37 protein-coding genes and 1 tRNA gene (1 of these 38 only partly in view) are annotated in these 41,657 nt (G+C 59.3%); 13 read left to right on the plus strand and 25 right to left on the minus strand.

Annotated features, from left to right (window positions below; all coding sequences use genetic code 11):
- Both ACI77D_RS02245 and ACI77D_RS02250 read right to left on the minus strand, forming a co-directional pair.
- Nucleotides 1-238, minus strand: partial view of an energy transducer TonB gene (locus tag ACI77D_RS02245; RefSeq protein WP_407015965.1) — the 5' portion only. 569 nt of this gene lie to the left of the window's left edge; only the first 238 of its 807 coding nucleotides appear in the window; its start codon is at nt 236-238; its stop codon lies off the left edge, out of view.
- Nucleotides 239-478: 240 nt separating this feature from the next.
- Nucleotides 479-1,330 (minus strand): LysR family transcriptional regulator, encoded by an 852-nt coding sequence (locus tag ACI77D_RS02250; protein ID WP_262666751.1) that lies wholly within the window; start codon nt 1,328-1,330, stop codon nt 479-481.
- 107 nt (nt 1,331-1,437) lie between these two features.
- Here ACI77D_RS02250 and ACI77D_RS02255 point away from each other — a divergent pair, with 107 nt between their 5' ends.
- From ACI77D_RS02255 to ACI77D_RS02265, 3 genes are all read left to right on the plus strand, one after another.
- Nucleotides 1,438-1,899: a nucleoside deaminase gene (locus ACI77D_RS02255; RefSeq protein WP_407015966.1), complete on the plus strand. Its 462-nt coding sequence runs from the start codon at nt 1,438-1,440 to the stop codon at nt 1,897-1,899.
- On the plus strand, nt 1,886-3,055 hold the full coding sequence (locus tag ACI77D_RS02260) for a CynX/NimT family MFS transporter (RefSeq protein WP_407015967.1): 1,170 nt from the start codon (nt 1,886-1,888) through the stop codon (nt 3,053-3,055). The genes ACI77D_RS02255 and ACI77D_RS02260 overlap by 14 nt, the downstream gene beginning before the upstream one ends.
- Nucleotides 3,056-3,151: 96 nt before the next feature.
- On the plus strand, nt 3,152-4,087 hold the full coding sequence (locus ACI77D_RS02265; protein WP_407015968.1) for a LysR family transcriptional regulator: 936 nt from the start codon (nt 3,152-3,154) through the stop codon (nt 4,085-4,087).
- On the opposite strand, the gene ACI77D_RS02270 is transcribed toward ACI77D_RS02265, so the two are convergent.
- The gene (locus tag ACI77D_RS02270) at nt 3,978-5,072 is read right to left on the minus strand and encodes a fatty acid desaturase (RefSeq protein ID WP_407015969.1); all 1,095 of its coding nucleotides are present in this window, start codon (nt 5,070-5,072) and stop codon (nt 3,978-3,980) included. The genes ACI77D_RS02265 and ACI77D_RS02270 overlap by 110 nt on opposite strands.
- A 101-nt stretch (nt 5,073-5,173) precedes the next feature.
- On the opposite strand from ACI77D_RS02270, the gene ACI77D_RS02275 reads away from it, so the two are divergent.
- The gene (locus tag ACI77D_RS02275; protein ID WP_064450151.1) at nt 5,174-6,178 is read left to right on the plus strand and encodes an AraC family transcriptional regulator; all 1,005 of its coding nucleotides are present in this window, start codon (nt 5,174-5,176) and stop codon (nt 6,176-6,178) included.
- 657 nt (nt 6,179-6,835) lie between these two features.
- Here the strand turns inward: ACI77D_RS02275 and ACI77D_RS02280 are convergent.
- Nucleotides 6,836-7,201, minus strand: coding sequence for a response regulator (locus ACI77D_RS02280; protein ID WP_064450150.1), 366 nt, complete (start codon nt 7,199-7,201; stop codon nt 6,836-6,838).
- A gap of 29 nt (nt 7,202-7,230) precedes the next feature.
- Nucleotides 7,231-7,926, minus strand: a complete 696-nt coding sequence (locus tag ACI77D_RS02285) for a Crp/Fnr family transcriptional regulator (protein ID WP_064450149.1) — start codon at nt 7,924-7,926, stop codon at nt 7,231-7,233.
- Between the two features lie 83 nt (nt 7,927-8,009).
- Here ACI77D_RS02285 and ACI77D_RS02290 point away from each other — a divergent pair, with 83 nt between their 5' ends.
- Nucleotides 8,010-8,537 carry a DUF962 domain-containing protein gene (locus ACI77D_RS02290; RefSeq protein WP_262666746.1) on the plus strand — a complete coding sequence of 176 codons (528 nt, stop codon included), beginning with the start codon at nt 8,010-8,012 and terminating at the stop codon, nt 8,535-8,537.
- A gap of 108 nt (nt 8,538-8,645) precedes the next feature.
- On the opposite strand, the gene ACI77D_RS02295 is transcribed toward ACI77D_RS02290, so the two are convergent.
- From ACI77D_RS02295 to dibA, 6 genes are all read right to left on the minus strand, one after another.
- On the minus strand, nt 8,646-9,626 hold the full coding sequence (locus ACI77D_RS02295; protein WP_128589382.1) for a sulfate/molybdate ABC transporter ATP-binding protein: 981 nt from the start codon (nt 9,624-9,626) through the stop codon (nt 8,646-8,648).
- Between the two features lie 3 nt (nt 9,627-9,629).
- A complete protein-coding gene (gene cysW / locus ACI77D_RS02300; protein ID WP_003218139.1) occupies nt 9,630-10,502 on the minus strand; it encodes a sulfate ABC transporter permease subunit CysW in 873 nt (290 codons plus the stop codon).
- Between the two features lie 13 nt (nt 10,503-10,515).
- Nucleotides 10,516-11,334, minus strand: coding sequence for a sulfate ABC transporter permease subunit CysT (gene cysT / locus ACI77D_RS02305; protein ID WP_407015970.1), 819 nt, complete (start codon nt 11,332-11,334; stop codon nt 10,516-10,518).
- A 199-nt stretch (nt 11,335-11,533) separates the two neighbouring features.
- Nucleotides 11,534-12,544 (minus strand): sulfate ABC transporter substrate-binding protein, encoded by a 1,011-nt coding sequence (locus ACI77D_RS02310; protein ID WP_128589380.1) that lies wholly within the window; start codon nt 12,542-12,544, stop codon nt 11,534-11,536.
- Between the two features lie 65 nt (nt 12,545-12,609).
- Complete coding sequence (oscA, locus tag ACI77D_RS02315; RefSeq protein ID WP_003170956.1) at nt 12,610-12,792, minus strand: sulfur starvation response protein OscA; 183 nt, start codon at nt 12,790-12,792, stop codon at nt 12,610-12,612.
- 301 nt (nt 12,793-13,093) lie between these two features.
- Complete coding sequence (gene dibA / locus ACI77D_RS02320) at nt 13,094-15,007, minus strand: phosphodiesterase DibA (protein WP_407015971.1); 1,914 nt, start codon at nt 15,005-15,007, stop codon at nt 13,094-13,096.
- A 166-nt stretch (nt 15,008-15,173) separates the two neighbouring features.
- Between dibA and desA the strand changes: the two genes are divergently transcribed.
- The gene (gene desA / locus ACI77D_RS02325; RefSeq protein ID WP_064450144.1) at nt 15,174-16,358 is read left to right on the plus strand and encodes a delta-9 fatty acid desaturase DesA; all 1,185 of its coding nucleotides are present in this window, start codon (nt 15,174-15,176) and stop codon (nt 16,356-16,358) included.
- A gap of 187 nt (nt 16,359-16,545) precedes the next feature.
- Nucleotides 16,546-17,547, plus strand: a complete 1,002-nt coding sequence (locus ACI77D_RS02330; protein WP_221293630.1) for a sensor domain-containing diguanylate cyclase — start codon at nt 16,546-16,548, stop codon at nt 17,545-17,547.
- Between the two features lie 34 nt (nt 17,548-17,581).
- Here the strand turns inward: ACI77D_RS02330 and ACI77D_RS02335 are convergent, their stop codons facing one another.
- From ACI77D_RS02335 to gabD, 3 genes are all read right to left on the minus strand, one after another.
- Nucleotides 17,582-18,790, minus strand: coding sequence for an HDOD domain-containing protein (locus ACI77D_RS02335; protein ID WP_407015972.1), 1,209 nt, complete (start codon nt 18,788-18,790; stop codon nt 17,582-17,584).
- A 139-nt stretch (nt 18,791-18,929) separates the two neighbouring features.
- Complete coding sequence (gene gabT / locus ACI77D_RS02340; RefSeq protein WP_064450141.1) at nt 18,930-20,207, minus strand: 4-aminobutyrate--2-oxoglutarate transaminase; 1,278 nt, start codon at nt 20,205-20,207, stop codon at nt 18,930-18,932.
- 197 nt (nt 20,208-20,404) lie between these two features.
- Entirely contained in the window at nt 20,405-21,847 is a 1,443-nt protein-coding gene (gene gabD, locus ACI77D_RS02345; RefSeq protein ID WP_064450140.1) for an NADP-dependent succinate-semialdehyde dehydrogenase, read from the minus strand.
- A 371-nt stretch (nt 21,848-22,218) separates the two neighbouring features.
- Between gabD and ACI77D_RS02350 the strand changes: the two genes are divergently transcribed.
- Together ACI77D_RS02350 and ACI77D_RS02355 are read left to right on the plus strand one after the other, a co-directional pair.
- A tRNA-Arg gene (locus ACI77D_RS02350) sits at nt 22,219-22,295 on the plus strand.
- On the plus strand, nt 22,268-23,536 hold the full coding sequence (locus ACI77D_RS02355) for an Abi family protein (protein WP_407015973.1): 1,269 nt from the start codon (nt 22,268-22,270) through the stop codon (nt 23,534-23,536). The genes ACI77D_RS02350 and ACI77D_RS02355 overlap by 28 nt, the downstream gene beginning before the upstream one ends.
- Nucleotides 23,537-23,667: 131 nt before the next feature.
- Here ACI77D_RS02355 and ACI77D_RS02360 read toward each other — a convergent pair whose 3' ends face one another.
- From ACI77D_RS02360 to ACI77D_RS02370, 3 genes are all read right to left on the minus strand, one after another.
- The gene (locus tag ACI77D_RS02360; RefSeq protein ID WP_262666726.1) at nt 23,668-24,264 is read right to left on the minus strand and encodes a hypothetical protein; all 597 of its coding nucleotides are present in this window, start codon (nt 24,262-24,264) and stop codon (nt 23,668-23,670) included.
- Complete coding sequence (locus ACI77D_RS02365) at nt 24,261-24,833, minus strand: RNA polymerase sigma factor (protein WP_064450138.1); 573 nt, start codon at nt 24,831-24,833, stop codon at nt 24,261-24,263. Before ACI77D_RS02365 ends, ACI77D_RS02360 begins: the two co-directional genes overlap by 4 nt.
- A gap of 155 nt (nt 24,834-24,988) precedes the next feature.
- A complete protein-coding gene (locus ACI77D_RS02370; RefSeq protein ID WP_407015974.1) occupies nt 24,989-26,617 on the minus strand; it encodes a vWA domain-containing protein in 1,629 nt (542 codons plus the stop codon).
- Nucleotides 26,618-27,174: 557 nt separating this feature from the next.
- Between ACI77D_RS02370 and ACI77D_RS02375 the strand changes: the two genes are divergently transcribed.
- The 3 genes from ACI77D_RS02375 (at nt 27,175) to ACI77D_RS02385 (ending at nt 32,854) form a co-directional block, all read left to right on the plus strand.
- Entirely contained in the window at nt 27,175-29,079 is a 1,905-nt protein-coding gene (locus ACI77D_RS02375; protein ID WP_407015975.1) for a M10 family metallopeptidase C-terminal domain-containing protein, read from the plus strand.
- 182 nt (nt 29,080-29,261) lie between these two features.
- Nucleotides 29,262-30,548 (plus strand): M10 family metallopeptidase C-terminal domain-containing protein, encoded by a 1,287-nt coding sequence (locus tag ACI77D_RS02380; protein WP_407015976.1) that lies wholly within the window; start codon nt 29,262-29,264, stop codon nt 30,546-30,548.
- 92 nt (nt 30,549-30,640) lie between these two features.
- Nucleotides 30,641-32,854 (plus strand): M10 family metallopeptidase C-terminal domain-containing protein, encoded by a 2,214-nt coding sequence (locus ACI77D_RS02385; RefSeq protein WP_407015977.1) that lies wholly within the window; start codon nt 30,641-30,643, stop codon nt 32,852-32,854.
- A gap of 47 nt (nt 32,855-32,901) precedes the next feature.
- Here the strand turns inward: ACI77D_RS02385 and ACI77D_RS02390 are convergent, their stop codons facing one another.
- From ACI77D_RS02390 to ACI77D_RS02415, 6 genes are all read right to left on the minus strand, one after another.
- Nucleotides 32,902-33,552 (minus strand): DUF799 domain-containing protein, encoded by a 651-nt coding sequence (locus ACI77D_RS02390; protein ID WP_221293623.1) that lies wholly within the window; start codon nt 33,550-33,552, stop codon nt 32,902-32,904.
- Nucleotides 33,549-33,911: a DUF4810 domain-containing protein gene (locus tag ACI77D_RS02395; RefSeq protein WP_221293622.1), complete on the minus strand. Its 363-nt coding sequence runs from the start codon at nt 33,909-33,911 to the stop codon at nt 33,549-33,551. Before ACI77D_RS02395 ends, ACI77D_RS02390 begins: the two co-directional genes overlap by 4 nt.
- A 29-nt stretch (nt 33,912-33,940) precedes the next feature.
- Nucleotides 33,941-34,621 (minus strand): CsgG/HfaB family protein, encoded by a 681-nt coding sequence (locus ACI77D_RS02400; protein WP_064450131.1) that lies wholly within the window; start codon nt 34,619-34,621, stop codon nt 33,941-33,943.
- 89 nt (nt 34,622-34,710) lie between these two features.
- On the minus strand, nt 34,711-34,875 hold the full coding sequence (locus ACI77D_RS02405) for a hypothetical protein (RefSeq protein WP_156526242.1): 165 nt from the start codon (nt 34,873-34,875) through the stop codon (nt 34,711-34,713).
- A 1,225-nt stretch (nt 34,876-36,100) separates the two neighbouring features.
- Nucleotides 36,101-36,538, minus strand: coding sequence for an RDD family protein (locus ACI77D_RS02410; protein WP_407015978.1), 438 nt, complete (start codon nt 36,536-36,538; stop codon nt 36,101-36,103).
- Between the two features lie 67 nt (nt 36,539-36,605).
- Nucleotides 36,606-39,176 carry an autotransporter outer membrane beta-barrel domain-containing protein gene (locus ACI77D_RS02415; RefSeq protein ID WP_407015979.1) on the minus strand — a complete coding sequence of 857 codons (2,571 nt, stop codon included), beginning with the start codon at nt 39,174-39,176 and terminating at the stop codon, nt 36,606-36,608.
- Nucleotides 39,177-39,859: 683 nt separating this feature from the next.
- Between ACI77D_RS02415 and ACI77D_RS02420 the strand changes: the two genes are divergently transcribed.
- Nucleotides 39,860-40,114, plus strand: coding sequence for a hypothetical protein (locus ACI77D_RS02420; RefSeq protein ID WP_017136667.1), 255 nt, complete (start codon nt 39,860-39,862; stop codon nt 40,112-40,114).
- A gap of 153 nt (nt 40,115-40,267) precedes the next feature.
- Here the strand turns inward: ACI77D_RS02420 and ACI77D_RS02425 are convergent, their stop codons facing one another.
- Both ACI77D_RS02425 and ACI77D_RS02430 read right to left on the minus strand, forming a co-directional pair.
- Nucleotides 40,268-40,804 carry a hypothetical protein gene (locus ACI77D_RS02425; RefSeq protein WP_236375512.1) on the minus strand — a complete coding sequence of 179 codons (537 nt, stop codon included), beginning with the start codon at nt 40,802-40,804 and terminating at the stop codon, nt 40,268-40,270.
- 344 nt (nt 40,805-41,148) lie between these two features.
- Nucleotides 41,149-41,550, minus strand: a complete 402-nt coding sequence (locus ACI77D_RS02430) for a DUF6911 family protein (protein ID WP_407015980.1) — start codon at nt 41,548-41,550, stop codon at nt 41,149-41,151.
- Nucleotides 41,551-41,657 lie beyond the last annotated feature (107 nt).

Genomic DNA, 41,657 nt, shown 5'->3' on the forward strand with positions numbered 1-41,657 from the left:
TCGGCAATACCGGCGTGGGCTTCTGGCTGACCCAATAGATCACCGCACCGTGCAGGGCCAACACCAGCAACCCGAGTAGAACCCCTTCGCGACGACTCGAGAAGCGCCTGGGGGTTTTCTGCAAGCGCAATTGCCCCAACGGCGCGCGGTGCGGTCGGCCAAGGTCGACCAACTCACCACCCGGTGCCTGGCGCCATTGCGCCTCACGTGCACTGGCGGCGGTCTGGACATTGCCCATTGATTCACTCCCTGCGGTTTTCACACCAAAAAACCGACGGGCCTGCCAAAGCGGCCGTCGAGGGCTGAATCATCGGGGTTAGACGCTTATCTCTTAAAGTAATCTTTAAAGTTATAGATAGATCTAAATTGCATAAAAGCATCGCTTGGAAATGCCAGAACCCCGCCCCTCGCGGGCCGGCGCGAAGGGGCTGTTTTCCCATGCTTTTAAGGCATGCAAAATATTCAGTGAAGGCATGGTTCAGTGCGGGTTATTTGTACACAAATCGAGCAATTGGTCCTGCAATGCCTGCCCGGCCGCCCCCAAACCACTGCGGCCATACAGCGCCAGACGCACACCCTGCACCTTCGGCAAACCACTTTCATTGCCAAGTATCAAATGGCCAGGCTGCACCACCCGTTGCGGCAACAGGCTGATACCCAACCCCGCTGCCACGGCCGAACACACACTGGCCAGGCTGGCGCTGGAATAGCCGATGCGCCAACGCCAGCCGCCGACTTCCAGGTGGTGGAGCATTTCATTGCGGTACAAACCGCCCACTGGAAACGCCACCAGGGGCAGCGGGTCGCGCCCCAATGACGGCGCGGTGCGGCTGTCCACCCAGCACAACGGTTCCGGCCATGAGGCCAGGCAGTCATCGCTGTCACCCATCTGCTTGACCAGCAACACGTCGAATTCACCCGCGCGGTACTGCCGTTGCAACTCCGGGCCCAGACCACTGGTCACCTCCAGGCGCACTCGCGGGAAGGCCACTACGAACGCCGACAGCAACGGCATCAGGCGCTCGGCGGCAAAGTCCTCCGGCACACCCAGACGCAACACCCCGTCGCTTTGCTGGCTGATCAACACGTCGGCAGCTTCTTCATGCAGTGCCAGAATGCGCCGCGCATAGGCCAGCAGGCGCTCACCCTCGGCGGTGGCCACCACGCGGCGCTGGTCGCGGTCCAGCAACTGGCACGCCACGGCATCTTCCAGGCGACGGATCTGCTGGCTCACGGTGGATTGGGTCAAGTGCAGGCGCTCGGCAGCGCGGGTGAAGTTACCGCAGTCCACCACGGCAACAAAACTGCGTAACAACACGGGATCGAACATGGCGCGTCACCATTCCATTTGCCACTGGTTGGCATGGTTATATTTAATTTCAGAATACTCCGGCAGCTCACCATACTTCACCTTCCATTCTGCCCAGAGGGACCGCAATGACCGACGATCATCAGCACCTGCAACGCGCCATAGCCCTGGCCAGCGCCAACGTGGCCAAAGGTGGCCGACCGTTTGGCGCCGTGCTGACACTCAATGGCGAGGTGCTGGTGGAAGCCGTGAATGAGATCCACCTGACCCAGGACCCCACCGCCCACGCCGAGCTGCTGGCGATTCGCGCGGCCAGTCAACGCGTAGGCGCGCGCCTGGAAGGCTGTGTGATATACGCCAGCGGCCAGCCATGCCCAATGTGCTTGAGCGCCATGTACCTGTGCGGCGTAGAGCGCGTGGTGTTTGCTGCCAGCAACGCAATGGCCGAGCCGTTCGGCCTGTCGACGGCGGTGATTGGGCAACAGGTCGGCCTGCCGTTGAGCGAACAGCGCCTGCCGATCCAACACCTGCCCGACGCCGCCATGACCGCGCTGTATCAGCGATGGAAAGCCCTGCATGACCGTGAATAAATCCTTTGCCGGCTGGGGCCTGCTGGTGGTGCTCGGCCTTAACCTGCGGCCAATCCTCAGTTCCATCAGCCCCTTGCTCGGCGAGATTCGCCAGGCCACCGGCCTGAGTTTCCAGAGCAGTGCGTTGCTCACCAGCCTGCCGGTGGTGTGCATGGGCCTGGTGGCGCTGGTCGGCGTGCGTGTGGAGGCACGACTCGGCGAACGGCGTGGCATTGCCCTGGGTTTAATGATGATTCTGCTGGCATGCCTGGCGCGTTGGCTGATGGGCCAGGCATCGGCGTTGCTGGTCACGGCATTGCTCGGTGGCGCCGGTGTGGCGCTGATCCAGGCGTTGGTGCCGGCGATGATCAAGCGCGAATTTCACCACCGCGTGCCGGTGGCGATGGGCGTGTATTCCGCTTCGCTGATGGCCGGTGGCGGCCTGGCAGCGTTGCTCAGCCCGGTGGTGGCCACGCATTTCCAGCAATGGCAGGCGGGGTTGGGTGTGTGGCTGTTGCCGGCGCTGGGGGCGTTATTGCTATGGGCCTTGTTGCCGTTGGGCGCGGCGAGAAACCCGCAGGCAGCACCCGCGTTCAAGGGCCTGCGCAACCGGCGGGCCTGGCTGTTGGCGCTGTACTTCGGTTTGGTCAATTGCGGCTATATGAGCATGGTGGCGTGGCTGCCTGCGTACTATCAGCAACTGGGCTGGGGCGTATTGCCGAGTGGCTCGTTGCTGGCCTTCATGACCATCTTCCAGGTGATCGCCGCGCTGCTGATGCCGGTGCTGGCGCAACGCGGTATCGACCGTCGGCCCTTGCTGGGCATCAGCCTGCTTGCGCAAACCATCGGCTACCTCGGCCTGATCATCGCGCCGCAGGAGTATCCCCACCTGTGGGTAGCGCTGTGCGGTTTCGGCCTGGGCGCGTGTTTTGCCCTGAGCCTGCTGCTGACCCTGGACCACCACCGCGACCCGCGCCAAGCCGGGCAACTGGCGGCTTTCGTGCAAGGCGTAGGTTTTTTGATCAACGCGATTTCGCCGTGGCTGACCGGCTGGCTGCGCGAACTTACCGGCAATTTTGTCAGCGCCTGGGTGGTGCTGACAGTGACGGTGGTGGCGATGTTGCTGGTGACGCGGGTGTTCAGCCCAGCCACCTATCGCACGGTGCCTGCTCTATAGATATGCATTTAAGGTCTAGATAAAACAAACACGCTTCGTTGACGGAATAAGCGCGCCCCTTAAAATCCGGGTTCTCCTTTCGGACGCCGGGCCCCTATGGATCTCCGCCAACTGCGCTACTTCATTGCGCTGAACAAGTACCGCAGTTTCGTGCGCGCCGCCGACGCCATGGGCATTACCCAGCCGGCCTTTAGCCGCAGCATCCAGGGTTTGGAGCAGGAGTTCGGCTGCGTACTGGTGGACCGCGCCAATAAGGACCTGCGCCCTACCCCCGAAGGCCAGGTGGTGCTGCAGCACGCCCTGGGCCTGGTGCAAGGTGCGGCGTTGTTGAGCCATGAAGTCACGCGCATGACCAAGCTCGACGCTGGCGAGGTACGTTTTGGAAGTGACGCCGTGGCGGCGGTCAACCTGGTGCCCCTGGCGATAGCCCGTTTTATCACGACCTACCCCAAGGTCCACACCGCCTTGCAGGTGGATAACTGGGAAAAACTGGGGCGCAGCCTGAGCCGGGAAGAGATCGAATTCTTTATCGCCGATGTGCGTCACTTTGAAGCCGATCCGAATTTTCAGACCCGGGCCCTTACCCCACGACGCACGGTATTTTTCTGCCGCGCCGGGCACCCGCTGCTGGCCAAGGACAGCCTCTCCACCAATGACCTGTTCGGCTACCCGCTGGCCGCGCCATTGATGCCGCCCGGCATTCGAAAATTGCTGGCCAACCTCAGCGGGCGCATCGACTTTGCGCCCGCTGTCGAGCTTGAGCAGTTTCCCGCGCTGGCCACCATCGTGCGGCAGTCAGACGCCATTGGCTTGGGGGCTGAAGAAGCCTTCGTCGACGCGTTCCTCAGCGGTGAGCTAGTGGTGCTGCACTGGCGCAACCTACCTCACACCCTGGACAGTTTGAACAACCACTGCGGCGTGGTCAGCCGCGCTGGGGTTCGTTTGTCGCCTGCGGCAAAGGCGCTGATCGAAACCCTGCTGGCGGTGGAAAGCCGAGCCGATTGGCCCGCGAAAACGTCCCAAAATCATTGAAGCGCACGCCCATGTCGGCCATGACCTTGTGCGCCACCTTGGCCGTCATCTGGCGGATGTAGAACGGTTCCTTCACCACAAAATGATGGATGCCATGGGTGCTGCCGAAGTTGAAACAAAACGCCTGCAGCGGCCACATCCACCACGGGTTCAATACCTGGGTCTGCTGGATCACATTGCCCAGCTCCACATCGCCGTAGTAGTGCATGTTGGAGCTGACAAAATGCAGGCAAAAGGTGCGCAGCACGTTGGGGCCGATGATCACCACGGCGGCGATGTCGATCACCTGCATTATCTGCAAGGTGTTGGCTGACCACTCGATCGGCACGCCCATCAGGCTGGCAATGCCATTGGCGGCATGGAAGCCGAGGAACACATACCACGCGCCCCAATGCAGCAGCGCCAATGGCGCGTACACCAGCAGCGAGCGCTTGAGGATCTTGAGTTTGTGGCTCCAGGTTTTCGCACGCAGCATGCGGATAAACGCCGACATCACGTTATCCCCCACCATCAGCAACCGCGCAAAACCCCACGGCTCGCCATTGGTGATGGCGCGCTCCTCCATATCGGTTTCGGTCCCGGAAACCTTGTGGTGATTAAGGTGCAGGTGGCGGCGTATCCACGGGTTGATCGTACTCGGCCGCGCCAGCCACACCAGGCCCATCATCAGATTGTGCGGCAGGCGTTGCTTGCGAAAGTACATGCTGTGGATCAGGTCGTGTTCCAGCTCGTGGGTCAGCGAGGCGAGGAAGGCATTGAGCAGCAGGCACACCCACCAGGCCATATGCCCATTGATATAGAGCGCCGCCGAGCCGAGCATGCCGAGCAACGCGAAGGCCAGGATGCCCGCGCCCAACGCGTCCTGATGCTGCAGCCAGGGGTGCTGCTGGCGCAATCTGGCGCCTTCGGCGAGCACCACTTCGCGAATATGCGCTGAACGCTGTTGCGCATTCATCTGCTGGGGACTTGCAGAAGTACCGTCCATGCTTCCATCCTCTTGTTTATTGATAGATGCATCCTGGCCCAAGCGGTGCGCCAGGGCATCAGCCCCACACGCCAACCTGTTGACCGCAAGCGCCAATCGCCATGACCGAACCCACTTCGCTCGCCAGCTGGACCCGCGCCCTGCGCAAACAGCTCGATGCCCTGGACCTCGACAGCGCCGCGCTGTGCGCCCAGGCCGGGCTCGACCCACAGCAGATGGACGACCCCAACGCGCGTTATCCGCTGTCGGCGACCACGCGCTTGTGGGAACTGGCAGTGCAGGCCAGCGGCGATCCCGCGATCGGGTTGCGGGTGTCGCGGTTTGTCAGCCCCACGACCTTTCATGCGCTGGGTTATGCCTTGGTGGCCAGCGGCAGCTTGCGCGAGGTGTTCGAGCGGATCGTGCGTTATCACCAGGTGGTCAGTGATGCCCTGACGCTGGAGCTTAGCCGAGAGGGCGAGCGCTACCACTTTCGCCTGCTGCAGCCACCGGGCAGCCCGGCGCCGGCACTGGAAGCGATTGATGCATTTGCGGCGATCTATGTGCGCACCTGCCGTAATCGACTGGGCCGGGAGTACGCGCCGCTGGCGGTGCACCTGCGACGGCCGGAGCCGGCTGACGCCAAGCCGTGGCACACGGTATTTCGCGCGCCGGTGTTTTTTGGCGCTGAGGAAGACCGCCTGGAGTTTGCCGCAAGGGACTTCGACAGCCATCTGGATGACGCCAACCCCGAGTTGGCCGAACACAATGAAACGGTGCTCAAACGCACGCTTGCCCAGTTACAACCGCTGACCTGGGAGCGCAAGGTGCGCGCGGCCATTGAGGCGCAATTGCCGGAGGGCGAGCCAAGTGCCGAGCGGATCGCCCAGGCGCTGCACCTGAGCCTGCGCAGTTTGCAGCGGCATCTGGCGGATGAAGGCTGTCGGTTTGATGCGCTGCTCAATGAGTGCCGCGAGAACCTGGCGCTGCTGCACCTGCGGGACCCGCAGTGTTCGTTGGCCGAGATCAGCCATTTGCTGGGCTTTGCCGATACCAGCAGTTTCAATCGGGCGTTCAAGCGCTGGACGGGGATGACACCGGGGCAGTTTCGCGATGGGTTGCGGTAGCGGAATGTGTAGCGGTTGTGAGGGCCTCATCGCGGGCAAGCCCGGCTCCCACAGGTTGACTGTGTTCACGCTGGCTTGCCTGCGATGGCGGCAGGGAGATTTTGGTGACTGTGAGGGCCTCTTCGGGAGCAAGCCCCCTCCCACATTTTGATGTGTGAACCCCGTCAAATGTGGGAGCTGGCTTGCCTGCGATGGCGGCAGGGAGATTTTGGTGACTGTGAGGGCCCCTTCGGGAGCAAGCCCCCTCCCACATTTTGATGTGTGAACCCAGTCAAATGTGGGAGCTGGCTTGCCCGCGATGGCGGCAGGGAGATTTTGGGTGACTGTGAGGGCCTCTTCGGGAGCAAGCCCCCTCCCACATTTTGATTGGTGAACGCCGTCAAATGTGGGAGCTGGCTTGCCTGCGATGGCGGCAGGGAGATTTTGGGTGACTGTGAGGGCCCCTTCGGGAGCAAGCCCCCTCCCACATTTTGATTGGTGAACCCCGTCAAATGTGGGAGCTGGCTTGCCTGCGATGGCGGCAGGGAGATTTTGGTGACTGTGAGGGCCTCTTCGGGAGCAAGCCCCCTCCCACATTTTGATGTGTGAACCCAGTCAAATGTGGGAGCTGGCTTGCCTGCGATGGCGGTAGCCCCGGCAACCCATTAACTGGATCAGTCAGCGCCCACGATCACGTCGCAATAACTTCCTTACCCGCGCCACCAACGCCTTGGCATCGAACGGTTTGAGCAAATAATCATCTTCATGCAGTTCCAGGCCACGCAGTCGGTCTTCAATCCCGCCCGGCGTGGTCAAGAACAGCATCGGCGTCTCGCCTTTCAACCGAATCGCCTGCTGCAACTTCCAGGCATTCAGGCCCGGCAGCATCACATCCAGAATGACCAGGTCGTACTCGGTGCTTTCCACGAAACGCAACGCCGCCATGCCATTGGCCGCGACCTCCACGGTGTAGCCCGCTTCGTTCAAGCCCTGGGCCATCCGCTGTGCTTCTTCGGATTCATGTTCCACTAACAGCACACGCATAACACACCTCGATTAATCAGGTTTGCAGGCTAACACCCTGGCGTGTGCGCCGCCTCACGCAGTCGCTGGGCATCAAGGATTTCGATCTCGCCATAGCCCAGGCGCACGATGCCCTGGGCTTGCAGGTCCTTGAGCAAAGCGTTGGTGGTCTGGCGCGACAGGCTCAACATCGCCGCCAGGTCTTCCTGGGGCAGTTGCACACTGCTTCTGGAGGGTTGGATATCACCGTAACCCTCAACAATCATCAATAAGCGGTGGGCCAATCGAACGGAAGCAGGCATCAGGCTGAGGTGTTCGAGGCCAATGAAACTCAGGCGCAGTTTCTGGCTCATCAGCAAGGCCAGGTCGCGCCAGTATTGCGGGGTTTCATCCAGAATGTTCAGCAGCGCCCGTTGCGGCACCTGCAACAGCGTGCACGGCCCGACCGCGCAGGCGTCATGGGTACGCGGCAGGCCGTCGAACAGGCAGATTTCGCCGAACCAGTAAGGCAGCTCAACCTGGCTCAATACCGCTTCCTTGCCGTGCTCATTCACTGCGCTGATGCGCAGCGTGCCGTCGAGCACCGCGTACAGGCCACACGGCGGGTCGCCGCGTTTGAACAGGTATTGCCCCGCCGCCAGCTGCCGCTGCCGGGCGTGGGCCAGCAGGCTATGCTGAAAAGAACCCGGCAGGTGGCTGAACCAATGGCCCGTGGCCAACTGCGCGTGCCATTTCTCTGTGTCCATGACAACTCCGAAGATTGTCGCCCAGCTGACAGTCAGTCGCCGGCTGACAGGGCATGATCAAACATCCTACAGGAGGAACAATAATGAAAAGCCTCGTCGACCATCTCAGTCAATACGCCGCCTACCATCGCGACCCCCGCAATATCGCCAGCCACTTTATCGGCATTCCACTGATTGTCGTGGCAGTGGCCGTGCTGCTGTCACGCCCCGAAGGGTCAGTGGGCGGGCTCTGGCTCTCGCCTGCCGTCATGCTTGCGCTGTTTTCAGCGTGGTTTTACCTGCGTCTGGAGCTCGCGCTGGGCGTGCTGATGACGGTGTTGATGGGCTTGTCGGTGTGGGCCGGGCACGTGCTGGCCGCACAGAGCACGATGGTCTGGCTCAGCAGCGGCATCGGGATGTTTGTGGTGGGCTGGGTAATTCAGTTTGTCGGCCACTATTACGAAGGCAAGAAGCCGGCGTTTGTGGATGACGTCTCGGGGCTGATCGTCGGGCCGTTGTTTGTGGTGGCGGAGCTGGCGTTTATGGTGGGGTTGCGGGAGGAGCTGAAGCAGCAGATAGAGCAACGGTCTGGGCCGGTGGAACGCCGTGATCTAAAGCCGAGCAAGGTCTAAATGTGGGAGCGGGCTTGCTCGCGAAAGCGGTGTATCAGTCGGTATATCTGTTGACTGACACCCTGCATTCGCGAGCAAGCCCGCTCCCACATGGGTATTGCAGTAGGCTTAGGCTTTTTGCCAGACCTTGGGCTTGAAGAACAGCGTCTCGCCACGGGCCAGGCCGGTGAGGCTGTCGTGGTCTTTCACCACTTCAGCTTCAATCAGCTCGCTCTGGCCTTCCACCTTCAAGGTCACCCGTGTAGTCGCACCCAGCGGACGAATATCACGCACTTCAGCCGCATGGTGGTCTTCCAGCTCATGGCGCGACAGCGACACTTCGTGCGGGCGGAACAGCACGTGCTTGTCCTCACCCAGGTGCAGGCGGTTGGAGTCGCCGAGGAAGTGGTACACAAAATCGCTGGCCGGGTTTTCGTAGACGTCGCCCGGTGAGCCGATCTGCTCGATCACGCCCTTGTTCATCACCACGATACGGTCGGCGACTTCCATCGCCTCTTCCTGGTCGTGCGTCACAAACACCGACGTCAGGTTGATGTCTTCGTGCAGGCGCGCCAGCCAGCGGCGCAGTTCTTTACGGACCTTGGCGTCGAGGGCACCGAACGGTTCGTCCAGCAGCAAGACTTTGGGCTCCACCGCCAGCGCACGGGCCAGGGCGATACGCTGGCGCTGGCCACCGGACAGTTGCTCCGGATAGCGATCAGACAACCAATCGAGCTGCACCATGTTCAGCAGTTCGTGAACCTTGACCGCGATCTGGCTTTCGCTCGGGCGCTGGTTTTTCGGCTTCATGCGCAGGCCGAAGGCGACGTTGTCGAACACTGTCATGTGGCGGAACAACGCGTAGTGCTGGAACACAAAACCGACGTTGCGATCCCGCACGTCATGGCCGGACACGTCTTCACCGTGGAACACAATGCTGCCGTCATCCGGGGTTTCCAGCCCGGCAATGATGCGCAGCAAGGTGGTCTTGCCGCAGCCGGACGGGCCCAGCAACGCCACCAGCTCGCCACTCTGGATGTCCAGATTGATGCAGTTCAGGGCCTTGAAGGCGTTGAAATTCTTGCTGACATTACGGACTTCAATCGACATGACTTATTCCTCACCGGCGCTTTTGCGCAGGCGGTTGATACGGTTCTCGCTCCACTGCTTGAGCAGCAGGATGAAGAGCGCCAGGATCAGCAACAGGCTCGCGACGGCAAACGCGGCGACATGGTTGTATTCGTTGTAGAGGATCTCGACGTGCAGCGGCAGGGTGTTGGTGACGCCGCGAATGTGGCCGGACACCACCGACACCGCGCCGAACTCACCCATGGCCCGCGCAGTACACAGCACCACGCCGTAGATCAGGCCCCATTTGATGTTCGGCACGGTCACATGCCAGAACATCTGCCAGCCATTCGCACCGAGCAGGCGCGCGGCCTCTTCTTCCTGGGTGCCCTGCTCCTGCATCAGCGGGATCAGTTCACGGGCCACGAACGGCACCGTCACGAAAATGGTCGCCAGCACAATGCCCGGCAAGGCGAACACGATCTGGATGTCATGGTCCTGCAGCCACGGGCCGAAGAATCCCTGGGCGCCGAACATCAGCACATAGACCAGGCCCGCGATCACCGGCGACACCGAGAACGGCAGGTCGATCAGCGTGACCAGGATGCTCTTGCCACGGAACGAGTACTTGCTCACGCACCAGGCGGCGCTGACCCCGAATACCACGTTGAGCGGCACCGAAATTACCACGGCGATCACCGTGAGCTTCAGCGCCGACAGCGCGTCGGGTTCAAGGATTGCGGTGAAGAATGCGCCGAGGCCATTCTTCAAGCCCTGGGACACCACGATAAACAGCGGCAGCAGCAGGAACAGGAAGAACACCAGCCAGCCCAGGCTGATCAGGATGCGCCGGGACACCGCGCTGCCACGACGGGCAGCGTTGGCCGAGGACGCGGCGGAAATAGACGATTGGGACATGTTCCGCGCCTCCTTATGGACGTTCGATGCGCCGCTGCAACAAGTTGATCAGCAGCAGCAGGACAAAGGAAACCACCAGCATCAGCACGCCAATGGAGGTGGCGCCGCGGTAGTCGTATTGGTCGAGCTTGACCATGATCAGCAGCGGCAGGATCTCGGTTTTCATCGGCATGTTGCCGGCGATGAAGATCACCGAGCCGTACTCACCCACGCCACGGGCAAACGCCAGCGCGAAGCCGGTCAGCCAGGCGGGCAGCAATGCGGGCACGAGAATGTAGCAGAACACCTGCAATGGCTTGGCGCCCAGGCAGGCGGCGGCTTCTTCGATTTCCCGGGGGATATCGGCGAGCACCGGCTGCACCGTACGCACCACGAAGGGCAGCGTAACAAAGGTCAGCGCCAGGGTGATGCCCAAGGGGCTGTAGGCGATCTTGAAGCCCAGGTCGGCCGCGAACTGACCGACCAGGCCGGTCGGCGTGTACAGCGCGGTCAGCGCGATACCGGCCACGGCGGTGGGCAGGGCGAACGGCAGGTCGATCATCGCATCGATGATCTTGCGGCCGGGGAAGGTGTAACGCACCAGCACCCAGGCCAGCAGCGTACCGATTACGCCATTGATCAGCGCGGCGTACAACGCGGTGCTGAAGCTCAGTTTCAACGCCGCCAGCACGCGTGGTGCGGAAATAATGGCCCAGAACTGATCCCAGGTGAGTTGAGCGGCGTGCACAAACATCGCCGCAAGGGGGATGAGTACGATCAGGCTGAGGTACACCACGGTGTAGCCCAGCGTCAGCCCGAAGCCGGGTATGACGGGGGAAATACGACGCGACATAAGAGTCCTTGGTTAAAAGGTAGAAACCACTGTAGGAGCACGCTCCTCTGTGGGAGCTGGTTTATGTGGGAGCCGCGCTTGCCCGCGATGCTGCCACCTCGGTGTGTCAGCCACACTGCGGTGATGCTATCGCGGGCAAGCCCGGCTCCCACACAAGCCGGCTCACAGAGAGAAGCGGGGCTCCTACAGGTACTTTGGCTTACTGCGCCGTGTAAATCTGGTCGAACACGCCACCGTCATTGAAGAATTTCGGTTGGGCAGTTTTCCAGCCGCCGAAGTCTTTGTCGATAGTCACCAGGTCCAGTTTCGGGAACTGCTGGGCGTATTTGGCGGCGACTTTCTCATCGCGTGGGCGGTAGAAGTTCTTCGCCGCAATCTCCTGGCCAGCCGGGCTGTACAGGTGCTTGAGGTATTCAGTGGCAATCTCGGTATTGCCCTTTTTCTCGGCGTTCTTGTCAACCACGGCCACCGGCGGCTCCGCAAGAATCGACAGGGATGGCACGACGATGTCGAACTTGTCGGCGCCACCGTCTTCTTTCAGGGCCAGGAATGCCTCATTTTCCCAGGCCAGCAACACGTCGCCCTGACCGTTGTTGACGAAGGTAATGGTCGAGCCACGAGCGCCGGTGTCGAGGATCGGCACATGCTTGAACAGCGCTTGAACGTATTCCTGGGCCTTGGCTTCGCTGCCGCCGGCTTTGAGGCCATAGGCCCAGGCGGCGAGGAAGTTCCAGCGGGCACCGCCGGAGGTTTTCGGGTTCGGGGTAATGACCGAAACGTCTTTCTTGATCAGGTCACCCCAGTCCTTGATGCCTTTAGGGTTGCCCTTGCGCACCAGGAACACGATGGTCGAGGTGTACGGGGTGCTGGCGTCCGGCAGGCGAGTTTGCCAGTTTTCCGGCAGGGTCTTGCCCAGCTTTGCGATTTCGTCGATGTCGCCGGCCAGGGCCAGGGTCACGACGTCGGCGCGCAGGCCGTCGATCACCGCACGGCCTTGTTTGCCGGAGCCACCGTGGGATTGCTGGATCTTGACGTTGTCACCCGGGTGCTCTTTCTTCCAGAAGCTGGTGAATTCAGCGTTGTAGTCCTGGTACAGCTCACGGGTAGGGTCATACGAGACGTTCAGCAACTCGTAGTCCTTGGCAACAGCGGAACCGGCAAACACGGCACTGGCCAGTGCGGCCAGGGCATAACGGCGAATCGACGACATAGAAGGCTCCTGAAATTCTGGGTGTTGGCTTTTTCTTATAGTTGCGGGTCTATCGCCGTTTTTGCTTAGCTCGGTTTGTTACCCGGGTTCTGCAAACGGAATTTTTCTTTGCGTTCGATCTGTACCACTTGGGCGTTATGCACAGTGATTTCCACCGCGCCAAACCGCAGGTCGCGCAAGGCGCTCTGGATCTCGCGCAAAATGGCTGCTTCGTCCTGGCCGTCGACGCTACGTAGAGATGCGCTCATGGTCTCGCTCCTGAAAAGAATAGTGCCTGGCAGTGGCGGCACTGCTTGCGGCGTGAGGGCGATAGTAGATAAGCGCGGATATTCTTAAAAATACTATTTAAGAATGTTTATATAACCAGAAAGAATTTTCTGGCAGGACGTGGGGTTGCGAGGTTTTTTACGCGTGCGACACTGAAAATAAGCCATGCCGAAATCCAAAGGTGGGAGCGGGCTTGCTCGCGAATGCGGTGAATCAGTCAATACACCTGTTTCTGACAGACCGCTTTCGCGAGCAAGCCCGCTCCCACATTTTGACTGTATTTCAAGTCCTGATAGCTGGTGCACGCTCCCAATCAATTTCATTTGCCGGCATCGGCCGCCCGAACCAATAACCCTGCCCCATATCGCACTCCTGCTCCGACAGAAACCGCGCCTGCTCAACCTGCTCGATGCCTTCGGCCTGCACCTGCATGCCCATGCTTTTCGCCAGGGCGATCACCACGCGCACGATGGCGGCGTCGTCCTCATCCCACGGCACACCGGCGACAAAACCCTGGTCGATCTTGAGCTTCTGCACCGGCAAGCGCTTGAGGCGCAGCAGCGATGAATAGCCGGTGCCGAAGTCATCAATGGCCAGGCGCAAGCCCAGTTCACGCAGGCGATGCAGTTGCTCAAGGGCCACTTCGGGGTCATCCATCACCGCGCTTTCGGTGACTTCCAGCTCCAGGAACGCCGGATCAAGGCCAGTGGCATGCAGCACTTGCGCGACTTGCTCGTACAGCTCGCGTCGGGCGAACAGACGGCTGGAAACATTCACCGCAATAAAGCTCAGCGGCGCGCCATCGGCCAACCACTGGCACATCTGGCGGCAGGCCTGGTCCATCACCCATGCGTCGATGTCGGCAATCAGCCCAGTGCGCTCGGCGATGGGGATAAATTCGCCCGGCGGCACCAGGCCGCGCTCCGGGTGTTGCCAGCGCACCAGCGCTTCGACACCGATCAGGCGGCTGTCCTGCAGGTTATGCACAGGCTGGTAATACACACGCAGCTCTTGCTGCTCGAGGGCGCGGCGCAGTTCGCTGGCGATTTCCACGCGATTCTGCGCGTGGGCGGTCAGCTCTTCGGTGTACAACGCATACCCTTCGCGGCCGGCACTCTTGGCCTTGAACAGCGCCGAGTCGGCATTGCGCAGCAACTGTTGGGCGCTCAGGGCATCGCTGGGGAACAGGCTGATGCCGACGCTGGCGCTGATAAACAACGGGTTGCCATCGAACACGAACGGTTCTTTCATCGCATCGAGCAAGCGCTGTGCCATCGCGGCAGCCTGAATCACCTGTGGACAACTTTCGGCCAGCACGGCGAATTCATCACCGCCCAGGCGCGCCAGCGTCACGCCGGGGCCAAACAGGCCTTTTAGCCGCTCGCCCACCGCCTTGAGCAACTGATCACCGACGTTATGGCCGAGGCTGTCGTTAATGATCTTGAAGTGGTCCAGGTCCATCAACAGCAACGCGCAGCCGCGCTTGTGCACTTGCGCCGAGGCCAGCGCCTGTTCGGCGCGGTCGGTAAACAGCAGGCGGTTGGGCAGGTCGGTCAGCGGGTCGTGATGGGCGAGGTGCGCCAGTTCGTGCTCGGAGTCCTTGATGGCGCTGATATCGGAAAACACCGCGACGTGATGGCTGACCTGGCCTTGGTCATCGTGGATCACACGAATGGTTTGCCACTGGGGATAAATCTCGCCGCTTTTACGCCGGTTCCAGATTTCGCCGCTCCACTCACCCTCGTGTTCCAGGACCTGGAACATCTGCTGATAAAAATTCGACGAATGGCGCCCGGATTTGAACAGACTGGGCCGCTCGCCCATGACGTCTTCGCGGCAGTAGCCGGTGATCTCCATGAACGCTCGGTTGACGTGCACAATCAGCCCTTGGGCGTCGGTGACCAGCACCCCTTCGCGCGTGCAATCGAACACCGCGGCCGCCTGGCGCAGGCGCTCGCGGTTTTCCTGCAGGGGTTGCTGAAACTGGTGGGCGCGGGCAAAACGGGCGCAAATCAGGTAAATAACCAACGCACTGAGGGCCACCCACACATAGCCGCGCAGCTGAAGCCAGCGGACCAACTCCCGCGGGTCATCGAGAAAGTCGATCAATAGATGATGGCTGAGCTGGAGCCACACAATCGAAACCAGCAGATATACCAGCCCCACACGCAGGGCACCTCGGTATGAAAACAGCATAGGGTCAGTAATCCTTACCAAAAAAACAAAATCGCCCCACAAAGGCTGCGGATTATAGAATAAGAAACATCCAGTCACTTCTATCTGAAAGGGCGGCTGGTTTTCTCTGTAGGCTTAGTGATAATGCGTGAGCTGTTTTTTACTTTATCTGAGGGCCATACAGCCTATGTGGTACAACGGTTTTCTTGACCTGTCAGCCTGGCAACTGGTGGCAGTCACTCTGTTGATGACCCACGTGACCATCGTTGGGGTCACGGTTTATCTGCACCGCTATTCAGCCCATCGCTCCCTGGAGCTTAATGCCGGCCTGAAACACTTCTTCCGCTTCTGGCTGTGGTTGACCACGGCACAGAACACCCGCGAGTGGACCGCTATCCACCGCAAACACCACGCCAAATGTGAAACCGTCGACGACCCGCACAGCCCGGTCATCAAAGGCCTGTCCACCGTGCTGCGCAAGGGGGCCGAGCTGTACCGCGCCGAGGCGGAAAACCCCGAGACCCTGCGCATCTATGGCAAGAACTGCCCGGACGACTGGATCGAGCGCAAAATCTACACGCCTTACCCACTGCTGGGCGTGGCGATCATGGGCGTGATCGACCTGCTGCTGTTCGGCACCATCGGCATCACCATCTGGGCGATCCAGATGATGTGGATTCCGTTCTGGGCCGCAGGCGTCATCAACGGCCTGGGGCATGCCATCGGCTACCGCAACTTCGAATGCCGCGACGCGGCGACCAACCTGGTGCCATGGGGCATCATCGTCGGTGGCGAAGAACTGCACAACAACCACCATACCTACCCGAACTCGGCCAAGCTGTCGGTCAAGAAGTGGGAGTTCGACCTGGGCTGGGCGTGGATCAAAGTGTTCAGCTTCCTGCGCCTGGCCAAGGTGCAGCGCGTCGCGCCAATCGCGCACCGCGTGGAGGGCAAAGGCAACCTGGACATGGACACCGCCATGGCGATCCTCAACAACCGCTTCCAGATCATGGCCCAATACCGCAAGTTGGTGATCGGCCCGCTGGTCAAGCAGGAGCTGGAGAAGGTCGATCATTCGGTCCGCCACCAATTCCACCGTGCCAAGCGCCTGCTGTCGCGTGAGACCAGCCTGCTGGATGACCGCCACCACGTGCGTATCCAGAGCATGCTGGAACACAGCCATGCCTTGACGGTGATCTACGAAAAACGCCTGGCGTTGCAGCAGATCTGGCTGAAGACCAGTTCCAATGGCCACGATATGCTGGCGGCGATCAAGGAATGGGTGCACGAGGCCGAAGCCAGTGGCATCCAGTCCCTGCGTGACTTCGCCCACCAACTGAAGACCTATTCGCTGCGCCCTGCAGCGGTCTGACGGCACTGTGGGAGGGCCAGCCCTCCCACATACCCTCTTTCTGGCGCCATTTTCCGGGCACCACGAATCCGTCACGATCACGGAACTTCACTGCAATTACCCTCTCTCAAAGAACACTTCGCCATCATGGTGAACCTTGTAGTGACCGCTGTTCCATCCTGCGGCGCGCCCAGAGAGAGTTGCACCGATGGTCCACGAAAAGCCCTGCCTGCCCGACGCCCCCACTGCTGAGCCCCCTCGCCCAGCCGCGGCGGCAACCCTGTTGGCGCTGATGCACGCCCAGGGTGAAGTCGAGCGGTTGAGCGAGCGCGAGCAATTGCTGAGCTCACTGCTGGTCAGTGTGAATGCCGTGCTGTGGGCCATTGATTGGGAAACACGTCGCGTGCTGTACGTGAGCCCGGCCTACGAGCGGGTGTTCGGCCGCTCGGCCGGTTTGCTGTTGGCCGATTACCGGGAATGGCGCAACAGCATTCACCCTGAAGACCTCGAATATGCCGAATACAGTCTCGCTCGCGTGCTGGAGCACGGTGCCGTGGAGGACCGTGAGTACCGCATCATCACTGCCGACGGGCAAATTCGTTGGCTGAGCGACAAATGTTATATCAACCAGCAGGTCGAGCCCGGAGAGCCGAAGATCGTGGTCGGCATGGCCGAGGACATCACCGAAAAGAAGCAGATGGCGTTGGAGCTGCACCGCCTGGCCACCACCGACGTGCTGACCCAGAGCAGCAACCGCAGGCATTTTTTCGAGTGTGCCAATCAAGCCTTCGACAACGCCTGCGCCCAGGGCGCGCCGCTGGCATTCCTGTTGCTGGACATCGATGACTTCAAAGACGTCAACGACAGCTACGGCCACCTGGAGGGCGATCAGGTCTTGCGGCGTATCGCCGAGAGCGGTCGAGGTGTATTGCGCCGTGGCGATCTGTTCGGGCGTATTGGCGGCGAAGAGTTCGCCGCGGTGCTGCCCGGTTGCGCACCGGAGATGGCGATGCAGGTGGCTGAACGCCTGGGCAAGGAAATCCAGGCATTGGGTTTCAGCTATGAGGGCCGGGCGTTTACCGTGACCGTCAGCCAGGGCCTGGCCAACCTGCGCGAAGGCGACTCAACCCTGGACAGCCTGTTCGCGCGAGCCGATGCCGCCATGTACGAGGCAAAGCGCCAGGGCAAAAACCGCGTAATAGCGGGCTAGCACTGAACAAAATGCGGGGGTGAGTGTATTTTTGTCAGGCTTTACGCACCCGCATCAGCTCCGACAATCCCACTTTCAGCAACCGCGCAGTCTTGCCTTTGGCAAGTTCTTCGAGCCCCTCATGCTCGGTCAGGCGCGCCATTTGCGCGGCCAGGTTCACCACCAGCGCCTCCCGCGAATACACCCCGCCTTCGAGTGAATAGGTCGCCGCGATCAACTGACGCAACTCCAACGGCAAGCGCCAACGCGTGCGCAACGCCGACCCATAGGCCGCGCCAAAGGTGAACAGGGATTCGCCAATCACTTCATCATCCAATGCACCACCGCCCAGGCGCCAATCTTCCAGGCAGCGCAACAGCGCCAAGTCCCCCAGCCGATGCAGGATAGCGGCGCTGTAACAGCGCTCGTGGTCCAGATCCAGCATGCGCGCGAGGCGGCGGGCATAGTCGGCAGTGGCCTGGGACAATTGCCAGTGGCGCTCGGCGTAGTCCATTAGCGCCGGATCGCCCAATACCACGTTGTGCTTGAGGGTCAGGCCCAGGATCAGGTTCATGCTCTGCCCGGGCACCAGCTTGTGCAGCGCGCCCGGCAGGTGTTGTACCGGCGAGCCATGATGCCCGGCGCTGTTGGCCGCGGCGATGAGCACGGCGGTGATTTGCGGGTCCAGGCGCACCCGGTCTTCCAGGCGCTGGAGGTCCAGGCCATCCGGCCCGAGGCTCTGTTGCACGGCAGCCTTCACGTCCACCCGCAACGGCGCGCCATCGCAGGCGTCGCGGCGAAGCTCCAGGAACACCGGCAAGGTCATGCCCGGCGCCAGCGGTGGAATTTCGCAATACACGCTTTCGCCTTCATTAAGCAGCAGGTCTTGCAGCCGCTGGGTCAGGCCTTCCATATTCAGGGGTTTGGTCAGGTACGCCGTCGGCGCCAGGGGCAAGGCTTCACGCACGCTGGCACTGTCATTGCGACTGCTCAGCAGAATAAACGGCAGCGCGGGCGAGCGGCGCTTCTGGCGCACGTTGCGCAGCAGGCTCAGGCCATCGATGCCCGGCAGCTCCCAATCCGCCAGGATCAGGTCGTAGGCTTTTTCTTGCAGCAGCGTGGCGGCTTGCTGCCCATCGGCACACACATCCAGCCGTGCGTCGCAGCGCACATTCAACAACACTTGCTTGAGCAGATCCCGCGACCAAGGGTCCGCCTCGGCAATCAACACTCGGGGTACAGCCGGTAAATCAACAGCAGTCATCCAGCACGCTCCATCGGCAATGCCTGCACCTTAGACAATCGCGTTGCCTACGTACAATGAACAAGGCCTGAATGTGCTGCACCCGGCACAAAAAAACCCGCCGAGGCGGGTTTTTTCTGTCGATCAGGTCAGTGTCCGCTTACAGCTCGGAGAAGCACTCTTCGATGATCGCCAAGCCTTTGTCCAACTGCTCGTCCGGCGAGGTCAGCGGGACCAGTACGCGCAACACGTTGCCGTAGGTACCGCAGGACAGCAGGATCAGGCCCTTGTCGCGCGCCTTGGCGACCACGGAGGCAACAGCAGCCGCGTTCGGCTTGTGGCTGTCGCCGTCTACGAACAGCTCCACCGCGATCATCGCGCCGAGGGCACGCACTTCACCGATCACGGGGTACTTGGCTTGAATGGCTTTGAGGCCGGTCACCAAGCGCTCGCCGACAGCCTTGCAGCGGTCCAGCAGGTGCTCTTCTTCGAACACTTCCATCACCGCCAAAGCAGCAGCGCAAGCGATCGGGCTACCGGCATAAGTGCCGCCCAGGCCACCTGGGGCGATGGCGTCCATGTATTCAGCCTTGCCGCACACGCCGGCCAGCGGGAAGCCACCGGCGATGGATTTGGCGAAGGTGGTCAGGTCGGCAGCAACGCCCATCTGTTCCATGGCGAAGAACGTACCGGTACGGCCGGCGCCGGTTTGCACTTCGTCGGCGATCAGCAGGATGCCGTGCTTGTCGCACAGTTCGCGCAGGCGCTTCATGAACGATTTAGGCGCGACGTAGAAACCACCTTCGCCCTGCACCGGCTCGATGATGATGGCCGCGATATCACGCGGCTCGGCATCGTTTTTGAAGATGCGTTCGATGCTGGCGATGGAATCATCGTCGCTCACACCGTGCAGTTCGTTCGGGAACAGCGCACGGAACACGCCGCCTGGCATCAGGCCCATACCGGCCGAGTAAGGCACGACTTTACCGGTCAGGCCCAGGGTCATCATGGTGCGGCCGTGGTAGGCGCCGGTGAAGGCGATCACGCCGGCACGGCCAGTGGCGGCACGGGCGATTTTCACGGCGTTTTCAACGGCTTCGGAACCGGTGGTGACCAGCAGGGTTTTCTTGGCGAAATCGCCAGGCACCTTGGCGTTGACTTTTTCGCACAGTTCCACGTAAGGCTCGTAGGCCAGTACCTGGAAGCAGGTGTGAGTCAGTTTGTTCAACTGCGCGGTCACGGCGGCGATGATTTTCGGGTGCACGTGGCCGGTGTTCAGCACGGCGATACCGCCGGCGAAGTCGATGAACTCGCGACCTTCAACGTCGGTCACGGTGGCGTTCTTTGCCGACTCGGCGAAGATCGGGTGAATCTGGCCAACACCGCGTGGTACAGCGGCTTCGCGGCGTTTCATCAGGGAGGCGTTGGTCTTGCTCATAAAGTCCTCATTCGCCACTCATCGGGTGGCGGGGTCCAAGGAATACGTGGCGGGGAGGCAACTACGGCAGCATGCGATGATCGACTGCCACAGCTTTCCCGGCCACTACGAATAACGTCTTGAAACACGCAAAGGGTCAGCGCTCTCGTGCCCTCTGCGTTTACTGCAATCTCTTGCCGGGCTATCCCTTACAGCGCTTAGATGCCCAGGCAGAGGTATTTGATTTCCAGGTAATCCTCGATCCCGTACTTGGAGCCTTCACGGCCCAGGCCCGAAGCCTTGATACCGCCGAACGGCGCCACTTCGTTGGAGATCAACCCGGTGTTGACGCCGACCATGCCGTATTCCAGGGCTTCAGCCACGCGGAACACACGGCCCAGGTCGCGGGCATAGAAGTAGGAGGCCAGGCCGAACTCGGTGTCGTTGGACATCGCGATCACTTCGGCTTCGTCTTTGAAGCGGAACAGCGGCGCCAGCGGGCCGAAGGTTTCTTCCTTGGCCACAGCCGCGTCTTTCGGCACATTCACCAGAATAGTCGGTTCGAAGAAGTTGCCTTCCATCACCTTGCCACCGGCCAGCAGCTTGGCGCCTTTGCTCAGGGCATCAGCAATGTGCTCCTGAACCTTGGCCACAGCTTTTTCGTCGATCAGCGGGCCGGTGGTGGTGCCTTCTTCCAGACCGTTGCCGATCTTGAGTTTGGCCACGGCCACCTTGAGTTTTTCCGCGAACGCGTCGTACACCGAATCCTGGATGTACAGGCGGTTGGCGCAGACGCACGTCTGGCCGTTGTTGCGGTACTTGGAAATGATCGCGCCTTCGACGGCCTTATCCAGGTCCGCGTCGTCGAACACGATGAACGGCGCGTTACCGCCCAGTTCCAGGGAGACTTTCTTGATGTCCTTGGCGCACTCGGCCATCAGCTGGCGACCGATTTCGGTGGAGCCAGTGAAGGACAATTTACGCACGATCGGGTTGCTGGTCAGCTCGCTGCCGATATCGCCGGCGCTGCCGGAGACCACGCTGAACACCCCTTTTGGAATGCCCGCACGCTGGGCCAGTTCAGCCAGGGCGAACGCCGAAAACGGGGTTTGCGACGCAGGCTTGAGCACCATGGTGCAACCGGCGGCCAGGGCCGGGCCGGCTTTACGGGTGATCATGGCGGCCGGGAAGTTCCACGGCGTGATGGCGGCGGTAACGCCGATCGGCTGCTTGATTACGATCAGGCGCTTGTCCGGCTGATGGCCGGGAATGACATCACCGTAGACGCGCTTGGCTTCTTCGGCGAACCACTCGATGAACGAGGCCGCGTAGACGATTTCGCCTTTGGCTTCGGCCAGCGGCTTACCCTGCTCCAGGGTCATGAGGCGAGCCAGGTCTTCCTGGTTCTCGATGATCAGCTCAAACCAACGACGCAGCTTGTTGGCGCGGTCTTTGGCGGTGAGTGCACGCCAGGCCGGCAGGGCCTTGTCGGCGGCTTCGATGGCGCGGCGAGTTTCGGCGGCGCCCATCTTCGGCACGGTGCCGAGAATTTCGCCCGTGGCAGGGTTGTTAACCTTGATGGTTTGACCGTTGTCCGCATCGACCCAAGCGCCATCGATAAAGGCTTGTTGGCGGAACAACTGGGTATCTTTGAGCTGCATGTCGGCTTTCCTTAACAGCACCGCGCGCACGCGGAGCGAATTAGAGTTGTTGAAAGGCGCCTTGTGGGCTGCCGTCAGGGAAATCAGCCCCAGCGCGCGGGAATAATGAAAAAGCGCACGGGAGACAGAGCGTTTGAAATCTCAAACGAATCCTAGGATCAATGGGGGTACAGGGCAATAGTCTGTTCGAAAAAAAGAACGAAAACGGCGCATTTGCCGAATCTTTCTGATCAGCGTCATTCGGCCAGGTTCCAACGTATTGATCACTGGTCCCCGGCGCAGGGCCTCGGTTGAGCAAATTCCTACCCATAAACGGCCAAAGACCGGCATGGACGCCCAAGGGCGACATGGGTATGATGTCGCCCGCACAAGCATCCGTAGCTCAGCTGGATAGAGTACTGCCCTCCGAAGGCAGGGGTCGTGGGTTCGAATCCCGCCGGGTGCACCAGATACGCAAGAAAAAGCCTCAGGTCGAAAGACCTGGGGCTTTTTTGCATTTTAGATTTGGGATCTTTGGGGTCTTTGTCTCTAAAAGCTTCCAGCCATAGGAAGCTGCGACAAAAGAGGTACATTGCTCGTCGCTTCACAGTACAGAAACCGCTCGATCAAGAACGCTCAGGTTTCCAGGCTGAACCTCAAAAAAATAAAGGCCTGCCACACGGCTGCCAGGGTAGTTTATCGATGACGCGTGGTTATCCAAAACCCTGGCAGAGCTATCAGGAACAATTCGAACTGCTTCGCGCGCGAGGCATGGCCGCTACTGACCAACCTAAAGCGTTGGAGTACCTGGAGCGCATCGGCTACTACCGCCTCAGCGGCTACTGGTTTGCCTTTCGTGAGCGCACTGAACTCTGCTGTCCGCTCATCCAGCATAGATATCAGAAACCCGCTAAAACGAAACCTACGCGAATCCCACTCGATACCTTCAAGCCCGGTACCACCTTCCAGAATGCAATCGACCTGTATGTCTTCGATAAAAAGCTCCGCCTACTGACTCTGGATGCGCTGGAACGCATTGAAATAGCCCTGCGAGTGGATATTTCACACACATTAGGTAGACACGACAAATTCGCCTACCTGAAGCCTGATTTTTTCCACGAGAGCTTCTCTATCCAATTGGAAGCTAAAACTGGGTTAACCAAACATCATGTGTGGGTCGGGAAACACGCTGTATTGATCAACCGCTCAAACGAAGATTTCATCCGTCATAACAAGGAAAAATATGGCCTACCACTGCCGGTCTGGGTGGCGTGTGAGGTGTGGGACTTTGGCACACTGTCGACCCTCTACTCAGGTATGACAGAGAGCGACCAGGACGCAATTTCTGAGGCCTATGGCATCAGCAATGGCAGGACCTTCGCCAGTTGGTTGCGTAGTCTGAATTACCTGAGAAATGTATGCGCTCATCACAGTCGTCTTTGGAATCGCAACATTGTCGACCAGCCAAAACTACCGCCTGTAGAGCAAGCACCTTCATTGTCGGCATTTCACGATGACGTGCATCGGCGGGCCCGGCCATTCATGTTGTTGTGCATCACTCAACATCTGATGCAAGTCATCAATCCATCGTCAAGCTGGGGAAGACGACTTAAGACATTGATGGAAAACGATTTTCCAGACTTACACCATCTTGATTTAAATTTAGAGGGTATGGGGGTCGATCACGATTGGCAGAACCGTAGTTGGTAAATGAAAAAATACAGGCAATAAAAAACCCCTGAGCAGTCTCAGCACCGAAGCGCATCAACCGACAGGGGCCGTGTTGCGAAGAAGTATAAAGGCTTACCATCGCTCGTCAATCGACAAAAGTATTCACTCTCTTACCGCTTCTGCAACGCCTCCAACCGCGCCGGCAAGTCTTCCTCGGGGAAGCGTTCATGCAGCGCCAGCAGCTTCTCATCCGCCGCTCTGGTTGCTCCGGCCAGGCGCAGGTTCACAATCTCCTGCAGCCCCTCCTCCAATGAAGGCAACGCCACCGGCGCGCGTTTGCTCAGTTTCACTGCCGGCGCATCGGCCATCGAGCCGGCGACCTCAGCCTGAACCGGCGGTGCGGCGGCCATGCGGGCCATAGGCGCGGGCGCGGGGGCCGAAAACGCTTGCGGCGCCGGGCGTGCTGCTTCTGGGTGGGGCGCGGAGAACGTCGTTGTGGCCACCTCCTGTTGTGGCACGGGCGAGCGCATCACCACGCCGATCATCAGTGCCACACCGGCGACGGTCGCAAATGCCATTTGCCAGCGCGGGCGTTGGCAGGCGTGCAGCCAGCGTTGCCACAGGCTCGGTTGCGGTGCCGGGGCTTCGCGGCGGGCGGCGTTGAGGATGAAGGCGTCGAGGGACGCAGGCGGTTCGCCGGCGGTGTGTTGACGAAAGTGCTGGAGCAACACGTCGTCGCAATCCTGGGGGTGTCGGGAGTCAGTCATGCGGGTATCTCCTCGGCCAGCAGGCGGCGCAGTTTCTGCTGGGCGTAACGCAGGCGGCTTTTTACGGTTTCCAGCGGGGCGCCGGTGAGCGCGGCGATTTGCGGCACTTCGAGGTCGCCGTGCAGGCGCAGCAGGAAGACTTCGCGCTGGTCTTCGGGCAGGTCTTGCAACGCGGCGTCGAGGCGCGCCTGATCGCGGCTCAGGCTCAGTTGCTGCTCAGGGCCGGCGCTGTCGTCGGCCTGGGCGTGCAGTTGCTCATCGTAGCTGTCGTGCAACGGGTTGTGCACGCCGTGCTTGCGCCAGTGATCAATCAGGCGGTTGCGGGCAATCTGGAACAGCCATGTACGAAAGCTCGCCCGGCCTTGTGGCTGGGTGCTGCTGCGGATCAGGCTGAGCCAGGTTTCCTGGTACACCTCTTCAGCCAGTTCGGCCTTGTTGCTCAGTGATACAAGGAACCTGTACAAACCTTGGCGGTGCCGCGCGTACAAGACCTCGAACGCAGCAGCGTCACCGGTTCGGTAACGGGCCAGCAGCGATTCGTCGCTGGGTGAATCGTCTGAAACGACCATGTTAAGTGGCGAACTCCTTTTGAGACGTTAAAACCTTTCAATGGTGGCCGTCGGGCTTGCCCGCGATAGCGGTGGTTCAGGCAACCTCTGCGGTGCTGACTTACCGCTATCGCAGGCAAGCCAGCTCCCACACTGGCGCTTCATCGGGCCCAAGATCAGTGTTTGAGACTCTGCGCCAACTCCACCAGTTGCACGAACTCGTTGCGCAGCCCGAACGGGTCATCGCCTCGCGCCGAGCGGGCCAGTGCGGCGGTGTCCTGCAAACGCATACTGCCAGTGTAGCGGCCATCACCCTTGAGCTGTTGGGCGAAGGCGGCCACGGCGGCGGCGAAGCGCAAATCGTCGCTGGCCTGGGTGGTTTGGTTGCGGATGGGCCGCTCAATCAACTGGCTGGCACCGCCTGCCGCAGGCTTGTAGCGCACGCGCAACAGCGCCAACTCAGCGGACGTGTTTTCAACCGCAGGGGCCGTGGCGTAACGCAATGGCTCCAACCAACCCTGCTCGCCCTTCGGCACAATTTCGTACAACGCAGTCACCGTATGCCCTGCGCCGATCTCACCAGCGTCGACCTTGTCGTTGTTAAAATCCTCACGCTTCAAGGCACGGTTTTCGTAGCCCAGCAGCCGGTACTCACTGATTTGGGACGGGTTGAATTCCACCTGTAGTTTCACATCCCGCGCCACCACCGCCAGGGTCGAGCCGAGTTGGTCCACCAGCACCTTGCGTGCTTCGCGCAGGTTGTCGATGTAGGCATAGTTGCCATCGCCTGCGTCAGCCAATTGCTCCATCAGGTGCTCGTTGTAGTTATCCACACCAAAGCCCAGGGTGGTCAGGGAGACACCACTTTTGCGCTGGTCGACGGCCATTTGCTTAAGGCTGTCGAAGTCGCTGATGCCCACATTGAAGTCACCGTCGGTGGCCAGCAGGATGCGGTTGATGCCCTTGTCGATAAACCCTGCGCGCGCCATCTGGTAGGCCAGTTCGATGCCGGATGCGCCCGCCGTGGAACCACCCGCCGAGAGTTGGTCGATGGCGTTGCGGATCGTGGTTTTTTCGCGTCCGGAGGTCGGTTTGAGGACCACACGAGATTCACCGGCATAGACCACCAGCGACACTCGGTCCTGATCACGCAGCTGATCCACCAGCAGCTTCAGCGTGCTTTTCACCAGTGGCAAGCCTTCGCGGCGGTCCATGGAGCCGGAGACATCCACCAGAAACACCAGGTTGGCCGGCGCCAGATCCGCCACCGCGCGATCAGACGCCTTGATGCCGACGCGCAACAATCGGGTGTGCGGGTTCCACGGCGTCGCGGCGACTTCGGTGGTTACGCCAAAGGGCGAGCCGTCGGTGGGCAGTGCATAGTTGTAGGGGAAGTAGTTGACCATTTCCTCCAGACGCACAGCGCCGTCAGGCGGCAGGCTACCTTGGTTGAGGAAGCGCCTCACGTTAGCGTAACTGCCGGTGTCGACGTCTGCACTGAACGTCGACACCGGGGTTTGTGCCACGCTGTAGACCGGATTATCGGGCAGGTTCTGGTATTGCTCTCGAGGCGCGTCCCGGTACGCCAACGCCACCGAGTCATGCATGACCCTTTGCGCGGCCATCAACACAGGGGCCGCCGCCCGCTTGGCCAAGGCCCCCTCAGGGCTAGGCGCTGCGGGCGTTTCTGCGACAGGCTTGGCAGCCTCTCGAGACGATGACAGCCCGCAGCCGACGAGCGCCGCCAGCACGGTAACGACAATGCTGCAGCCGATGGGACGCAGTAATAAAGGAGCCTGTGACATGGCGCTGAACCTCAACAGTGAATAGTCCGTTCATAGGTTCAGACGCAAAGCACCCTGGGTTCGGGTTAAGGCTCGAGGTTTCTTCGCCAAGCACTCTCCCCCAGTGCACGCTGAGCCCGTTGTCAGATCACAGCACAGAGAGCTGTCATTTATTCAGCAAGGCTAAGTCCAAAAAAACATCCAGCCTGTAGGAAACTTCGAGAATAGAAGCACTTAAATAAGATGCTCTACTGGCTGACCGCTAAATGCGTTAGCAAAAACGTTCACACTGTAAAAATTTCTGTATTACCAAAGAAGACATATTAAACATAATTGAAATGTACGCTTTCACACCCACGAGCAACGCTTTCAAAATCAGCGCCACACACACAGAGTTTAAAAAATAATAAACACAACCCCCATTACAAAGCATGACGCACTGAACAGCCAACACACTCAAGAAACATATACCCCATTGGCAATTCATTTATAGAGTGCGAAGGTATTTACAGCAAACGGACATGCACTTTCCATATAAAAAAAGGAATCCATCTCACAACAAAAAATGGATTATTCTCATGCGAATCGACTTCAGGCCACCTCTACTGCAACACCCGAATTACGCTGAAAACTTCTTGGGGCCGATCCTTCGACCCTTTACTCAACAGATTTTCAACCACCCGATCTTCCGTCCACTCGTGCAGCCCTTCCTTCGGCATCCTTTCGTAAGGCCATTTATTCAACCCGTCATACGACGCCCGTTGGATCCAACTCCTACAACCAACCCCACGACACCCGACACACCGACCACGCGCAATTGGGACGGCAAAGACCCAACGCTGAGACCCGACGACCCGTATGCGGCCAGCCTGAATAAACGCTCTTTCGATGCGCGCCAGGCCAGTGACAACCTCACACGGAAAAACGCCAAGTGGGTTGACCGAAATGGTGACGGCAAAACCTCTGTTTCCTACTCGTTCAATACGGGTTTCGGACAGTTCGATGAGCGCCAGAAAGCCCAGGCGCGGCGTGCCATGCAGTCGTGGAGCGATGTGTCCAATCTTGTCTTCGAGGAAAACGGGCCTCGAACAGAGGGGAGAATGTCATTTGGTATATCAAATAGCGTGCCCACCGCTGTCGGCTATTACCCAAGCAACCATCCCGATGGAGGCTCGACCCTTTACAACCCCAGGCGGGTAAACCCCAACGACTTGATTCACGAAACAGGTCACGCCCTGGGGCTGTCACATGGCGGCAACTACAATGGCAGCATGACCGCAAGCCAATGGAATCACGCCCAGGATTCGAAAGCCCATACCGTCATGAGCTATTTCGGCGCGGAAAAAAGTGGCAAAAACCACGGCAGGACCTCGCCTGCGGCTCCGATGATGGATGACATTTCCGCGATCCAGAAACTGTATGGCGCCAATCGTCAAATCCGTCAGGACAACACCACCTACGGCTTCAATTCCAACAGCCAGCGGGACTACTACACCCTGAACTCCAACCGGGACGCTGCGGTGTTCTGCATCTGGGACGGCGGTGGCATCGACACCCTGGACGTCTCTGGCTACGCGGCAAACCAGACCATCAATCTCAAGGCCGGCTCGTTCTCGGATGTCGGCGGGCTCAAGGGCAACGTTTCCATCGCCCGGGGCGTCACCCTGGAAAATGCCATCGGCGGGTCAGGCAACGACGCTCTGATCGGTAACGACGCCGACAATCGGCTCACCGGCGGCGCAGGCGGTGACCGGCTGCGGGGTGGTGGCGGCGCAGACACCTTCGTTTACAACAGGGCCAGCGATTCCACGCCGGATAACCCGGACGTCCTCATGGATTTCATCAGTGGCACCGACAGAATCGATGTGTCCGCGGCAATGAAACACGCCAATGTCGCCAGCCTGGCATTTGTCAGCGAAATGACCGGCAAAGCGGGTGAGACCGTACTCACCTATAACGAGCAAAGTGGCAGCGCCAGCGTGGCTATCGATATGACAGGCAACGGCAAACCCGACCTGCTGATCCGAGCCCACGGGCAAGTCAAACCGGTGGACATCATCGCGCCCACAAGTACCGTAACGCTGGATAAGCAGCCGGAGACACCGAGCAATCGTTCCACAGTGACTCCCCCCACGCACCACCGTTCAAGTACACACACATACGAAAAAGCCAGCGACTCGACCTATCACAATGCTGATCTGATCAACGATTTTGTCAGTGGCAAAGACAAGATCAATCTCACCGGTTTGATAAAGAACATCGGCACACCCCTTCAACTTGTCGAGCACTACACAGGGCGAATTGGCGACACCCTGGTCAGGTTTAACGCGCACAGCGGTCGATACTTCGTGGGCGTGGACGTGACGGGTAATCGTCGAACAGACTTTCTAGTCAAAAGCACTCAAATAATAAAACCTGAAGACATCATCGGTTTAACTACACGCACCACAGTTCGGGCCAACGCATTTTCACGCGCCTGGTAAACCAGCCCCCTTTAAATACATTAACCCCTGAACCACTCCACTCACCCATGAGCCTTAAAGCTCACGCTTCACTTTGCCTATTAAAAGGACTCAAGTAGATGTTGCCAGTTAGTCAACCGTCTTACCCGGTACGCGCAGTTGTACACGCCACTCAACCACCCGATGTCATAAAGGCCCCCGCCTTGGCGTCCTACTCCACCGATCAAGCCGCCCGGCAACTGCTGCGTACCAGTAATGAAAGAGGGTTTAAATGGCAAGACCGCAACCGCGACGGTGTCGTTGATATTGCCTATGCGTTTTTCACTCCCGACAATCCGCGCGCGGTCAGCAATGTGCCCAGGGACGCCAGTGAATTAGGTGAGCAACAAAAGAAACTGGCGCGGATGTCCATGCAAGCCTGGGCCGACGTTGCCCGTATCAAGTTCTCGCAGAACAGTGCCAGTACCGAGGGCCGGCTTACCCTGGGTCTTTACGACGGTGACGGAGAATCCTATGCGTCCCTGCCCTTTCCCAGGAACTTCAAGAAAGGCGGTGAGGCATGGCTGGACAAGGAGCATGCGCAACCCAAGACTGATCGTCATGACCGACAGGTCATGACCCATGAAATTGGTCATTCGCTGGGCCTGGATCATCCAGGGGACTACACCCAACACCCCGCGGCGCGCCATTATCTTGAGGACACTCAAGCCTATAGCCTGATGAGTTACAACCCCGAGATCCGGAGCGGTCAAAACTTCTCGAAAAACGGCGAGTGGACTCACTACCCGGCTGCGCCGATGTTGCATGATATTGCGGCGGTGCAGGCGCTCTACGGCCCCAACTACAAGACCCGTAGCGATAATACCGTTTACGGCTTCAACTCCAATACCGATCGCGACTATTACAGCCTCACGTCGTCACGGGACGCGCCGGTCTTTTGCATATGGGATGGCGGCGGCAACGATACGCTGGACTGTTCCGGCTTCCACCAGAAGCAGACCCTCAACTTGAACGCCGAAGCGCTCTCGGATGTGGGCGGAATGACAGGCAATGTCTCCATCGCCAAAGGCGTGACCATCGAAAACGCCATTGGCGGAGCCCATGACGACACGTTGATCGGCAACAACGCGAACAACCGGCTAAAGGGCGGTGGCGGCGCAGACACTCTGAAAGGCGGCGGTGGCGCGGACGTTTTTGTCTACGACAAGGCGAGCGACTCAACCGTGGCCAAGGCCGACCTGATCCTCGATTTTGTCAGTGGCAGAGACAAGATCGACCTCACGGGCTTGAGCAAAGAAACCCGCACTCAGCTGCAACGGGTAAACGCCTACACAGGGCGCGCGGGAGACACCTTGGTGAGGTTCAACCCGTATAGCCAGCGGTACTTTGTGGCCATTGATCTGACCGGAAATAGCCAAACCGACTTTCTGGTGAAGAGTACCCAGTTGATCAGGCCTCACGATATCACCGGCCTTATTACCCCCCGATAACCTTTCAGGTAAAGGCGCTGCTTGAGCGTTCACGTCTGAAGCAGCGCCGGACTTCGTAGATAGCGTCAGCGACTGACAGAAGGTAAAAATCCATGGTCAGAATCAACCCGCCCCTTATCACGTCTGCTTTTTCGAATGCGCAGGCCGCCGAGCCGAACAGCCAACCGGCGAGCACTCTTTCAACCCCGGGCAATAAAAAGAAATCCTACAACACAGACCAGGCCGCAGCACAAATCACCCGAATGGGCTTTCGCTGGAAAGACCTCAATAATGACGGTGTCACGCGCATTTCCTTCCAGTTCTTTACAGCTTCGAAAGCACCGTTCAATACGCCCAAGGGGGCCAATAAATTTACCGCCGCGCAAAAAGACGACGCCATCCGTGCAATGCAGTACTGGTCGGATGTCGCCAATATCACGTTTACGCAAAACGCGCCCTACGCCGAAGGGAAGATGTTATTAGGCAACGACTCCCAGCTCAGCGTTGCCGGACAAGGCTCCTACCCCGGCATCTACAGCGACGGCACGCAGGTCTGGATCGCTTCCGATGGCAAGGAAAGGCCCCCCAGCCAGGACCATTTCGGGCAATGGCTCATGAACCATGAAATCGGGCATACCCTGGGCCTGCTGCATCCCGGTAATTACAATGGCGCCGGTGCCAGTTACGCCACCCATGCCAAGTATGCCGAAGACACCCGCGCCTACAGCATCATGAGCTACTGGTGGGAAGGCAATCTCGGCCATGACTTCGCCAAGCACCAGCGCACCTACTACCCCAGCACCCCAATGATGGACGACATCACGGCCGTGCAAAAACTGTATGGCGCCAATTACAAAACCCGCAACACCGACACAACCTACGGCTTCAACGCCAACGCCGGGCGCGAAGCGTTCAGCCTCCGGTCCTCAAATGATGCCCCCGTATTCTGCATATGGGACGGCGGCGGCAATGACACCCTGGACTTTTCCGGCTTCCACCAAAACCAGCGCATCAACCTCAACGCCCAGCACTTCTCTGATGTCGGTGGCATGCAAGGCAACGTCTCCATCGCCAATGGCGTGACCATCGAAAATGCCATCGGCGGCTCGGGAGATGACCGGTTGACGGGTAACGCTGCGAACAATCGCCTGAAAGGTGGCGCAGGGGCAGACCGCCTGACCGGCGGCGCCGGAGCCGATACGTTTGTCTACGACAAAGCCAGTGATTCCACCCTGAGTCACTCCGACCTGCTTGCCGACTTCAGCAGCGGGCAAGACAAGATCGATGTATCCGGGGCATTGCGCGAGGCACGTGTCGATAGCCTGCGCTTCGTGGCACGCTTTAGCGGCCGGGCGGGCGAAGCGGTGTTGGGCTACAACCCCAGCACCCGGGAAAGTAGCCTGTCCATCGACTTGAACGGCAACGGCAACGCCGACCTGTTCATCAGGAGCAGCGGTGCAATCAAAGCCAGCGATGTGATCGTCAATGGCTCAACGGCGCACCGCACGGTGCCACAAGCACCGCCAGCCACCTCAACATTGCCCACTCTCCCTGGGCCCACAGGCAAAAAAAACGCCCCGCAGCGCGCACCCTTTTCCCTGCAGAACTGGTCCAGTGAGTCGCTCAAGAACTCCCCCATGTATACCTCTGCCAAAGCGGTGGGCAGTATTCGCGAGGTGACCGTGGTGCGCGACTCATGGGGCTACGACCGGGTTCATTACAACACCTTGGGCACCGGCTCACTGATCGACACAGGCGCCAGCGTATTGACCAACAAACATGTGCACGACGCACTCGCCAAAGGCAGCAAGCTCGAACTGTGGTTGGGTTACACCGAAGATGAGAGCGGCCGCATGCGCGTTGAACGCAAGGTGCCGCTGGACAGCCGCGCTATCAGCAGCGACGCACACTTGGATTACGCCGAGTTGCGGGTCGACCTGCCCCAGGCGCAGATCAACACGCTGGCCAAGCAATTCCCGCCACTCAAACTGGCCGATAACCCGCAGGCCCAAGCCGGACAAAAAATCTTTATGCCCAACCACGGCCAACAAGGGCTCGGTATTTCTTTCCTGAACGCCGAAGGCAAGCCCACCACGCTTTTGGGGCGGAGCACCGACAGCGGCGCCCAAAGCGCCTTCTATCATGACGCCTACAAAATACCGGGCACGTCCGGTTCTCCGCTGATTTCAGCCAACACCGGAGAAATCATTGCGCTGCACTACGGTTCGATCATCGGCCAGGTGGGCAATAGCCACGCCTCAAGAGGTGCCGCGACACGCGCAGAGCTGATCCAGCAGCACCGCAAAGAGCCGCAGAAACAGGCATAAAAAAACCCGGCCATCCGTAATGGCCGGGTTTTTCTCACACCGGTGACTCAGTCGGTACCGTACTTGGGATTACGCGGACCATACAGAAGCCCCGTACGCTGCCCGGCCGACAGCAAACGCACACTGGCGATACCGGCAATCGGGTGCGCGGCATCGGTAGAGCTGTTGATCACCTGCTTGACCGCCGCCGAGATCAGCATGCCCACCAGGCCGCCGCCGTTGTTGTTGCCTTCCTCGCTGGAAGCACGTGCCGAACCGGTCCACAAGGTGGTGCCGGTGCGCAGGTCTACCAGCTTGGCCGAGGCCGTCACGGAAGTGTCGCTGGAGATCAGCATGTACTTGGTGCCGTACTCGCTGACGGTGATGTACAACGCCGCATCCGCACCAAAAATGTCATGCAGCTTGGCCGGTGCCACGCCCTGGATATCGTTGGCGGTGGTCAGGCCGTTCTGGCGGAAGGTTTCGTCCACCAGGGCAATCGGCAACACGTAGTAGCCCGCTTCGGCCAACGGATAGGTAACTTGCGAAACCAGGCTGTAGGACGCCTGCACTTCCGGCGATTCATTGATCGGCGGCAGTACCAGGATCGACTTCGGCCGGGCCTGTTTATACGCCGTGTAATCAATGGTCTTGGGCGCCGCGCAGCCGCCGAGCAAAGCCAGGGCCAGCAAGGCGCCGGTAAGTTTTAACAGGCTCATTTGCTAGCGACTCCGGTTTTAGCGTTTTTCAGCAGAAAGTCCATGTACGAAGCCGACTCGGGGAACAGTGCCTTCTCGGTGCGAAACTCCTGCACCATCTGGTCATCCTTGCCCATGCTCAGGTACAGCATGCCCAGGTGCGCGTGGTAACCCGGCGGCGCCTTGCGGCCACTGGCGTTGATCTTTTGCAGATCGCGCTCCAATGCTTCCACCTGTGCTTCCTTGGGCTCGCCCTTGAAGTACTCGTAAACCTCTGCCTGGTAGCTTTCCCATTGATACAGGGGTTGGGGCGCCGTCTGGCACCCGGCGACCGTTGCGATTGCTGTCAGCATCAGCGCCAACTTAACTGCCTTGCTCATCCTTGTACTGCTCCTTGAGGTGCTGCTGATCAGTTGCGCGGGTTCCAGGCGCCGGCATTGATGCCGTCGACGAGGCGGTTGATTGCTTCGCGCATGGCCAGGTCCAGGACCTTGCCATTGAGGGTGGAGTCGTAGCTGGCGGTGCCGCCGAAGCCGACGATTTCACGGTTGGACAGGGCGTACTCACCGGCACCCTGGGTGGAATACACCACTTCGGACGTGCTGATGTTGACGATATTCAGCGCGACCTTGGCGTAAGCCACCTGGGTTTTGCCACGGCCAAGAATGCCGAACAGCTGGCGGTCGCCGGTCTCTTTGCGGCCGAACTCGGTCACGTCGCCGGTCACCACATAGTCAGCGCCCTTCAGCTTCTGGATGGTGCCTTTGATCGCGGCTTCCTGGGAGATTTCGCCCATGTTGTCGCGGTCCAGCACGCTGAAGCGGTTGGTCTGCTGCAAGTGGGTAATCAGGATGGTCTTGGCCTGGCCACCGAGGCGGTCAACGCCGTCGGAGAAGATGCCGCGCATGTAGCTGGAACGGTTATCGAACTTGCCCACGGCAATCGGTACACGTACGCCGGAATAGGCCACGCTGGCGCTGGCGACTTGTTCCACCGGCATCGCGCGATTGCTCTCCGTGGCGCAACCGGCCACGGTCAGCAGCGCTGCGGCGGCAACGCCGGACAGCAGGATTTTGGACAGTGTTTTCACAGGGTGCTCCTAGGGTGAGAGGTCCGTGGTTGCAGCAGATGAACCAGCGGGAGGGACTGTTATGTACGTTGACTACGATATGGCGGCGATCAGAATTTTCTGAAAAAACGCGCGATCTTGCCCAGCGCCTCACCATCAAACGTGTCGGGCCAGCAGGTAGGTGTTTTGGCAAGGATGACCGGCGCAGAGCGGTCCGGCTGGAAAGTGCAGCCCGCCATCAGGCAGGTGACGGGGAGAAAAGCAGAAATGCGCATTGCTTGATTCGTCCTTGAAAAATGCCATGTTGCTAATGCCGCGACATTTTACGGGGTTGCCCTGTGTACTCAAGCGGTTTTGCTGCCAAGAGGACATTCACCGCCCAACGGCAACGCCCGCCTCAACGACAGCTCAAGCCAGGTGCACCGACATTTTGCGGTGGCCAACGGGTCGAACAACATGCAGCGCCCCCCGCGGCCGAGCCCAGTGAAGTGCGGCCCATCTGACAGACGCAGATCCAAAGGTGGGAGCGGGCTTGCTCGCGAAGGCGGTGTATCAGTCACTGGCAATATCGACTGGTCTACCGCTATCGCGGGCAAGCCCGCTCCCACAGGGGTTTGGCGGCGCTAGCTGTTCCCATGGTATTGGCTTGGGTAGCGGCAGAGTGCAGCCAATCTAATAGACACAGATACAAAGGTGGGGCGGGCTTGCCCGCGATAGCGGTGTGTCAGTCACTGTAGGTATCGACTGATCTACCGCTTTCGCGAGCAAGCCCGCTCCCACAGGGGTTTGCCGGCGCTAGCTGTTCTTGTGGTACTGGCTTATGTAGCGGGCAGAGCGCGGCCAATCTGATAGACGCAGATCTAAAGGTGGGAGCGGGCTTGCTCGCGAAGGCGGTGTGTCAGTCACTGGCAATATCGACTGATTTACCGCTATCGCGGGCAAGCCCGCTCCCACAGGGGTTTGGCGGCGCTAGCTGTTCTTGTGGTACTGGCTTATGTAGCGGGCAAAGTGCGGCCGATCTGATAGACGCAGATCCAAAGGTGGGAGCGGGCTTGCTCGCGAAGGCGGTGTGTCAGTCGCTGGAAAAATCGACTGGTCTACCGCTTTCGCGGGCAAGCCCGCTCCCACAGGGGTTTGGCGGCACTAGCTGTTCCAATGGTATTGGCTTGGGTAGCGGCAGAGTGCAGCCAATCTAATAGACACAGATACAAAAGTGGGAGCGGGCTTGCTCGCGAAGGCGGTGTGTCAGTCACTTGAGGTATCGACTGGTCTTCCGCTTTCGCGAGCAAGCCCGCTCCCACAGGGGTTTGGCGGCGCTAGCTGTTCTTGTGGTATTGGCTTATGTAGCGGGCAGAACGCGGCCAATCTGACAGACGCAGATCCAAAGGTGGGAGCGGGCTTGCCCGCGATAGCGGTGTGTCAGTTACTGGCAATATCGACTGATCTACCGCTATCGCGAGCAAGCCCGCTCCCACAGGGGTTTGGCGATAACGCGTGTGCTCAGGCGTTGATCACGATTGTCTTGGCCAACATGTCGCCCAAACGACGACGCAGCCCAAACAGCACCAAAAAGCCATCCAGTGGGCTGAACAACATTTTGCACGCGTTGCGCAGGAACGACTGGAACGGCGTGCAGTTCGTCGCGTAGGGGTATCCCACCACCGACATGCTGAACAGCCGTTTGCCAAGACTTTGACCTTTGGGCAAAGCATCGCAAAACAAAAAATAGCCGAAGGCCAACAGCGTTAACACGGCGTCGATAACCTGAAAAAACATCTGCCCGAACGTAGAATAGAAACGCATGGCCAGCGACGCCATTAGATATTTAAGCAGCAAAATGAAAAAAACCACGGCCATGTCGACCATGAAACCCAAGAGTCGCTTGCTGCGGCTGGCCAAGTTGAACGTGCCGGTAGCCGTTAGAGAATCACTCATCATATTTTTTGATCCGTGACGGGATAAAGGGACATGAAGCGCCCGGCCCATTGGCCAGGCGCTCAGTTTTTTAAAACGCGTAACGCGCTTTTAGCATCACCCCATCGGCATCAAACCCGCTGCGCGCCTGACGCGTGTAGCTGGCGCCCACGGTGAAATCCGAGACCTGGTAATTCACCCCGACACTGGCTTCATAGCTGTCACGCGCCACCGAAGCGCCAGTGGTGGTGAACGCCGCACCGCCTGCCACGAAGCTTGAAGTTTGCGCTACGCGATCACCCATCAGGTCGTGGTACGCCATCAAGGTCGCTTCCGGTTGCAGGCTACCCGCGCCCATTGGCACGTTGCCGGCCAGGCGAAGACCGGCGCCCAACTCGCCCACTTCATAACGCTGCGAACGGGTGCTCAGTGCAGCCGCCGAACCTTTCTCGTCGAAGCCATCCATGCGCACGTTGGCATAACGCGCCGCCACGCGCGGCTCGATCACCACGGCCTGCGACGGCTTGAAGCTGTAGCCGCCGATCACGCTGGCGGCCAACACATTGCTGTCGTAACTGCCCTTGGCCGTGGTGCCTGCCACATGGCGCTTGCTGTCGTTGTCGTTGTGGCCGTAGCTGAGGCTGCCGTCGACAAACCAGTTTTGCAGCGCCCAGTTGCCATACAGCGACAGCGCGTGGCCCTCGACGTCGGTCTTGTTACCGAGGTCGGAGTGGATGTTGGAATTGAGGTAGCTGTAGGCCACGCCCAAGGTGGTGGTGTCGTTCAAGCGACCGTCCACACCCACCGCCATGCCGCTGCTGTTGGCCGAGTAACCGTTATCGCCGCCGCGCCCGTCCTGGTCCATGTTGCTGCTCAGGCCCTGCACCCACACGCCGCCGGTTTGACGGCTTTCGCGCTGGTCGGTAAGGCGGTTGAAGATCGCGCCGTTGACCACGCTTTGCCCCGACAACGCCACATCCAAAGCGCCACGGTTGGCATCCGGCTTGAGCTGTTCGCCAACCTGCGCCAACGCTTGCACCGAGGGCGCATTGGCCACCGACTGGAAGACCGCGTCCTGGGTGTCCAACTGGCCGAGCACGCGGTTTTTAAGGGTGTTGACCGCCGCCACGGTCGGCTCGGCAGTGCCCACACTGGCGAGCATGGTTTGCACTTGCTGATCGCTCTTCACGCCCACCACGGCCTTGACCGTCTGCGCATCAGCCGAGTAGCTGAGCACATTGAGCAACGACGACGCGCTGGCTACCGTCAGGCCGTTATTCTGCAAGCTACCGGCCTGCAACAGCGTGTATTGCGTGGCGGCAGGCGTGCTGGTGAAGTCACCGGGTTTGGCGCTGACGGTGATGTTCGAGCCCGGGGCAAAGGTGGCAGCGCCGTTGACCGTCAGGTAAGGCGTGGTCGGCACCACGTTGCTGCCCAGGCGCATATCCACGCCCGCACCGCTGCCCACATACAACTCGCGGCTCACCACCGTGCCGGGCGCCGACAGGTTCAGGGAACCGGCGTTAACCGACACCGGCGCGTTGATACGGCGGCCGGTGAAATCCGCTTGCCCGCCGATGTTCACCGAGCGGACATCCAGCACGTCACCCTGGATGCGGCCACCGGTCCAGATCAGCGAGGCCATGTTGCCGCCGTCAATCGCAATGCCGGAATGGCTGCGAATTTCCCCGGCTTGCTGGTTGATCTCGAAGGGCGAGGTCTGCTCGGCAGGGTTTACCAGGATCGCCGTGCTGTCGGCACTGATCACACCCCGGTTGATGATGCCCCGCGCACCGACCGGCGAGCCGGTGGTGAACGTCGCCCCGCGCAGGTTGATAGCCGTCGCGCTGCTGCCCTTGGCTTCGATGGTGCCGGTGTTTTGCAGGTAATCGACAGTGCCTTCGTATATCGCCACCGCCCGTGACTGATTACCGGTAACCGAGAGCAGGCCTGTGTTCTCAATGCGCAGGTCATTGGTCTTGGTCTCAATCACCATGCCCAGCGCTTCTTCACCCGTGACGCGAATAATCCCGGCGTTGATAATCTTGCCGCCGACCGTCACCGGGATATTGTTGTGGGTATCCAGAATCAACCCATACCCGTAGTACGAGGTGATATCCACCAGGCCCGAGTTGATCACATCACCGGCAACCGTAGTGCCATTGAGGTAGATGCCTTCCGCGTCGCTTTCCGGGCCGGAGCCCGGTACGTCGACAGCGATGATCGTGCCGGTGTTAACCACATTGCCGCCGACCATGGCCGCGCCCACTTCAAAACCTTCGGCCCAGATCTGGTTGTACATGTTGATGGTGCCGGCCTGAACGATACCGCCAGTGATGGTGCCGCCACGGTTCCTGAGGTCTGAATCCAGCGCGCCATCCACCACAAACCCGCGCACATTGCGGCCGCTGCCATCCAGGTTGAAATTGGCATAGTTGATCAACGCGCCCTGGATGTTGGTATCGGCCACGCTGGCGCCGTCGGTCTTGCGCTCAGTGGCGACGATATTGCGTGTCCCTACCAGCGTGACGGTCTCGTTGAAGTTCTGGTACGACCATGCGTTCTGGCCGGTACTCACATCAAATTCCACGGCACTGGCCTGTGCGGCGCCTGCGCTGACCATCAGGGCCAGCAGGGTTTTCTGGAACGGCTTACGCTTCATTTCAAACTCCATGAACTACAGTAAAAGCCGCCAATAAGCCCGGCGGCCGTAGGTGTGCTGAGCGAAGGATCAGATGATCCGAATGCACTCCCTCAAGGCGCTTTGCTGAACCACAGGCGCGAGCAATCGCACCGCAGCCGGTGGTGGCAGAAAAGGGATTGGGGGGGCGAGGTTCACATTAGTCCTTAATGTATTTTGAAAACGCTGCAGTCCATGCAGCCCGACCGGTTGCGGGTGGGCGGGGTAAAGACCCGGGCCTGAGGGAAATGGTTCCTTTTGCGGTAGGACGCTTCCCCAAATTACTGGGGATTTGCGTGATATCCGTGAGCAGACGGCGGAATGCGTTAGCGTCGGTGGGGGTTGGGGATGGGAAGCAGGGGTTTGAGTCAGGGCGTTGATGCCTTGCGTGGGTTTGGGTGCGGGGCTTATAGTCCGGCCCGTCGCCCATATGGCGATCAGGTTTGGCGACCTGACAACAGAGTGCAAAAGCAACCCGCTTCCATGCAGGTGTTTTTGCACCCGCAAAGCTGTGCATGTTATGGCGGCTGTGCGCGGGAGACCTTCGGGTCTGCCGGTTACTCTGTTCCGGTTCGCCAACCTGCGTACAGCTGCCACCCATTCGTTTGGCGACGAATGCGTGGTGGCTTAATCCACCAACAGAGTACTGAAAAATGAACCAATACATGCCCCTAACGGGCCACGACTGCACCGTCCCCGCTCTGCTTATCGACACCAGTGCGCCCCTCGACGTGCTCCACGACGCCGCCGCGTACCGGATTCGCGCCGTCACCCAACTGCTGGAAAACCTGGCCTTCCGCGAACAACTCAGCAGTGATGCTGTGGTGCTTCAAGACTTCGCGCAACTACTGGCTATACCGCTGCGCGATGGGTGTGATTTGCTGGATGTCATTATTCGCAGGCTTAACAGCGTCAACTGACCGCGACAGGGCGGCTGACGAGTTGCCCTGTTAACGGTGGGGCAGTGATTAGGTGCGGGCCACGCCTGGGCAGTAAAAGTGGCCTGTCGCCTATGCAGCCTTGGCGCTGCACGAAAAGCATGAACAGCTGCCGGCCCAGCCCGCCAGTTACCTTTATTTTCTCCCGCAACTGTTCGACGGAACGTGTGCGATAGCACCCGGCGTCTCCAGACCAGAGAGCAGTCGAATCACGCCACCGCACTGCCAGTCTTGCCTCTGTAGGTACGCCTCATAATCTTTACCCGCCTCAGGAACAAATACACGGGCATCGGGCACACAAGACGCCTCAGCGGCAACCATCTTCATCACAACCACCGACGGCACCCCCGCAGGGATCACAAACTCGGCATAAGACTCGCCATAGCTCAGGTGCTCGCTCCTCCAGGAAGCGGGCATTCCGACACTTCGCTTGGTGTGTTGCCCCAAGGTGGAATTGACCTTATCCGCAACGGTGTAACCGTAGGCAAAAAGAGGTTCTTTACTCGACGCGCAGTCTTGCCCGGGGTTGATGGCGACAGGCAAACCGTTATTCCCAAAAAGACGGATGCGTGCGGTGGTGGCCTGGTCGTAGGGGATAGGCTTCTCATAGCGTGCAGAGCCGCAGCCACTCAGCAATAGAGCTGAAAAAAGGGTCAACAAAAGTATTTTCAAGACGACTCCTAGGCTTACATATCAAGCGGTTATAGGCGAAAAGGGGACAGATTTATTTAAGCAACAAAGGGCTCGGAAAATTAAATAAATCCTTCCCCTTTCTCTACTGATTGTTTCCCCGCTGTATAATATGCAACGGGATATCCGGCAGTAAAACCCTAGGACGGCGAGCCATATAAACCCCTAACTGAAAAAGAGCTTACAGCTTAGCCGCCCATCAACAGGCCAACAAATACACTAATTACAAAAAACAAATAACATTTTTAAGGAGCAACTCAGCTGAACTCTAAAAAATGAAAAACCGTGGCCTGCCCCCTATTTCCTCCCTATTTTTCCTTTTTACTTTAAGCATTCAACACTGTAAAGCTTACATCACCGGACCTCAAAAATTCTTGAAAACAAGAAATAACGATATCTATATTTCTTGTGACAAAACTCGCCGGATAGTAATCGCCCAGAACATCAACCAATTTTGCTCCAGCCGACGTATTATTAAGAGTATGCACAACATGCTCACCATCATCAAGGTACTGGTTGAGCATCAGAATATAATTTCCAGAATCAGCATAAAGATTGATTTCGTAAGGTCCGGCTTCAGGTGCCGGGGACATAGACAACGAAGCGACGCCGTCGACTTTACTATATTTACATATAATGGACCTTACATCTTCCATGGTCGGCTGATCAATGAGAGGGATTTGCGATCTGCCATGCTCAGGACTAAGGGTATACCCTCCGATGATCATCTATTTTTTCTCCTTAATGCAGAAAATAGGGGTCAGACCACTATTCTTCTCTATTCTTCTATTCTTTTAACTCATACTTTTTTGGGCGTCATGACATGCCCTGCGAA

Origin of the sequence: Pseudomonas sp. O39, from assembly GCF_045447295.1 — a bacterium.
GTDB lineage: Bacteria > Pseudomonadota > Gammaproteobacteria > Pseudomonadales > Pseudomonadaceae > Aquipseudomonas > Aquipseudomonas antarctica_A.

Bases quoted from the DNA above. Each gene is read 5' to 3' on its own strand.
- ACI77D_RS02250 (WP_262666751.1), bottom strand. From the start codon at position 1,330: ATGTTCGATCCCGTGTTGTTACGCAGTTTTGTTGCCGTGGTGGACTGC.
- ACI77D_RS02255 (WP_407015966.1), top strand. From the start codon at position 1,438: ATGACCGACGATCATCAGCACCTGCAACGCGCCATAGCCCTGGCCAGC.
- ACI77D_RS02260 (WP_407015967.1), top strand. From the start codon at position 1,886: ATGACCGTGAATAAATCCTTTGCCGGCTGGGGCCTGCTGGTGGTGCTC.
- ACI77D_RS02265 (WP_407015968.1), top strand. From the start codon at position 3,152: ATGGATCTCCGCCAACTGCGCTACTTCATTGCGCTGAACAAGTACCGC.
- ACI77D_RS02270 (WP_407015969.1), bottom strand. From the start codon at position 5,072: ATGGACGGTACTTCTGCAAGTCCCCAGCAGATGAATGCGCAACAGCGT.
- ACI77D_RS02275 (WP_064450151.1), top strand. From the start codon at position 5,174: ATGACCGAACCCACTTCGCTCGCCAGCTGGACCCGCGCCCTGCGCAAA.
- ACI77D_RS02280 (WP_064450150.1), bottom strand. From the start codon at position 7,201: ATGCGTGTGCTGTTAGTGGAACATGAATCCGAAGAAGCACAGCGGATG.
- ACI77D_RS02285 (WP_064450149.1), bottom strand. From the start codon at position 7,926: ATGGACACAGAGAAATGGCACGCGCAGTTGGCCACGGGCCATTGGTTC.
- ACI77D_RS02290 (WP_262666746.1), top strand. From the start codon at position 8,010: ATGAAAAGCCTCGTCGACCATCTCAGTCAATACGCCGCCTACCATCGC.
- ACI77D_RS02295 (WP_128589382.1), bottom strand. From the start codon at position 9,626: ATGTCGATTGAAGTCCGTAATGTCAGCAAGAATTTCAACGCCTTCAAG.
- cysW (WP_003218139.1), bottom strand. From the start codon at position 10,502: ATGTCCCAATCGTCTATTTCCGCCGCGTCCTCGGCCAACGCTGCCCGT.
- cysT (WP_407015970.1), bottom strand. From the start codon at position 11,334: ATGTCGCGTCGTATTTCCCCCGTCATACCCGGCTTCGGGCTGACGCTG.
- ACI77D_RS02310 (WP_128589380.1), bottom strand. From the start codon at position 12,544: ATGTCGTCGATTCGCCGTTATGCCCTGGCCGCACTGGCCAGTGCCGTG.
- oscA (WP_003170956.1), bottom strand. From the start codon at position 12,792: ATGAGCGCATCTCTACGTAGCGTCGACGGCCAGGACGAAGCAGCCATT.
- dibA (WP_407015971.1), bottom strand. From the start codon at position 15,007: ATGCTGTTTTCATACCGAGGTGCCCTGCGTGTGGGGCTGGTATATCTG.
- desA (WP_064450144.1), top strand. From the start codon at position 15,174: ATGTGGTACAACGGTTTTCTTGACCTGTCAGCCTGGCAACTGGTGGCA.
- ACI77D_RS02330 (WP_221293630.1), top strand. From the start codon at position 16,546: ATGGTCCACGAAAAGCCCTGCCTGCCCGACGCCCCCACTGCTGAGCCC.
- ACI77D_RS02335 (WP_407015972.1), bottom strand. From the start codon at position 18,790: ATGACTGCTGTTGATTTACCGGCTGTACCCCGAGTGTTGATTGCCGAG.
- gabT (WP_064450141.1), bottom strand. From the start codon at position 20,207: ATGAGCAAGACCAACGCCTCCCTGATGAAACGCCGCGAAGCCGCTGTA.
- gabD (WP_064450140.1), bottom strand. From the start codon at position 21,847: ATGCAGCTCAAAGATACCCAGTTGTTCCGCCAACAAGCCTTTATCGAT.
- ACI77D_RS02360 (WP_262666726.1), bottom strand. From the start codon at position 24,264: ATGACTGACTCCCGACACCCCCAGGATTGCGACGACGTGTTGCTCCAG.
- ACI77D_RS02365 (WP_064450138.1), bottom strand. From the start codon at position 24,833: ATGGTCGTTTCAGACGATTCACCCAGCGACGAATCGCTGCTGGCCCGT.
- ACI77D_RS02370 (WP_407015974.1), bottom strand. From the start codon at position 26,617: ATGTCACAGGCTCCTTTATTACTGCGTCCCATCGGCTGCAGCATTGTC.
- ACI77D_RS02375 (WP_407015975.1), top strand. From the start codon at position 27,175: ATGCGAATCGACTTCAGGCCACCTCTACTGCAACACCCGAATTACGCT.
- ACI77D_RS02385 (WP_407015977.1), top strand. From the start codon at position 30,641: ATGGTCAGAATCAACCCGCCCCTTATCACGTCTGCTTTTTCGAATGCG.
- ACI77D_RS02390 (WP_221293623.1), bottom strand. From the start codon at position 33,552: ATGAGCCTGTTAAAACTTACCGGCGCCTTGCTGGCCCTGGCTTTGCTC.
- ACI77D_RS02395 (WP_221293622.1), bottom strand. From the start codon at position 33,911: ATGAGCAAGGCAGTTAAGTTGGCGCTGATGCTGACAGCAATCGCAACG.
- ACI77D_RS02405 (WP_156526242.1), bottom strand. From the start codon at position 34,875: ATGCGCATTTCTGCTTTTCTCCCCGTCACCTGCCTGATGGCGGGCTGC.
- ACI77D_RS02410 (WP_407015978.1), bottom strand. From the start codon at position 36,538: ATGATGAGTGATTCTCTAACGGCTACCGGCACGTTCAACTTGGCCAGC.
- ACI77D_RS02415 (WP_407015979.1), bottom strand. From the start codon at position 39,176: ATGAAGCGTAAGCCGTTCCAGAAAACCCTGCTGGCCCTGATGGTCAGC.
- ACI77D_RS02420 (WP_017136667.1), top strand. From the start codon at position 39,860: ATGCCCCTAACGGGCCACGACTGCACCGTCCCCGCTCTGCTTATCGAC.
- ACI77D_RS02430 (WP_407015980.1), bottom strand. From the start codon at position 41,550: ATGATCATCGGAGGGTATACCCTTAGTCCTGAGCATGGCAGATCGCAA.